Genomic DNA, 56,365 nt, shown 5'->3' with positions numbered 1-56,365 from the left:
GCGGTGCCGGGGGCCGCGGTACCAGAGGCCGCGGTACCGGAGGCCGCGGTACCGGAGGCCGCGGTGCCGGGGGCGGAGTCCGCCATCACCTCCGGTACGAAGACCGCGGTGTGCACGGCGTCCCGCACCCGGCGCGACAGGGTCACGTCCTCGAAGGTCGCCGGGCGGGACACCAGCATCAGGCAGACGCCCACGTTGGCGGACATGATCATCTGCGCGGCCAGTTCGGGGGCCAGGCGCAGCTTGCCCTGCTCGGCCGCCCGCCGGAGGTCCTCCGTGAGGATGCGGTGGGACTCCAGGGCCGCGGCGGGCGGGGTGCGCATCGCCGGGGAGTTCATGAGCCGGTAGAGGTTGGGGTTGCGCAGGGCGAAGTCCGTGTGGGTGTCCCAGCCGTCGCGCAGGTCCCGGACGGGATCGGTGCCGGGGGTGCGCTCGCGCTTGGTCGCCAGGTACTGGTCGAAGCCGTGGTCGACGACCGCCGACAGCAGTCCCTCCTTGTCCCCGAAGTGGCGGTAGAGCGCCGGGGCACCGACCCCGGCGGCCTCGCACACCGCCCGGGTCGAGACGTCACCGTCCGGGGACTGGGCGACCAGGGCGGCCGCCACTTCCAGGATTCGCGCCTTCGTACTCACGGGGGCGACGGTAGCGGAGGTCACGCGGCTCCCTCGCGCAGGGCCGGACGTGGGGCCGGGCGTGGGGCCAGCAGGTCGTCCAGGCCGATCCGGGTCAGGAACTCGGCCCGGACGCGGTCCGCGACCCGGCTGACCTCCTCCGAGCCGTCGTCGGCGGGGTCCACGTGCACCCGGAAGGGCCGCTTCCCGTCGGGGGCGCCGACGACCTCGACGACGGCGTCGGCGACGAGGGACGCGTCCGCGCCGGCGGGCGCCAGGGCCGCGAGGCGCTGGGCGACCTGGTCCGTCAGCCCCGCGTAGCGCTCCTCGTACGCCCGGATCACCGTGGCGTCGGCGGGGTGGCCGCCGTTCGCGAAGTGGTCGGTGCCGGAGGTGAAGGCGCCCGGCACCACGATGCTGGTCTCGACGCCGAAGCGGGCCAGTTCGGCGGCGTACGACACGGCGAGCGCGTCCATCGCGGCCTTGGCGGCGAAGTACGGCGCCAGGTAGGGCGGGGTGCCGCCGCGCGAGGAGGTCGAGCCGACCCACACCAGCAGGCCGTGCCCCTGGGCGCGCAGGTGCGGCAGCGCGGCCCGGTTGACCCGCTGGGTGCCGAGCACGTTCGTGTCGTAGACCGCGGCCAGCTCTTCGGGTGTGAAGGCCTCCGCCGGTCCGGTGACCATGTGCCCGGCGTTGTGCACCAGCACGTCCAGGGAGCCGGACCGTGCCAGCACCTCGGCGATCGCCGCGTCGGCCGACTCCTGGGAGAGAACGTCCAGTTCGACCGTACGGAGGTCCACCCCGTGTTCGGCGGCGTACTCCTCGGCGACGGCGACCCGCACGGCGTTGCGGCCGGCGGTGTCACGCATCGCCGCGTACACCGTGTGACCGGCGTGCGCGAGGGCGCGGGCGGACAGTGCGCCGAAGCCGGAACCGGCGCCGGTGATGAGGATCGTCCTGTGCTGGACGGAACGCGGGACGGCGTCCATGGCGGAACTCCTTCGCGGTCGAGGGGGGCGGGCCGGGCGTGGCGGGTCGAGGGGGATCAGATGATGCCGCCGTTGGCACGGAGCACCTGTCCGTTGACCCAGCGGCCGTCCGGGCCCGCGAGGAAGGAGACGACCCCGGCGATGTCCTGCGGGGTGCCGAGGCGCTCCAGCGGGGGCTGGGCCGCCGCCCGGGCGATGGTCTCCTCGTCCTTGCCGTCCAGGTACAGGGCGGTGGCGGTGGGGCCGGGGGCCACCACGTTGACGGTGACGTCCCGGCCGCGCATCTCGCGGGCGACGATCAGGGTCATGGCCTCGACGGCGCCCTTGGTGGCGGCGTACCCGCTGTACCCGGGGAGGGCCAGCGCCAGCACGGAGCTGGAGAAGTTGACGAGGGCGCCGCCCGCGCGCAGCCGGCGCACCGCCTGCTGTCCGACGACGAAGGTGCCGCGGACGTTGGTGCGGTGCATCCGGTCCAGGTCGTCGAGGTCGAGGTCGGCCAGCGGGGCCAGGGTCATGACCCCGGCGGCGTGGACGACGACGTCGACGCCGCCGAAGCGGGCCTCCACCGCGTCGAAGAGGGCCGCCATCGCGGTCTCGTCGGCGACGTCCGCGCGCAGGGCGAGGGCCTCCCCGCCGGCGTCGGTGATCGCGGCGACGGCCTTGTCGGCCTCCGCCTCGTTGCCCGCGTAGTTGACCACGACGGTGTATCCGTCGGCGGCCAGTCGCCCGGCGGTCTCGCGGCCGATCCCGCGGGATCCGCCGGTGACGACCGCGACGCGCGGGGAGGTGCCGGTCCGCTCGCTCATGACGTTGCTCCTCGACCTTCGGGGGTAGCGGTGTTCGCAACCCGACGAGAGCAACGCTAACACTTATTCGATAGCGACGCTACCTTCCGGGGTAGCGGCGTTACGGAGTCGCGGGGCCCGGCGGTCACCTCCGCGGCACAGGAGTCACCCCGGCCACACGAGGGCCTGCACCTCGCTGTACGCGTGCAGGGCGTAGGAGCCCACGTCCCGTCCGACACCGCTCTTCTTGAACCCGCCGAAGGGCGCCTCCATGTTGCGGCCGACGGTGTTGATCCCGACCCCGCCCGCCCTGAGCCGCCGGGCGACCCGGAAGGCGCGGGCCACGTCGCCCGACCAGACGTAGTCGATCAGCCCGTAGTCGCTGTCGTTGGCGAGCGCGATCCCCTCCTCCTCGTCGTCGAAGGGCACGACCACGACGACGGGCCCGAAGATCTCCTCGCGCACCACCCGCATCTGCGCGGTGCAGTCCGCGAGAAGCGTGGGAGCGACGTAGAAACCCCGGTCGAGAGGCGGCCGTTCGCCCCCCGCGACCACGCGCGCGCCCTCCTTCCGGCCGAGTTCGACATACGCCTCGATCCGGTCCCGGTGGGCCGCCGAGATGACCGGCCCGACCACCGTCCCCGGCTCCCGCGGATCTCCCACCGTCAACCGCCCCGCGTACGCGGCGAGTCCGTCGACCAGCCGGTCGTACACGCCCCGCTGCGCGATCACCCGGGTGGGCGCCGTACAGATCTGTCCGCTGTAGAACGAGTACGTGGTGCCGATCCCGGACACCGCCGAGCCGAGGTCGGCGTCGTCGAAGACGAGGGCCGCCCCCTTCCCGCCCAGCTCCATCAGCTGACGCTTCATCCCGCGTCCGCACACCTCGGCGATACGTCGGCCGACGGCGGTCGAGCCGGTGAAGCTGACCATGTCCACGTCCTCGCAGTCCACGGCCGCCTCCCCGGCCTCCGCACGCGAACCGCTCACCACGTTGACCACGCCCGGCGGCACGCCCGCCGCCTCCAGCGCCTCAGCCATCCGGTACACGGACAGCGGATCCTGCGGGGCGGGCTTCACGACCACCGTGTTGCCCATGGCGAGCGCCGGGGCGATCTTGCCCGCCGGATTGGCCCAGGGGTTGTTGTACGAGGTGATGCAGGTGACCACGCCGACGGGCTGGCGCACCGCCAGGGCGCCCATCACGGCCGCCCCGCCGAACGGCCCCGCCTCGTTGATCTGCGGCGGCAGCGGCTGCTCGGCCGGCTCGACCCGGGCGTAGCGCCGGAAGCGGGCGGCGCCCACCCCCACCTGCATCCCGCGGGCGGTGGCCGTCGTGGCGCCGCTCTCGGCCGCGGCGAGTTCGGCGTACGGGACGAAACGGCGCTGGATGGCGTCGGCCGCCCGGCCGAGCAGCGCGGCGCGCTCCTCCGGGGGCGTCCGGGACCAGGGCCCGAAGGCCTCGCGGGCGGCGGCCGCCGCCGCCCGCACCTGGTCCCGGGAGGCCTCCGGCGCCCATCCGACGAGCCCCTCGGTCGCCGGGTCGGTCACCGCGTAGTGCCCGTCGTCGGGCGGGACCCACGAACCGCCGATGAACAGCCGCTGCCCCTCGCCCGCCGGGCCGCTCCCGATGGCACCGCTCACCGCGTGTTCACCGTCCTCGTGTCCCGCCCGGAGCGGAGCACCTTCCCGGGGACGGCCCCGCTCACCACGTCGTCGCGGATCGCCTCGACCCCGTTGACCCACACCGCCCGCACGCCGATCGCCTTCGAGTCCAGGCGCGGGCTGTCACCCGGCAGGTCGTGCACCAGGGTGGCCTTGCCGGCGTCGATCCGCTCGGGGTCGAAGAGCACGAGGTCCGCGTGGAAGCCCTCCGCGATGCGCCCGCGTCCGCGCAGCCCGAAGAGGCGCGCGGGGTCGTCCGTGAGCATCCGCACCGCCCGCTCCAGCGTCACCAGTCGCCGCCCGCGCAGACAGTCCCCGAGGAACCGGGTCGTGTACGGGGCCCCGCACATGCGGTCCAGGTGGGCGCCCGCGTCCGAGCCGCCGAGCAGCACGTCCGGGTGCTGCCAGGTCTCGGCGCGCAGCGACCAGGAGTCGGGGTCGTTGTCGGAGGGCATGGGCCACAGCACGGTCCGCAGCTCGTCGGCGGCGCAGATCTCGACCAGGCACTCGAAGGGTTCCTGGCCGCGCTCGGCGGCGATGTCCCCGACCACCCGTCCGGTGAGCCCCTCGTTCGCCGCGCTGTAGGTGTCGCCGATGACGTACCGCCCGAAGTGCGCGAGCCGCCGGAAGACACCTGCCTCCTTCGAGCCGGCCCGGCGGAGCATCTCGGCGCGTGTGTCCGCGTCGCGCAGCCGCGCGATGCGCTCCGGCACGGGCAGTGCGAGGACCGGTCCCCAGCCGGGGATCAGGTTCAGCGCGCAGAAGGTGCCCAGCGACATGTTCATGGGGGTGAGGATCGGCATGGTGAGGGCCACCACCCGGCCGCCCGCCTTCCGTGCCCGTTCGCTCGCCAGCAGCTGCCTCGGCACCCGTTCGGGCACGGCGGCGTCGATCGTCAGCACGTTCCAGTTCAGCGGACGGCCCGCCGCCGCGCTCATCTCGGCGAAGAGGTCGATCTCCGCGTCGCTGAACTGGTCGAGGCATCCGGCCGTGATCGCCTCGATCTGGGTGCCCTCGTGCTCCCCCACCGCCCGGCTGAGCGCCAGCAGTTCGGCGGGGCGGGCGTGCCGGGAGGCGACCGGGTTCCCGTCCCCGTCGGAGTGGGTGGAGGACTGGGTGGTGGACAGGCCCCAGGCGCCGGCGTCCATCGCGTCGTGGAGCAGCGTGAGCATGCGCGCCAGCTGTTCCCCGGTCGGCTGCCCGCCCACCGCGTCCGCGCCCATCACGTACCGCCGCAGCGCGCAGTGGCCCACCATGAACCCGGCGTTGACGGCGATCCGCCCCTCCAGGGCGTCCAGGTAGTCGCCGAAGGTGTGCCAGTTCCAGGGGGCGCCCTCCTCCAGGGCGACCAGGGACATGCCCTCGACCTTGGACATCATCCGCCGCGTGTAGTCGGCGTCCCCGGGCCGCTCGGGGTTGAGCGGGGCGAGCGTGAAGCCGCAGTTGCCGCCGGCGACGGTGGTGACGCCGTGGTTCAGGGACGGGGTCGCGTACGGGTCCCAGAAGAGCTGGGCGTCGTAGTGCGTGTGCGGGTCGACGAAGCCGGGGGCGAGGACGAGACCCGTGGCGTCCTCGCTCGTCCGGGACGGCTCGGTCACCGTGCCGATCACGGCGATCCGGCCGTCCCGGACGCCGACGTCGGCCCGGCGGCCGGGCGCGCCCGTGCCGTCCACGACGGTCGCGCCCCTGATGACGTGGTCGAGCATGGCCGCCCCCCTCAGGAAGCCTGGCGGAACCGGGTGGTCCGGTGCACCGGGTCCGTGTCGATCTTCGGAATCACGTGCCGTCCGATCAGCTCGATGGTCCGCAGCGTGTACTCGCGCGAGACCCCGACCGGCAGACCGAAGGAGAGCTGGTCGGCGCCCGCCTGCTCCCACCGCTTGCACTGGGTGAGCACCTCGTCCGGGTCGCCGCAGATCAGCAGTTCCTCGGCGATGAGCAGCTCGATGAACTCCTCGTTGTACTCGGGGAGGGTCTCGGGCCAGACGGGGAAGCCCTCGGGGCGCGGGAAGGTGTCGTGGTAGCGGAAGACGAGCGAGGGCAGGTAGTGCAGGCCGCCGCTGACGGCGACCCGGATGGCCTCCTCGTGCGTCGGCGCGCAGATCGCGGTGGTCGTCACCATCACGTTGTCGTTGACGAAGTCCCCGACGGGTTCCGCCTCGACGACGGCCGTCTTGTACTGCTCCAGGACCCATTCCATGTCGGAGACCTTCTGCACGCTGAAGCCGAGCACGCCGAGCCCCTTGCGGGCGGCCATGGCGTACGAGGGCGGCGACCCGGCGGCGTACCACATGGCGGGGTGCGACTTCCCGTACGGCTTCGGCAGGACCTTGCGCGGCGGGAGCTGCCAGTGCTTGCCCTGGAAGCCGGGGTACTCGTCCTGGAGCCACATCTTCGGGAACTCGGCGATGGTCTCTTCCCAGATCTCCTTGGTGTAGTTCATGTCGGTGACGCCGGGGATGAAGCCGAGGATCTCGTGGCTGCCGGCGCCCCGGCCGCTGCCGAACTCGAAGCGGTTGCCGGTGAGGTGGTCGAGCATGGCGACCTTCTCGGCGACCTTCACCGGGTGGTTGACCTGGGCGAGCGGGTTGAAGATGCCCGACCCGAGGTGGATCCGCTCGGTCGCGTGCGCCAGGTATCCGAGGTAGACGTCGTTGGCCGAGAGGTGCGAGTACTCCTCCAGGAAGTGGTGCTCGGACGCCCAGGCGTACTTGAAACCGGACTTGTCCGCCTGGATGACGTACTCGGTCTCCTCCATCAGCGCCTTGTGCTCCGCGAGCGGGTCGGTCTCGGCGCGCTTGCCGACGTATCCCTGTACAAAGAGCCCGAATTCCAAGGAGGTTCACCGTCCCCACATCTGTATCTGACATGCCGTCAGATCTACTGTCCGCCGACTGTCGCACCGGGTCCCCGAGGCGTCAATAGCTGACGGCTCGTCAGATGACGCTGACGCCGGCCAGCCAGCCGCCGTCGATCACGAAGGGCTGGCCCGTGATGTACGAGGAGTCCTCGCCGGTGAGGAAGAGGGCGAGGCGGGCCACCTCCTCGGGCCGTCCGATCCGGCCGAGGGGCACGAGCTTGCGGTACAGCTCGTCCAGCGCCCGGGAGGTCGCCGCGCTGTGGGCGGGGTCGGCGTCCGGGTCGAGCTGGGCGGGGTTGCTCATCGCCGTGTCGATGGCCCCCGGACAGACCGCGTTGACCCTGATCCTCTTCGCGGCCAGCTCCAGGGCGGCCACCCGCGTCAGACCCACGATGGCGTGCTTGGTCGCGGCGTAGGCGCCCACGCAGGCCATCCCGGTGAGGCCCGCGTAGGAGGCGGTGTTGACGATCGTGCCGCCGCCCGCGCTCGCGATCTCCGGCGCGACGGTCCTGATCCCGAGGAACACCCCCACCTGGTTGACCTGCACGATCTGCTGGAACTCGGCCAGCGGGGTGTCGACCAGCTCGTTGAAGCGCAGGATGCCGGCGTTGTTGACCAGCCCGTCGATCCGCCCGTACGCCTCCTTGGCGCGGGCGACCGCCGCACGCCAGTCGTCCTCCTCGCGCACGTCGAGGTGGACGTAGCGTGCGCCGATCTCCTTGGCCAGCGCCTCCCCCTGGTCGTCGAGGACGTCCGCGACGACAACCTCGGCGCCCTCCCGCACGAAGAGCCGCGCCTCCTGCTCGCCCTGCCCGCGCGCCGCGCCGGTGATGAGGACGACGCGTCCGTCCAGCTTGCCCATGTCCGTCTCCCTGGGTCGTGTCCGACAATCCGCGCCGCCCACCCGGCCGGAGGGGCGGCCCCGGCGATTCAGCCGAGAAGGGGCGCCACCTCGGCGCCGAACGCGGCCATCTGGTCGACGAGTTCGCCGCTCCCGCGCGACCGGAACCGCACCTGGATCTGGTCCACCCCCATCGCGCGGTACGCCCGCAGCGACTCGGCGAGGGCCTCGGGCGGCCCGCTGAGGGTGCGGCGCCCGACCTCCCAGCCGGGCTCGCCCACGTACAGGGGCTCGGTGATGGCGCCGACGGTGAGCGGTCCGCGGACGCCCGCCTCCTCGCGCAGCCGCCGCAGCGTGGCGATCTGTCCGGGCAGCCGCTCGCGCGGGTCGCCCTGCGGCAGCCAGCCGTCCGCCTTCAGCGCGGCCCTGCGCACCGCCGCGGGCGAGGAGCCGCCGACCCACAGGGGCACGCCCGGCTGCGCCGGCCGGGGCCGCTGGCCGAGCCCCTCGAAGTCGTAGAGCTTCCCGTGGTGCTCGGGGAACTCGTCCCGCCCCAGCGCGGCCCGCAGCGCGTCGATCGACTCGTCGAGCACGGCGCCCCGGTGCCGGAAGTCGGCCCCCACCGCCTCGAACTCCTCCCGCACGTGCCCGGCGCCGACCCCGAGGATCAGCCGTCCGCCGCTGAGGTGGTCGAGGGTGGCGTACTGCTTGGCCGTGACGAGCGGGTGCCGCAGCCCGACGACCGCGACATGGCTGAGCAGCCGTACCCGCTCGGTCACGCCCGCCAGGAAGGCGAGCGTGGCCACCGGGTCGTACCAGACCGTGCTCATGGCGTCCGCGAGCCGGCGCGGGACGGCGACGTGGTCGCAGCACGCGACGTAGGCGAAGCCGCAGCGGTCGGCGGTACGGGCGATCTCGACGAGCTCCCGCGCGCCCGCGCCGTCCTCCCACGCCTCGGCGTAGAGGGTGCTCTGCGACTGCACCGGGAGCTGGATGCCGTAGCGCAGCGGCCGGTCCGCGGCGCCGTGCGGCCGCTTCCCCTCCCCGTTCAACGGGCACCGCCCGGACCCGCCCACAGCCCGTCCTCCGTCAGCCCCAGCAGGTCGATCGCGTTGCCCCGTACGATCCGCTCGACCACGTCCGGGGCGAGGTGGCCCATCTGGTCCTCACCGACCTCGCGGGACTTCGGCCAGGTGGAGTCGGAGTGCGGGTAGTCGGTCTCGTACAGGACGTTCGCGACGCCGATGGAGTCGAGGTTCCGGAGTCCGAAGGCGTCGTCGAAGAAGCAGCCGTACACATGGTCGGCGAAGAGCTCGGACGGCGGACGGTGGACCTTGTCGGCGACGCCGCCCCAGCCGCGGTTCTCCTCCCAGACCACGTCGGCGCGTTCGAGGATGTAGGGAATCCAGCCGATCTGGCCCTCGGCGTACATCACCCGCAGGTTCGGGAAGCGCTCGAACTTGCCGCTCATCAGCCAGTCCACCATCGAGAAGCAGCAGTTGGCGAAGGTGATGGTGGAGCCGACGGCGGGCGGGGCGTCGGCCGAGGTCGAGGGCATCCTGCTGCTGGAGCCGATGTGCATGGCGACGACCGTGCCGGTCTCGTCGCAGGCCGCGAGGAAGGGGTCCCAGTCGTCGGTGTGCACGGACGGCAGCCCCAGATGCGGCGGGATCTCGGAGAAGGCGACGGCGCGTACGCCACGGGCGGCGTTGCGGCGCACCTCGTCCGCCGCGAGCGCCGGGTCCCACAGGGGGACGAGGGTGAGCGGGACGAGACGGCCGGCGGCCGCCGGACCGCACCACTCCTCCACCATCCAGTCGTTGTAGGCCCGCACCGAGAGCAGTCCGAGTTCACGGTCCTTGGCCTCGGTGAACGTCTGCCCGCAAAAGCGCGGGAAGGTGGGGAAGCACAGCGCGGACTGGACGTGGTTGACGTCCATGTCGGCGAGCCGCTGGGGGACGTCGTACGAGCCGGGCCGCATCTGCTCGTAGGTGATGACCTCCAGGCGTATCTCGTCCCTGTCGTATCCGACGGCGGTGTCGAGGCGGGTGAGAGGCCGGTGGAGGTCCTCGTACACCCACCAGTCCCCGATCGGACCGTCGTCGCCCGGCCCGCCCATCACCGGGGCGAACCTGCCGCCGAGGAAGGTCATCTCCTTCAGCGGCGCGCGGACGATACGGGGCCCGGTGTCCCGGTACCTCGACGGAAGGCGGTCCCGCCAGACGCCCGGGGGCTCCACGGTGTGGTCGTCCACCGAGATGATCCTGGGGAAGTCGGGGGCGGTCGAAGGGGTCTGGGTGGTCTCCATATCGCCCACGGTAGCGCTGATCTGACGACCCGTCAGCTGTCCGGAAGCGCTCCCTGGAACCCGCGACTCTGTGCGAACGTGTGCGGAGACCGTGTGAGGGAGATGTGATCTTCCGCGTCCGCCCCGTGCGCGCGGCTGTGATCGCCGTCTCCCACGGCTGACGCATCCGCCATGAACAAGGCAAACTGGCCTCGTTGTACTGACGGTTCGGCAGGGGGACAGCGATGGACGGTGTACCGCGAGTGCCGGAGCAGCGGCGCCCCGAGGAATCGGCGGCGTTGCGCTTCAGCGTGCTCGGACCGGTGCGCGCCTGGCGCGGTGAGGAATCGCTTCCCACCGGCTCCCCACAGCAACGCGCCCTGTTGGCCGCGCTGTTGCTGCGGGAGGGCCGCACCGCCACCTCCGGCGAGCTGATCGACGCCCTGTGGGGCGAGGAACCGCCCTCGCAGGCACTCGCCGCCGTCCGCACGTACGCCTCCCGGCTCCGCAAGGCGCTCGACCCCGGCGTACTGATCAGCGAGTCGGGCGGCTACGCGATCCGGCTGTCCGAGGGCGCGGGCGCGCTGGACCTCGCCGAGGCCCAGGAGCTCTCCGCCGACGCGGAGAAGGCGAAGCACTCCGGAGACCTGTGCCTCGCCCGCGAACTGCTGAACCGGGCGCTGGCCCTGTGGGACGGGGAGCCCCTGGCGAGCGTGCCGGGGCCGTACGCGGACACCCAGCGGGCGCGCCTGGAGGAATGGCGACTGCAACTCCTGGAGTCCAGGCTGGACATGGACCTGGAGCAGGGCTGCCACGCCGAGGCGGTCTCCGAGCTCACCGCGCTGACGGCGGCGCACCCCCTCCGGGAACGGCTGCGTGAGCTGCTCATGCTGGCGCTGTACCGCAGCGGGCGGCAGGCCGAGGCCCTCGCCGTCTACGCCGACACCCGCCGGCTGCTCGCCGACGAACTCGGCGTCGACCCGCGCGCGGGCCTGAAGGAACTCCAGCAGCGCATCCTCCAGGCGGACCCGGGCCTCGCCGAGCCGTCCGCCCCGACGGCGGAACCCGCGGCCGCGCCGGTCCGCCCGGCCCAGCTCCCGGCCACCGTCACGGACTTCACGGGCCGGGCCTCCTTCGTCCAGGAACTCAGCGACGTACTCGCCGCCGCCTCCACCGAGGAGGGCCGGGTGATGGCGGTCTCGGCCCTCGCGGGCATCGGCGGCGTGGGCAAGACGACCCTCGCCGTGCACGTCGCCCACCAGGCGCGGGCGGCCTTCCCCGACGGGCAGCTCTACGTCGACCTCCAGGGCGCCGGACAGCGGCCGGCCGAGCCGGAGACGGTGCTCGGCGCGTTCCTGCGCGCCCTGGGCCACCCGGCCTCCTCCATCCCCGACTCGCTGGAGGAACGTGCGGCGCTCTACCGCTCGGTGCTCGACGGGCGCCGGATCCTGGTGCTCCTGGACAACGCCCGGGACGCCGCCCAGGTGCGTCCCCTGCTCCCCGGCATGGAGGGCTGCGCGGCCCTGGTGACGTCCCGGGCGCGGATGGTCGACCTGGCCGGCGCCCATCTGGTGGACCTCGACGTGATGTCGCCCGAGGAGGCCCTCCAGCTCTTCACCAGGATCGTCGGGCAGGAGCGGGTGGCGTCGGAGCGCGAGGCGGCCCTCGACGTCGTCGCGGCCTGCGGCTTCCTCCCGCTCGCGATCCGCATCGCCGCCTCCCGGCTGGCCGCCCGCCGCACCTGGACGGTCTCGGTCCTGGCGGCGAAGCTCGGTGACGAGCGCCGCCGCCTCGACGAGCTCCAGGCCGGCGACCTCGCGGTCAAGGCCACCTTCGAACTCGGCTACGGCCAGCTGGAGCCCGCCCAGGCGCGCGCCTTCCGTCTGCTGGGCCTCGCGGACGGCCCGGACATCTCGCTGGCCGCCGCCGCCGCGGTCCTGGACCTCCCGGCCGAGGACACCGAGGACCTCCTGGAGTCCCTCGTCGACACCTCCCTCCTGGAGTCCGCCGCCCCCGGCCGCTACCGCTACCACGACCTGGTCCGCCTCTACGCCCGCGCCTGCGCCGAACGCGACGAACAGCCGCCCAGCGAGCGGGACGCGGCCCTGTCGCGGCTGCTGGACTTCTATCTGGCGACGACCGCCGGGGTCTACGCGATCGACCGGCCCGGCGACCGGCTGGTGGAGCACCTGGAGGCCACGGAGTATCCGGGCCTGGTGTTCGAGGACCGGCACCAGGCGCAGGACTGGCTGTACGCGGAGGCGGTCTGCACGCTGGCCTGCGCCCGGCAGTCGATGGGTCCGGGGACGCTGGCACGCGCCGTCGACCTGCTGTGGGCCGCCTGCGACCTGGCCGAGTCGGGCGCGAACTCCAAGGAGTACGAGGCCGTCGCCGGGGCCGCCGACGCCGCCGCGCAGGAGGCGGGCGCGTCGCGGGCGCAGGGCCGGGCCCTGACGACGCTCGCCTTCGTGCACCACATCACCGGCCGCTTCGACCCGGCGGACCGGGCCGCCACCCGCGCCCTGAAACTGGCGCTGGCCTCCGGCGACCCGCTGACCAGCTGCTGGTCGTCGAACATCCTCGGCGTGATCGCGATCTACCAGAACCGGCACGAGGACGGAGAGGCGCACCTGACGCGCGCCATCGAGAACTTCCGCGCCTGCGAGGACCGGCCCGGCGAGGCGAGCGCCCTGTGCAACCTGTCCCGTATCCACCTCGCCACCGGCCGGACCGCGAGCGCGGTGGCCCTGGCGCAGCAGGGCACGGCCATGTACGACGACATGGACCACGCGCTGAAGGGCGCCAACGGCCGTTACGCGCTGGGCCTGGCGCTCACCCAGAGCGGTCAGCTCTCGCAGGCCGTCGACCGCTTCCAGGAAGCCCTCGCGGTGTTCCGGGACAGCCGCCAGCGGCTGTGGGAGGGCATGACCCTGTTCCGGCTCGCCGAGGCGGATCTCGCCGCCCGGCGCCCCGCGCAGGCCGCCGCCAACGCCGAGCTGGCGCTGACCGTGCTGCGCGGCATCGGCGGCGACTGGCGGCGCGGCAACGTCCTGACCGTGCTCGGCCGCGCCCTGAGCGCGATCGGGCAGTCCGGCCGCGCGCAGGTCTGCTGGCGGGAGGCGCTGGACCTCTTCGAGGCGATGGAAGCGCCGGAGGCCACCGAGGTGCGGTCGCTCCTCAAGCCGCTCGCCGTCGCCTGAGGGCGCGGGCCGGCGGCCCGCGCCCGTCAGGACGTCCCCCGTATCGGCGTGCCCATGCCTGTCTCCGGTGACCTCGCGCCTGCGCGTTCATCATTCGTTTATCGCCACCCGTCACTCTCAACGAGTCGATCCGTCGCGTCGGGGGGCAGGCGGGATGACGACAGGCCGGGCCTCTAGGGTGAACCGGCCACGAAGTGCCCGTCCGGCGGCCCTCGGGGGAGTTGCCGGACGGGCGCTTTCCGCCCAACGCATCGAAGAACCACAGGGGAGCCAGTCATGAGTGACACCAACAGCACCGACAACGTCCACGCCACCGACGAGCCGACGGCCGGGACGGACAACGTGCACGCGACCACCGAGCCGCTCAAGGGCAAGAACCCGATCGCCCCGGGCGAGACCGGTGACGCCGGCACGGACAACGTCCACGCCACGGACGAGCCCGCCTGACACCAGGACCGCACGGGGGACCGCACGGGGGATCGGCGGGACCACGGGGGGACAACGGGGGAAACGGGGCCCACGGGGGAAACGGGGGCCCATCGGGGGAACGGGACCGACGGGGGATCCGCGGTCCCGCACCACACGGGGATCGGCCGCGGCGGCGCGGAGGGGGAGCCGCCGCGGCCGATGTGTGTCCGGGGCATGGTTCAGGCCAATCCGTGGCGGGAGCCGTTCGGCCCTCTCGAACAATCGTCCCCGCGGACACCGGCGTCACTTGGAGTTCGGAACTCCCTGCCCCTACTGAACAACGTCCGTTCATCGCCCGGACGTGCCCTCTGAAGCCGCCCTGTGCTCCCACGTGGGCACGCACAAGGAAACCCCGCCAGGAATTACCTGGCGGGGTTCGACCTCATCGATCTGTCGAGATCACTCTTCGTTCAAGGCAGCTCGCAGGTAGGCGATCAGATCACCGGCCGGCACCTCGACCCAGTTGGCCCCGGGCACCCCTACGCGCATGACCTCATAGAGTTCCCCGTTCACCTCGTCCACCTCGTCCACCAGAACCTGACGGCTCCTTGCGTCCATCGCATCCACGCACAGGCGCACGGCACCGTGCGAGACGCTCGGGAACATGTCCCGCAGTACCTCATCCGCACGGAGGCGGCGCAGGAGGTTCCATTGGCGCCGGTTGAAGTCGGACGACAGGAGTTCGGTCCACTGCGAAGAGGTGGGCTCTCCGCGTTCGAGCGCCCCGACAAATTCGTCGAGCTCCATGAACTCGAATCTCTCCTGCAGCTTGTCGAGCGGTATGCCTTCCCGCCATGCGGCGACCGCTTCCACAAGCAGTCCAAGATCCTCCGTAGAGCCGATCTCCCAGTCGAACCCGGGAATGCCGACACTCAACCGGAAAAGGCGTTCCTCGGTCGCAGGGTCGACTGACAGGAAACCTCTCGCCGTTTGGATGCTGACGACGTCGACGGCCCACGGTCCCAGCCCGGTGTCGCACCCGCGCAGCTGTGCTGCCTCTCGCATGGCCGGCCCCAGGCCACCCAAAGCGGTCACGTCCGGGTACAGGTCTTTCCGGTGGGTGTACATATTCATCGGATTCCTAAGCAGTGGTGGCAGTAGTTGAATTTGCCCCCGTCTACGGGCCTAAGTTTCCCCAACTTTGACAGATCCGGCATGTCTATCCGCGCCGTAGCCTCAGAAGGTCCCGGACCGCAACTCCCCCTTCACCACCTTCCCGCTCGCGTTCCGCGGAAGTTCCGTCACGAACTCGACCGTCCTGGGCACCTTGTAGTTGGCCATCTCGCGGCGTGACCAGGCGATCAGGTCGTCGCCGGTCAGGGCCGTACCCGGGCGCCGTACGACATAGGCCCTGCCGACCTCTCCCAGCCGCCCGTCGGGCACGCCGATCACCGCCACGTCCGCGACGTCCGGGTGGAGGCCGAGGAGTTGCTCTATCTCGGCGGGGTAGGCGTTGAAGCCGCCGACGATGAACATGTCCTTGATCCGGTCGGTGATGCGCAGGTTCCCGGCCTCGTCGAGGACGCCCACGTCACCGGTGCGCAGCCAGCCGTCCGCGTCCAGGACCGCCGCCGTGGCCGCCGGGTCCTCGAAGTAGCCCCGCATCACGTGGAAGCCGCGGACCAGCACCTCGCCCGGGGTGCCGGGGGCCAGGGGAGTCCCCGTCGCGTCCACCACCCGGACCTCGGTGTCCGGGATCGCGCGCCCCGACGTGGTGGCGATCACGGCCGGCGCGTCCCCCCGGCGGCACATGGTGACGATCCCGCTCGCCTCGGAGAGCCCGTACGCGGTGAGGACGGTGCCGATCCCCAGCTCCGACCTCAGCCGTTCCACCAGCCGCAGGGGAACCACGGCCGCCCCCGTCACCACCAGCCTCAGCGCGGACAGGTCGTACGCGTCCCGGGACGGGTGGTCCAGGAGGGACTGGTGGAGCGTGGGCGGGCCGGGCAGGACCGAGATGCGCTCCGCCGCCACGTTCGCCAGCACCGTGTCCACGTCGAACACGGGCTGCGGGACCATCGTCGCGCCGCGCATCAGACAGGCCAGCACCCCGGCCTTGTAGCCGAAGGTGTGGAAGAAGGGGTTCACGATCAGATAGCGGTCGCCCGCGCGCAGCCCGGCCAGCTCGCTCCAGATCGCGTAGCCCCGCAGGCTCTGCGCGTGGGTGATCACCGCGCCCTTGGGCCGTCCCGTCGTCCCCGACGTGAAGACGATGTCGGAGGGCGCGGTGCCCGCCACGGACTCCGCGCGTTCCCGGGTCGCCGCCGCCCCGACCGCGTCCCCGGCCGCCAGGAAGTCCTTCCAGGTACGGAAGCCGGCGGGGGCGTCGTCCGACAGCACCACCACCTGTTCCAGGTGCGGGAGTCCGGGCAGCGGGCCGGCGCCGTCCCCCTCACCGGCCGCCCGGCGCAGCGACGCCACGTACGAGGTCCCCAGGAACGTTCCCGTCACGAAGAGCAGCCGCGCCCTGCTCCGGGACAGCACGTACGCCGCCTCGGCGCCCTTGAAGCGGGTGTTGAGGGGGACCAGGACGGCGCCCGCCGAGACCGCGCCGAGCGCGCAGACGATCCAGTCGAGGGTGTTCGGCGCCCAGACGGCCACCCGGTCGCCCGTGCGCACCCCTTCGGCCAGGCAGGCCGCCGCGGCGCGTTCCACCCGGGCGCCGAGCTCCGCGTACGTGACGCGCGTCCGGCCCTCGACGACGGCCTCGCGGTCCGCGAACCGCCGGGCCGCCGACCGGATCAGCCCCGGGACGCTGCCCCACTCCAAGTCACCGCGCACAGCGGGCCTCCCCATGACCGACGACAGCTAGCTGACTACCCGTCAGATTAGCTGTAGCCTGACGCACTGTCAGCAGCCCCGGTTCACAGGGAGGCGCGCGCCCATGGCACGGAGCACGGCGGGGATCAAGGACGCCACGGCCGTCGTCGGCATCGGTCAGACCCCCTTCGCCAGGCAACTCCCCGAGTCCGAGAAGACCTTGGCCTGTCGCGCGATTCTCGCCGCCCTCGACGACGCCGGGATCGCCCCCTCGGAGGTCGACGGTCTGGCCTCCTACACGATGGAGGAGACCGACGAGGTCGAGGTCGCCAAGTCCCTCGGCTTCGGCGACCTCACGTTCTTCAGCAAGGTCGGCTACGGGGGCGGCGGTTCGTGCGCGACCGTCGCCCATCTCGCCGCCGCCGTCGCCACCGGGCAGGCCACGGTCGGGGTCGCCTGGCGGTCGCGCAAGCGGGGCAGCGGCCCCAGGCCCTGGAAGAACACGGTCGCCCAGCTCCCCACCCCGGCGCAGTGGACCCGCCCCTTCGGGCTGCTCAGACCGGCCGACGAGATCGGCATGCTGGCGCGGCGCTACATGCACGAGTACGGCGCCACCCGCGACCACCTCTTCAACGTGGCGCTCGCCTGCCGCAACCGGGCCAACCAGAACCCCGCCGCGATGATGTACGACCGCCCGCTCACCCGCGAGATGTACATGACCTCGCGGTGGATCAGCGAGCCTCTCTGTCTCTTCGACAACTGTCTGGAGACGGACGGCGCGCTGGCGTGCGTGGTCGTGTCGGCCGAGCGCGCGCGGGACTGCCGGCGGCGGCCCGTGTACGTCCACTCCGTCGCCCAGGGTCTGCCCGCCCAGCACCACGGCATGGTCAACTACTGGAACGACGACCCGCTCACCGGTCCCGCCTGGACCGCCGCCCGGCATCTGTGGAAGAACGCCGACTTCACGCCGGACGACGTCGACGTGGCCCAGATCTACGACGCCTTCACGCCCCTCATACCGCTCTCCCTGGAGGGCTACGGCTTCTGCGGCCGGGGCGAGGGCGCCGCCTTCACCGAGGGCGGCGCGCTGGAGATCGGCGGACGGCTGCCCCTCAACACGGGCGGGGGCGGCCTCAGCGAGGCGTACGTCCACGGCTTCAACCTCATCAACGAGGGCGTGAAGCAGCTGCGGGGGACCAGCACCGCGCAGGTGCCGGGAGCCGCCACCTGTCTGGTCACGGCCGGGGAGGGGGTCCCCACCTCCGCGGTCCTGCTGCGAACCTGAGGAGCCGAGATGACACGATCCCCCGCGCACGACGCCACGGAGCGTCTGCTCTCCCCGGTCGTGGACGACGACGGCGCGCCCTTCTGGGAGTACGCCGCCCGGGGCGAGCTGCGGATCCAGGCGTGCGCCGACTGCGGCGAGCTGCGCTTCCCGCCCCGGCCCTGCTGCCCCCACTGCCGTTCCTTCGACAGCCGGTGGCGCCCGATGAGCGGGCTGGGCCGCGTCTGGTCGTACGTCGTCCCGCACCCGCCCCTGCTGCCGGCCTACGCGGCCCGGGTGCCGTACAACGCGGCCGTCGTCGAACTCGCGGACGCCCCGCAGATCCGCCTGGTCGGCAACCTGGTCGCCGGGCCGGGCGCCCCGCTGGGCTCCCTCGCCCCCGACCGGATCCGGATCGGGGCGCGGGTGCGGGTCGTCTTCGGCGCCGAGGGGCTGCCGCAGTGGGTACTGGAGCGGTCGTGAGCGGCGGGCTGCGGATCTCCCGCGACAAGGACACCGGGGTCGCCGTCCTCACCCTGGACCGGCCCGCCAGGCTCAACGCGATCGATGTCGCGACCGCCCGCGAACTCGCGGCCGCCTGGCAGGAGTTCCGGTTCGACGACGCCGTGCGGGCCGTCGTCGTCACCGGGGCGGGCGAGCGGGCCTTCTGCACCGGGCTCGACCGTACGGCCGAGGTGCCCCAGCCGGACTCGCCCTTCATGGTGGACGACCCGCTCCTGCGCATCGGCCCCAAGGCCAACGACCTGTGGAAGCCGGTCGTGGCCGCCGTGTGCGGAATGGCCTGCGGGGGCGCCTTCTACCTGCTCGGGGAGGCGGAGTTCGTCGTCGCCGACGAGACCGCGACCTTCTTCGACCCGCACACGACGTACGGCATGGTCAGCGCGTACGAGTCCGTCTACATGGCGCATCGGATGCCGTACGGGGAGGCCGCGCGGATGGCCCTGATGGGGACCGCCGAGCGGATGTCCGCGCGGCGCGCGCACGAGCTCGGGCTGGTGTCCGAACTCACCCCTCCCGGCGCGGCGTTGGAGGCCGCCGTCCGGTGCGCCGAGGTCGTCGCGTCCTGCCCCACGGAGGGGGTCCAGGGCACCGTGCGCGCCCTGTGGACGGCCCACGAGGCGGCCCGCGCCCACGCCTTCGCCCAGTCCCCGCACCTCATCTCCCTGGGCAACCTGCCCCCGGCCCGGCAGGCGGAACTGTTCTCCGCCCGGCGCCCGGACGGGTTCCGCACGCGCTGAGCCGGGCGGGATACCTCAGCTCCCGGGGACGGCCCGTGGCTCGACCCGGCAGTGGTCGACGGAGCCGGCGAGACCCGCGCTGCCGACGGGGACCCGGACGGTCGCCCGGCCCTTCGCGGCGACCCGCACCCGCCCGGTGCCGCCGACGACGGTGACGTCCGCGTGGTCCTTGAAGGCGACCGACACGACGAAGGCGCCCTCGCGTCCGTTCGGGTTCCGGACCTCGACCGTCGCGTAGGGGGCCTTCTCGGACGCGCAGCGCACGAGGGTCGCGGTGCCGTCCGCCAAGGGCCGGGCGGTCCCGCCGGAGGAGGACGTGCCCGGGGTGGAACGGTGAGTGGGCCGCGAACGGTAGGAACCGCTGCCGCTGCCGTACGAGCCGCCGCCGCCCGACGTCGACGACGAACTGTCGTGATCCTGGCGGGAGCTGCTGCAACCGCCCCCGCCCCCGCCTCCCCTGTGCCGGCTGTGGCTGCCGTGACGGCCGGTGGAGAAGCCGGTCAGAGCCAGCACCACCATCGTCGACACCGCCGTGAACCTGAGTATGCGCCCCCGCGTCTGCATACCGTCACCCTATCCACGACCGCCGCACCCGCCGGGCGGCCCCCGCACTCACGCCGTGCGAGCCGTCCCGGTGCCCTTCTCCGCGTCCAGGGCGTACACACAGCGGTCCTTGCTGCACGCGTACACGACACCGTCCTTGACGACGGGGGCGCCGGTGATCTCGCCGCCGGTCGCCAGCTTCCAGCGCAGCCGTCCGTCGTCGGCCTTCAGCGTGTACAGCAGATGGTCCGTGGAGCCGAAGTGGATACGGCCCTCGGCCACCGCGGGCGCGCCCACGATGTCGCCGCCCGCCTGGAAACGCCACTTCGGCGTACCGGTGACGGCGTCCAGGGTGTACAGGCCCTTTCCGCTGCCGACGTGGACATGCCCCGCGGCGACGAGCACCGGCTCGATGGAGGCACGGGCCTCGGTCGCGATGCGCCAGCGGTCGCGCCCGTCGGTGGCGTCGAGCGCGTACACCGTGCCGAGGTAGTCCGCGAGGTACACCCCGCCCCCGGCGACCGCCGGCCCCGGTACGAAGGTCGGCGGGCACAGGAAGACCGCCGGTGCCTCGAAGTGCCAGCGGACGTGACCGCTCGCCACGTCGACGGCGAGCACCCGGGTGCCCGCCGAGATGTAGACGTAGCCGTCGTCGGCCCGGGTCAGCCGGACCGGCACACCGCCGCAGGACGCCGCGTCGCCGATCGGGTACGACCAGCGCTCCTCACCCGTACGGGCTTCCAGCGCGCGCAGCCGCGCGTCCTTCCACACGAACACCGTGCCGTCGTGCACGGCGGGCCCGGCCTCCGGGGACTCGAAGTCGGTCTGGGCGCCGGTGACCTCCCAGAGTTTCTGCCCGTTGGAGGCCTCCCAGGCCTGCACACCGCCCCCGCGCGTCCCGGTGACGACGGTCCCCCGGTCGGCCTTGAGGGAGTAGACCCAGGCGTCCGTCGCCAGCCGCCACAGGTCGGCGCCCTCCCGGGCGTCCAGCGCGAACAGCGTCGGTCCGTCGGAGGCGTGGATACGGCCGTCCGCGACCGCCATCGACCAGGCCACGTCCCGCGTCTTGAAGCTGCGGCGGCCGGTCGCCACGTCCAGCGCGTGGACCTCGAAGGACGTGACGTAGACGAGGTCGCCGGCGACCGTCGGCGTGCCCCAGACGTCGTTCGACATACGGAAGCGCCAGGGCCGCCAGCCGGACGGGGAGTCCGGCGGGGGCGGCGGCGCGACCGCCGGCACGGGGTCGGCGCCGTTGACGCCGACGCGCGGCCGGGACCAGGAGGCGGCGAGGCCGGCCTCCGGAGGAGGGGCCTTCACGGCGGCGGCACGGGCGTCGGCGACGCGCGGCCCGGGGCCGATGGGCACCTTGGCGCCCGCCAGGTGCACCGGACCGGTGTCCGGCGCGCCGACGACCGCGGGGGCGTGCGAGGGCGGCGGGGGCACCGCCGGGCGTCCGCCGGCGCTGCGGCCCCCGGACGGCGGGGCCTTCACCGGCGGACGGCCGCCGCGGCGCGACTCGATCAGGCCCACCGCCCGCTCGGGCAGCCACGCCGACGCCGTACCGCTGTCGTCCGAGCCGGAGCCGAACAGATGGGGGGCCAGCTGCGCCTGGAGGTCGGCCGGGTTGGGGCGGCCGGTCGCCTCCATCTGCATGCAGGACTCGATCAGCGGCCTCAGCTCGTCCGGCAGGCCTTCGAGGTCGGGACCCTCCCGGAGCAGCATGAAGACCGTCTCGACCGGGTTCGCGCCGTGGAAGGGGGCGTGTCCGGTGGCCGCGAAGACGAGCATCGAGCCGAGCGAGAACACGTCGCTCGCGCCGGTCACGCTGCGCGAGTCCTTCGCCTGCTCGGGCGACATGTACGCGGGCGTACCGACGGCGACATTCGTCATCGTCAGACGGGTGTTCGATACACCGGACGCGATGCCGAAGTCGATGACCCTCGGCCCGTCCTCGACCACCAGCACGTTCGAGGGTTTCAGGTCGCGGTGGACGAGCCCCGCGCCGTGGATGGACTGGAGGGCCTCCGCGACGCCCGCGGCCAGCCAGCGCACCGCCTGGGCCGGCATCGGCCCGCACTCGTTCACTATTTCCTCGAGGGAGGGCGCCGGAACGTACGCGGTGGCCAGCCACGGCACCGCGGCGCGCGGGTCGGCGTCGACCACGGCCGCCGTGTAGAAGCCGGAGACCGCGCGCGCGGCCTCCACCTCACGGGTGAAGCGCACCCGGAACAGCTGGTCCTCGGCGAGCTCCGTCCTGACCGTCTTGATCGCCACGCGACGGCCGGAGGCCGAGCGCGCGAGATAGACCAGCCCCATGCCGCCGGCACCCAGCCGCCCCAGCACCTCGAACGGCCCGATCCGACGCGGATCGTGCTGCGTCAGCTGATCCACCACTTGCCTGCCACCTCCCCGTACGAGCCACGTCATCCACGTATGAACGCAGCCCAGTGCAGCGTCTCACCACCGCACCGCCTTGGCGGCACGCACCCCGATTCTTCCTGTCCGCGCCACCGGTTGCGAACCCGGGGGCGGATCGGGGTGTCTCGGGATATAACGGCTTCTCCCCACCGGCGGACGGAGCTTCACCGCCACCGGCCGGGGCCGTTCACCGCTGGATGACGGCGAACGACGCCCCTTGATTGTCGGTGACGACGGCCACTTTTCCGTACGAGGTGTCGAAGGCGGGCACCTGGACCCGGCCGCCGAGCCGGTTCACCGTTCCGAGTACCGCCTCGACGCTCTCGACCCCGAAATGGACGAGGAAGTGCGGGGGCATCTCGGCCGGGAAGACGTCGAGGACGGGGGCCCGGCCGACGTCGGGGGAGGCGTCGGCGCCGAAGAGGGCGTCGTGGAAGAGGGCCCCGTAGAACGCGTCGACGACCCAGGTGTCCCGCGCGTACAACTCCGCCCAGCAGAAGGAGCCCGGCGCGTGCCGCTTCCCGAAGCCGGGGTGGTCTCCGGCCTGCCAGAGGCCGAACACGGCACCCTCGGGGTCGGTGGCGAGGGCCGTCGTGCCGAAGGAGCCGACCGGTGTGGGCGAGGTGATCAGCGCTCCGCCCGCCGTGGTGATCCGGGCGGCCAGCGCGGCGGCGTCCGGGGTGGCGAAGTACACCGTCCAGACGGTGGGCATCCGGCCGTCCCCCTTGGGCACCAGGGCGGCGACGGGCTCGCCGTGGTGGCGCGCCCACACACCGGTCCCGGGCGGCCCGAAACCCTCCCCGAAGGTCCAGCCGAACAGCTCGCCGTAGAAGCGTCGCCCCGCCTCCACGTCGGGAAGCTGCGCTTCCACCCAGCAGGGGACGCCTTCGGGGAAGGCACCGGGGGCGTCGGACGCGCCGGATGCCGGGGATACGGCCATGCGGCCAAGCTAACGGCGTTCTCGCCGGCCCGCGCGGTGGCCGCTACCGGCCACCGAGGCCCCACGGATCCGCCCGGCGCCCATCTCACACCTCACCCACGCCCCACAACACCCCACCGCACCCCATTTGCAGTCGGCCGAATCGCGCTCCGATCACCCCTCGGTAAGCTGACGGCATGACAGGACAAGTGCGTACCGTCGACGGCCGCGTGGCCGGTCGGCGTGGGCAGGCGACCAGGCAGAAGCTGCTCGACTGCCTCAGTGAAATGCTCAGCTCCTCCCCCTACCGGGACGTCAAAGTCATTGATGTCGCCCGTAAGGCGGGCACTTCGCCGGCGACTTTCTACCAGTACTTTCCGGACGTCGAAGGCGCCGTCCTGGAGATCGCGGAGCAAATGGCCGCGGAGGGCGCCGGGTTGACCGAACTGCTCGACGGGCGCTCCTGGGCCGGCAAGGCCGGCTGGCAGACCGCGCAGGAACTCGTGGACGGGTTCCTGGAGTTCTGGCGGAAGAACGACGCCATTCTCCGCGTGGTCGACCTGGGCGCCGCCGAGGGCGACAAGCGGTTCTACAAGATCCGCATGAAGATCCTGAATTCGGTGAACAACTCCCTTACGGACACGGTCACCGAGCTGCAGGCCAAGGGCAGGGTCGACAAGGACGTGAACCCCGCGGCGATGGCCGGCTCCCTCGTCGCGATGCTCGCGGCGGTGGCCTCGCACCAGAAGGGCTTCCAGACGTGGGGGGTCAAACAGGCTGAACTCAAGCCGAATCTCGCACTGTTGGTACACCTCGGCGTGACCGGGAAGAAGCCGACCAAGTAGGAGACGCTCCACCTCCCTTTTCCCTGCCCCCACCTCCTGTCATGCAGGCGGCAGCCCACACCGGACGGACGTTCCGGCGGGCTGCCGCCTGCTGCGCTGTGCGGGCCCCGCGTCCCGCCCCGCCCGTCCGCGCCTCCCCGGCAGCCGTGACCGGACGGCTCCCGCCCCTCAGCGCCGCGTGATCCGGAACAGCCGGATCTCCCGCTCGATCCGCGCCTGGTAGGTGGCGTACGGCGGCCAGAACACCAGCGCCGCCCGCCAGGCCGCCGCCCGCTCCTCCCCCGCCAGCAGCCGGGCCGTCACCGGGATGTCCGCGCCCTTCCAGCTCACCTCGGCGTCCGGATGGGCGAGCAGATTGGCGGTCCACGCCGGATGGTCCGCGCGTCCGAAGTTGGAGCCGACGAGCAGCCAGCTCGCCGCGTCGGCCCCCTCCGGCACACAGGCCAGCGGCGTCCGCCGGGCCAGTCCGCTCCTGGCGCCCCGCGCCGTGAGGACGACGCCCGGCAGCATCCGCGCGCTGAGCAGCACCCTGCCGCGGGTCAGCCGGTGCACCGCGCGGTCCAGGGCGGGGACGAGATGCGGCGCGACGCGTGCGAAGGTCCGGGTGGAGGACACCTTCTGCACGAGCCGGACCCCGGGGAGCGCTCCGCGGGCCATCAGACCACCACCTCTCCGCCCTCGAAGAGACGCGCGTCCTCGGCGGCGCGCTCCCGCAGCCGGTGCACGGGCCCGAAGAGCAGTTCGTCGCCGGACGCCCGCTTGAAGTACAGGTGGGCCTCGTGCTCCCAGGTGAAGCCGATGCCTCCGTGCAGCTGGATGCCCTCGGCGGCGGCCGTGCGCAGCGCCTCCAGGGCCTGGGCGAGCGCGAGCCCCCCGACCCGTTCGCGGCCGCCGTCACCGGCGGCCCAGGCCGCGTAGTACGCGGCCGAGCGCGCCGCCTGCACCCGCACGTACACGTCGGCGAGGCGGTGCTTGACCGCCTGGAAGGTCCCGATCGCCCGCCCGAACTGTTCCCGCTGCCGCACGTACTCGACGGTCCGCTCCAGCGCCCGGTCGGCGGCCCCCACGGCCTCCGCGGCGAGTACGGCGGCGGCGCTCCGGCCCAGGCCGGCGAGCGCGCCGAGCGCGTCGGCGCCGTCCCCCAGCGGCTCCGCCGCCACGTCCCTCAGCTCCACCCGGGCCTGCGCCCTCGTCTCGTCCAGTGAGGTCTGCCGCACCAGCACGAGCCCCTCGGCGCCGTCCCGCACGAGGAACAGCGACGTCCGCGACCTGGCGAAGCCTCCGGTGTGCGCGGCCACCACCAGGAGCCGCGCACTGTGTCCGTCGAGCACATGGGCCGCCTGCCCGTAGAGCCGCCAGCCGCCGTCGGCCCGCCGGGCCTGCACCCCGCCGGCGCGCCCGCCGCCCGCCCAGTCCCCGCCGTGGTCGCCGACCAGCCCGAGGGCGGTGGGGAGCCCGGCGCCCGGCACCACGAGGGCCGCGGTCAGCTCACCGCCGGCGATCTTGGGCAGCAGCTCGGCACGCTGGTCCTCGGTGCCCAGGGCCAGGATCAGCGGGGCGGCCAGGACGGCCGTGGAGATCAGTGGGGAGGGGGCCAGGGCGCGTCCCGACTCCTCGCAGGCGAGGGCGAGTTCGGTCACCGAGCAGCCGACTCCGCCGTACCGCTCGGGGAGGGCCAGCCCCGGCAGGCCGAGCTGCCGGGCGAACGTGTCCCACAGGCCGGTGTCGTGTCCGGCGGCGGTCCGCACGGCCGCCCGTACCTCGTCCGGGCCGCACCGCTTGAGCAGGAGTTCCCGGAGGGTGCGGCGGATCTCGTCCTGTTCGGGGGTGAAACGCGCGTCCATGGGCAGGCCCCTCCTGAGCTGACGGGCCGTCATATTAGGACGCGCGGAGGGAGATGCACAGAGAGGGGACGGAGCCGGGACGGCCTCCCCCGTTCCCACTATCTGATGTACCGTCAGATTCATGACTACGGGGAAGCGCAAGGTCGCCGTGGTGGGTGTCGCCCTCTCCGACTGCGGCCGGGTGGACGACGCGACCCCCTACACCCTGCACGCGCAGGCCGCCCGCCGGGCGCTCGCGGACGCGGGCCTGGACCGGGCGCGGGTCGACGGCTTCGGCTCGGCCGGCCTGGGCACGCTCCCCCCGGCCGAGGTCGCCGAGTACCTCGGGCTGCGGCCCGCCTGGGTCGACTCGACCGCGGTCGGCGGCTCCACCTGGGAGGTCATGGCGGCGCACGCGGCCGACGCGATCGCGGCGGGCCACGCCCGCGCCGTCCTCCTCGTGTACGGGTCGACGGCCCGCGCGGACATCAAGGCGGGCCGCCGCACCGGCGACCTCTCCTTCGGCGCCCGGGGCCCGCTCCAGTTCGAGGTCCCCTACGGTCACACGCTCATCGCCAAGTACGCGATGGCCGCGCGCCGCCACATGCACCAGTACGGGACGACGCTCGAACAGCTCGCCTCGGTCGCCGTCCAGGCCCGCGCGAACGCGGCCCTGAACCCGGAGGCGATGTTCCGCGCCCCGATCACGGTCGACGACGTCCTGTCCGGCCCGATGATCGCCGACCCCTTCACCAAGCTGCACTGCTGCCTGCGTTCCGACGGTGGCGCGGCGGTGCTGCTGGTGGCCGAGGAGTACGTACGCGACTGCCGCACGGCCCCGGTGTGGATCCTCGGCACCGGGGAGCACGTCTCGCACACGACGATGTCCGAGTGGGCCGACTTCACGGTGTCCCCCGCGGCGGTCAGCGGACGTCTCGCCTTCGAGCGGGCGGGGATACGGCCGGACGAGATCGACGTGGCCGAGATCTACGACGCCTTCACCTACATGACGCTCGTGACGCTGGAGGACCTGGGCTTCTGCGCGAAGGGCGAGGGAGGGGCGTTCGTGGACGCCGGGAAGGGGCGGCTGCTGGTGGGCGGGGAGCTGCCGGTGAACACCGACGGAGGCGGCCTGTCGGCCCAGCATCCCGGGATGCGGGGACTGTTCCTGCTGGTCGAGGCGGTCCGGCAGCTGCGTGGCGAGGCGGACGGACACCAGGTACGACGCCCGGACGGCGAACCGCCCCGGCTGGCCGTGGCGTCCGGCACCGGGGGCTGGTTCTGCTCGTCCGGCACGGTGGTACTCGGGCGATAGGACCGCGGCGGCCGCCTCAGCGGACGGTACGGAGGAAGGCCGTCCAGGTGATGGGGGTGACGGCGAGGGCGGGGGCCGTGTCCGCCGGGTTCTTGGAGTCGCGGATGTGGATGGTGGTGGGGGTGGTGGCTATTTCGAGGCACTCGCCGCCCTCGTTGGTACTGTAGCTGGACTTGAACCAGGCGACTTCGGTCATATTCACAGTTGCCCCGCTTTCCCTTCGATGAGGTCGGCGGACTCCCACGGTGTGAGTGCCTGAGCCCGCAGCATGCCGAACAGGTCGAACAGTCCGTTGACTTGCTCCGGCTTGGAGATCAACGTACTGCCTGCCTGAGACTCCACGAACACCAGATTGCGGCCGTCTTCCGTGCTCATCAACTGCATTGGGCCTTGCAGTCCAGCGTGCGCATGCCGTCCGGTCGGCATGACCTGGACTGTCAGATGGTTCAGCGCCCGCATGCATTCCAGCAGATGCAGGAGCTGCCCCTTCAACACCCCTGGATCACCGAACGGCCGCTCCAGCGCCGCTTCCTCGACCAGGAAGCTCAGGCGCGGCGGCGGATTCCGCGTCAGCACCGCCTGACGTTCCAACCGGGCCTCGACGTGCTTCTCGATCTCCTCTTCCGTGTAGGCGGGTACCCGTGACTCGTACAGGGCTCGCGTGTACGCCTCCGTCTGGAAGAGTCCGGGGACCACCATCACCTCGTAGCCGCTGATGATCTGCGCCAGCCGCTGGTGCCTCACCCAGTCCAGATACTTCGGCGGGTACTTCTCCTCCTCCATCATCTCGACGCACGCGACCAGCGCGCCCCGCGCATCCAGCCCCTTGTCGGCGTCCTTGAGGAACTCGATCGCCGGAATCCGCTCGGCTCTCTCGTAGGCGCCGAAGAGGGACTCGGAGACGTGCACCAGCTCACCCGCCTCCTTCTGCGTCAGCCCCAGCCGCCCCCGGTGGATCCGCAGCAACTCCCCCACCAGCCTGCGCCCCATGGACACCCCACCACTCGCCCCCACGGCGACCACCGTCCTCCCCACAACCGGCAATGTGGACCTCGTCCTCCTGGTCACGCTACGCAACCGCCGTCACGCTCATAGTCATGACGAACGAACTCACCCCGAATTGGGTCCCCAAGTCAGGTCTTCAACTACGTCTCGCCGGGGTCCACTTCGACGCCGTCCGGGTCTGCGGCGTGCGCGGGGAAGCCGTGCTGCACCACCTCGCGGGACTGACCGACGGCCGCCCCGGACCCGTCGTACGGGAGATGAGCGGCTGCCGGTGGACGTACTTCCTGCTGGCCCCCGGGGAGAGCGCGGAGCACGACTGGCCGCCGGGGGCCCGCCGCTTCGCCCGGTCCGGGCAGGACGAGTACATCGGGGTCCCCGCCCCGGAGGGCAACACCTATCCGCTCGGCTGGGGCGCCGGCGCACCGGAGGCCGGGGAGTTCGTGGACGCGGAACTGCTGCACGGGGTGCTCATGGCGCAGCTCTGCCGGATGCCCGAGTGATACTCGGGGCATGGGAACGGATCTTCACGAGCTGCTGAGGTCGCTGCGGGTGTGGGACGTCGAGCTGCCCTCCTTCGACCCGGCGGGGGCGCCCCCCGCACCACTGCCCCTGTTCACGGAGTGGTTCGCGCGGGCGGTGGCGGCGGGCCAGACGGAGCCGCACACGATGTCGCTGGCGACGGTGGACGAGGACGGTCTGCCGGACGTGCGGATCGTGATGCTGCACGGCGCGGACGCGGACGGATGGGCCTTCGCGAGCCACACCACCAGCCGCAAGGGACGGCAGCTCGCGGCCCGTCCCTACGCGGCGCTCGACTTCTACTGGCCCGCGCAGGGCCGTCAGATCCGGCTGCGCGGCCCGGTGACGGTCGCGCCGCCGGAGGAGGGGCAGGCGGACCTGCACGCCCGCTCGACGGGGGCGCTGGCCGCCGCGCTGGTCGGCAGGCAGAGCGATGCCCTCGGCTCGGTCGGGGAGTTGGCGCTCGCCTCGGACGCCGCCTGGGAGCGCGCCGGGCGCGAGCCTGACGCGACGGCGCCGACCTGGACCCTCTACCGCCTCCAGCCGGAGGAGGTGGAGTTCTTCCAGGGAGACGCGCGACGCCGGCACGTACGGCTCGTCTACCGCCGTGCGGGAACGGACTGGCACACGGAGCTGCTGTGGCCCTGAGGGACCGAGGACGCCGGTCCGGGCGGAGGGACTCCCGTCACCGTCAGGCGGACATCTCGGCGGGACGCGAGGCGTCCTCGAAGTCGTACACGTCGAAGTCGGCCACCGGCCGGTAGCCGATCCGCTGGTAGAGGCCGTTACTGGTGGGGTTGGAGAGGTCGGTGAAGAGCAGGACGTCGTCCACGCCGGAGGCCAGGGCGACCCGGCCGACCTCGACGGTGGCGGCCCCCGCGTAGCCCCGGCCGCGGAACGGGGCCGGGGTGTAGACCGGGCCGACGCGCACCTGCCCGGCGATCCGGGGCGTCGCGCCGGCCATCGCGACCGGGGTACCGTCCGGCGCCTCCCACAGGGTGAGGCCGCCATGGGCGATCCGGGCTGCGGCCCAGTCGTCGGCGACCCGCGCGGTCCGCTCGCCGACCGCTTCGGCGAACTCGCCGTACCACCGGGCGAGCAGCCCCCGGTCGGCGTCCTCGGCGATCCGCGGCCGGCCGGGCGGGACAGGTCCGGGCACGGCCGGTGTGTCCAGCCGGTACAGCCGGTCGTGGCGGTGCAGCGGGGCACTCACCCCCGGGCGGCGCCGCTGCCAGGCCTCGGCGAAGGCCGCGGCGGTGGCCCGGTCGGCGGTGACGCCCGGCAGGTCGTGTCCCAGGTCCGCCAGACGCGCGGCGAGGGAGTCGGCGTCCTCCGCCGACAGGGGCGTGACGTTCAGCCGGTGGGGTGGTGTGCGGAAGAAGGCCGCGCGTACGTCCCCGCCCCGCTCCAGCAGGCCGAGCACCGGCGGCTGCGCCCCGAACGTGCTCGGACCCCGGGTACGCAGCGCGTGGGTCACCGTCAGCGGAACCGTGTGCAGAGCGGGCCGCGAGCGGAGGAAGTCCCCCGCGCGCGCGAGGAAGGCGTCCACGTCGTGGGTGACCGACCAGGTGTGAGGCTCACGAGGCATGCCGCCATGATTCCGCCCGCCGGCCGTCCGCCGCCTCCGGTTTTCCGTCACGGCGACCGGCCGGGGAAGCGGGACAGGCCCGGGAGCGGGTCTCACAGGGTGCTACGGCTGGGCCACGTGCGTGTCCGGGTCCGTCAGGACCGGCACCGGGTCGGTCGCGACCCGCGCGTGCAGATGGACGTCCCGGAACGCGTCGTGCCGCCCGGCTTCGAACATCGCGCCCCTGAGCGTCCCCTCGTAGCGGAAGCCGCACCGCTCGGCGACCCGGCAGGAGGCCGCGTGGCCGAGGGCGTGGCCCAGCTCGAGGCGGTGCAGACGGATCGCGCCGAAGGCGAAGCGGGAGGCCAGGGCGAGGGCGCGGGTGGCCACCTGACGTCCACGGGCCTCCGGCAGGACCCAGTAGCCGACGCGGGCGAGACGCATGACCTGGTCGATCTCGTTGATGCCGATGTGCCCCAGTGGCGTACCGCCCGACTCCTCCATGACGCAGAAGGAGACGCCCGTGCCGTCGGCGGCGCTCTCGGTGCGCGAGCGGAGCGACTCACGGGCGCTGTCGATGTCCCGGACGGGCCGGAGCGGGGTGTTCCAGCGCTGGAACTCCGGGTCGGACAGACCCCGCAGCCAGGCCGCGACATCGACGTCGGAATCCGCGTCCCAGGGCCGCAGCAGCAGACCGAGGCCGTGCAGCTCGGGAAAGGGCTCGGCGGGGGACCTCACGTGGAAACCGGACACCCATTCATTGAAACGCGTCGGCGGCCCGAGCTCACACCCGGGGCGCCCGGGGCCCGTGGGGGGACGCGGACGGAGGGGAGGCGGGACGGGGCCGGAAGACGGGCACCCCCTCCCGGAAGGCCACCTCCAGCTCCATACCGATCCGCAGCGCGTCCTGCGCGCACTCCACCACCTCGGTCATCATCCGCGGGCCCTCCGCGAGGTCGACGACGGCGGCGACGTACGGCACCCGGTCGCCGAACGGCGGGAGGTCGTTGCGGTGCACGACGGACCACGTGTAGAGCGTGGCGCGGCCGCTCGCGGGCCGCCAGCGCCCGTCCTCGCTCCAGCAGTGCGGACAGAACTCGCGGGGGTAGTGATGCGTCCGTCCGCAGGCGTCGCAGTGGCGCAGCAGCAGCCGGCCCGTCGCGGCCGCCTCCCAGTACGGCCGGGTGAAGGCGTCGGCCTCGGCCACGTCGAACCGGGGGCTCACCGGAAGAGCCCGATCGCGTCGTCCAGCGACCACGTCTGCCAGGACATCCCGAACAGGGCGACGGCCGAGATCAGGGCCATCATCGCGTTCTGCCCCTGCTCGGCCCAGTCGTGGATCATGAGCGTGAAGTACAGGACGTTGAGCAGCAGTCCCCCGGCCAGGGCGACCGGAGTCAGCAGGCCGGCCACCAGGCCGAGTCCGAGGGCGAGTTCGGCGTACACGACGACGTACGCCATCACCTTCGGGCGCGGCACCACGACCGTCTCGAAGCCGGAACGCACCGCGCTCCACCGGTGCTTGGCCGCCACGTCCGCCGCCCACGCGATCCCGGTCCCCCGCTCGAACCAGCCCTTCCTGTCCTTGTGCCGCCAGCTCTCCAGCCACCACAGTCCGAGCCCGATCCGCAGCACCGCCAGCCATTGCGCCCCGTCGAGCCAGATCGTGTCCATGGCCGAACCTCCCTTGCCGTCACGCATTTCTGACGGTACGTCAGTTCAGCGTACGCGGAATGTCCACGCAAGAGGCGTACACCGACCGCGCCTCCACACCCGGAGCACAACCAAGTGACCTACGCCACCCATCGCACCCGCCCCTCCTACAGCCGTGATCAGTTCGCAACCGATTCCGGTCTTGACCGAGACCTATCAATTGACGACGTGATTACGCTCGCGCTCATGGCCGACTCGACTGCTTCCTCCACACTCCGCCCGGTACCGTCCCACGAGGACCGACCCGTGTACGTGATCGGAGGCGGCCCCGGCGGCCTCGCGGCGGCGTACGCGTTGCGCGCCCAGGGCGTACGGGCCGTCGTGCTGGAGAAGTCCGACCGGGTCGGGGCCTCCTGGCGGCGCCACTACGACCGGCTGCACCTGCACACGACGCGCCGGCTGTCCGCCCTCCCGGGACTCGCGATGCCCCGCGCGTTCGGGCGCTGGGTCTCGCGCGACAACGTGGTGCGCTACCTGGAGAAATACGCCGAGCACCACCAGCTGGAGATCGTCACGGGCGTCGAGGTCTCCCGCGTCGAACGCGCCGGTGACTCGTGGCTGCTGCACGCGACCGGAGGCCGCGAACTGACCGGCAGCGCGGTCGTCGTCGCCACCGGCCACAACCACACGCCCCGCATACCGGACTGGCCCGGCCGCGACGCGTACAGCGGCGAGCTCCTGCACGCCGGCGACTACCGCGACCCCGGTCCCTACGCCGGACGCGACGTCCTGGTCGTCGGCGTCGGCAACACGGGCGCCGAGATCGCGGTGGACCTGGTCGAGGGCGGCGCCGGGCGGGTGCGGCTCGCCGTGCGCACCGCCCCGCACATCGTGCGGCGCTCCACGGCCGGCTGGGCCGCCCAGTTCACCGGCATCCTCGTACGGCGGCTGCCGGTACGCGTGGTCGACGCGCTCGCCGGGCCGATGGCCAAGGTGAGCGTGCCGGACCTGTCGGCGCAGGGGTTGCCGCGCCCCGACACCGGCCTCTACTCGCGTGTCAGGGAGGGCTCGATCCCCGTCCAGGACGTCGGCCTGATCGACGCCGTGCGCAAGGGGCGGGTCGAGGTCGTGGCCGCGGTCGAGGGCTTCGAGGACGGCAAGGTCGCCCTCGCCGACGGAACGCTGATCGGCCCCGACGCGGTGATCGCCGCGACCGGGTACGAGCGGGCGCTGGAGGGCATGGTCGGACATCTCGGCGTGCTGGACGGACGGGGCCGCCCGGTCGTGCACGGCGGACGCACCCCGAAGAACGCGCCGGGCCTGTACTTCACCGGTTTCACCAACCCCATCAGCGGCATGTTCCGCGAACTCGCCCTGGACGCCCGGAAGATAGCGAAGGCCGTGGCACGCGCCGCGGGACGGACCCGCACCGCGGACTGAGCGGGGTCCGCGACGCGGGTCCGCCCCGCACGCGAGCCGGACCGCACGCGAACAGCAGAGGTCACGAGCGGGGCCGGGCACGCGCAGGGCCGGGCATGCCCGAGGTGCGGACGCCGCACGGTCGGGCGCGGGCGGGGCCGGGCACGCGCGGGACCGCACGCGAGCCCGGCCGTGGGTACGCGCAGGTGGGCGGGTGGTGAGGCCGGAGCCCGATGACGCGGGTTCCAGCCCCCTTACCGCGGGTACGAACCAGGTGCCCGTCACACCCGTCCCCGCACCCCCGTCCGCCTGCCGCACATCCGCCACACACCCGCCCGAACGGTCGTCCGGACACTCGGGCGCGCACCCACGGGCGCACGACCGTCACCGCGCGCGGGCGGCTTTGCTTGCACGACTGTTCCTGACAGGCCGTCAGTTAAGTAATCTGACAGAGCGTCAGTTAATTGGCTGTCACACAGGAGCGGGCGGACCGATGCTTGGATCAACCCACGGCACCCTCACCACCGACTCCCGCCGGGCCCGGGTCATCGCCTGCGGCGAGCAGCCCTCACCCGTCGTGCACGGCCGGCCGGCCGATGTCGACGACCTCGACGTCAGCGGACGCCCGCTGTACGCCGGCGTACCCGATCTGGACCGCTTCTTCCGCCCCGGGTCGGTGGCCGTCGTCGGCGCCTCGGACACCGAGGGGCGCCCGAACACCGGTATCACCCGGCAGCTGATCTCCTGGGCCGAGCGGGTCGGGGCCCGGCTGCACCCGGTGCACCCCACCCGCCGGTCCGTCTTCGGCCTGCCCTGCTTCCCCTCCGTCGCCGACCTGCCCGAACAGGTCGACCTGGCCGTGCTCCTGGTCGGCGACCCGCTCGCCGTGATCGGTGAACTGAGCGAGGCCAAGGTGAAGTTCGCGGTCGCCTTCGCCTCCGGGTTCGCCGAGACCGGCGCGGAGGGCGCGGCCGCGCAGGCCCGGCTCGCCGCCGCCGTGCGCCGCTCCGGGCTGCGACTGCTGGGCCCCAACACCAACCTCAACGCCTTCGAGCGGTTCCGCGACGACCTCGACGGGCCCGCGGTCGCCCTGATCACCCAGTCCGGCCACCAGGGGCGCCCGGTCTTCGCGATGCAGGAACTGGGCGTCCGGCTCTCCCACTGGGCACCCACCGGCAACGAGGCCGATCTGGAGACCGCCGACTTCATCTCCTACTTCTCCGAGCGGCCCGAGATCGGCGCCATCGCCTGCTACGTCGAGGGGCTCAAGGACGGCCGCTCCTTCCTGCTCGCCGCCGACCGCGCCGCCCGGCGCGGGGTGCCCGTCGTCGCCGTCAAGGTCGGACGCACCGAGACCGGCGCCCGCACCGCCGCCTCCCACACCGGCAAGCTGACCGGCGCCGACACGGTGGTGGACGCGGCGATGCGGCAGTACGGCGTGATCCGCGTCGACGGACTCGACGAACTCCAGGACACCGCCGCCCTGCTGGCCCGCGCCCGCGCCCCACTGGCCGACGGGGTCGCCGTGTACTCGATCTCCGGCGGCACGGGGGCGCACTTCTCGGACCTGGCGACCGCGGCGGGGCTGCGCCTGCCGGACCTCTCGGCGGCCAAACAGGCCGAACTGCACCAGTGGATACCCGAGTACCTGAGCGTGGCCAACCCCGTCGACAACGGCGGACACCCGGTCGGCGACTGGCGCGGCCGGAAGATCATCGACGCGATCCTCGCCGATCCGGCGGTCGGGGTGCTGATCTGCCCGATCACCGGCCCCTTCCCGCCGATGAGCGACAAGCTCGCGCGGGACCTGGTGGACGCGGCGGAGCGGACGGACAAGCTGGTGTGCGTGGTGTGGGGGTCGCCGGTCGGCACCGAGGCCGCCTACCGCGAGACGCTGCTCGGGTCGGCGCGGGTCGCCACCTTCCGTACGTTCGCCAACTGCATCACCGCCGTACGCGCCTATCTGGAGCACCACCGGTTCGTCGCCGCGTACCGCTCGCCCTTCGACGAGGCGCCCCGCACCCCCTCGCCCTCCTTCCGCAAGGCACAGGCCCTGATGCGGCCGGGTCAGCAGCTGAGCGAGCACGCGGCGAAACAGCTGCTGCGCGCGTACGGGATCCGGGTGCCGCGTGAGCAGTTGGTGACCAGCGCCGCGGCGGCCGTGCGCGCGGCGGGCCTGGTGGGCTACCCGGTCGTCATGAAGGCGTCCGGCGCGCAGATCGCCCACAAGACCGAACTCGGCCTGGTGAAGATCGGGCTGACCTCCGCGAGCCAGGTCAGGGACGCCTACCGCGAGCTGACCGACATCGCGCGCTACGAGGGGATCTCGCTGGACGGGGTACTGGTGTGCCAGATGGTCGAGCGGGGGGTCGAGATGGTCGTGGGGGTCACGCACGACCGGCTGTTCGGGCCGACCGTGGCCGTGGGGCTCGGCGGCGTCCTCGTCGAGGTGCTGCGGGACACGGCCGTCCGCGTGCCGCCCTTCGGTGAGGACCAGGCCCGGGGGATGCTCCGCGAGCTGCGCGGCCGGGCGCTCCTGGACGGCGTGCGCGGGGCGCCGCCGGTGGATGTGGACGCGCTCGTCGAGGTCGTCCTGCGGGTCCAGCGGATGGCGCTGGAGCTCGGTGACGACATCGCCGAGCTCGACGTCAATCCGCTGATGGTGCTGCCCAGGGGGCAGGGGGCGGTGGCGCTGGACGCCCTGGTGGTGTGCCGCTGAACCGCCGCGGCACCAGCCGCCCCACCAGCCACCGCCGGCCACGCGTCGCACGAACTGGAGCACCCCCATGCCCGACTCCCCTCGCGAACCATCCGATTCCGTTCGATCCCCGCGGAAACCACTCGATTCATTGATACGTCACGCCACTGACAACGCCGTCTCGTGGATCACCCTCGACCGCCCCGAGGCGATGAACGCCCTCACCTGGGACCAGCGTGAACGCGTGATCGCGCTGCTCGCGTCGGCGTCCGCGGACCCGGACGTCCGGGCCGTGGTCATCACCGCGACGGGCCGCGGCTTCTGCGCGGGGGCGGACCTGAGGGGGGCGCCCGCGGCCGGCGAGCGGATTCCCGGCGACGTCGCCCGCACCCTGCGGCTCGGCGCCCAGCGGCTCGTCGCGGCGGTCCTCGACTGCGAGAAGCCGGTGATCGCGGCGGTCAACGGCACCGCGGCCGGCCTCGGCGTCCATCTCGCCCTGGCCTGCGACCTCGTACTCGCCGCCGAACCGGCCAGGTTCATCGAGGTGTTCGTGCGCCGCGGGCTGGTCCCCGACGGCGGCGGGGCGTATCTGCTGCCGCGTCTCGTCGGGCCGCAGCGCGCGAAGGAGCTGATGTTCTTCGGCGACGCGCTCACCGCCAGGGACGCCGAACGGCTCGGCCTCGTCAACCGCGTCGTCCCGCCCGAGGACCTGGAGAAGACCGCACGCGAGTGGGCCGAACGCCTGGCCACCGGCCCGACCCGCGCCCTGGCCCTCACCAAGCAACTGGTCAACGCCTCCCTCGACACCGGCCGCACCGCCGCCTTCGCCGCGGAGGCGGCCGCCCAGGAGATCAACATGACGACGGCGGACGCGAGGGAAGGGGTGGCGAGCTTCGTGGAGCGGCGGGAGCCGGAGTACCGGGGGCGGTGAGAGACCGCGGCGGCCGACCACCTCTTCCTCTCTGACGCATCGTCAGGTTCAATGAGCGGTGTGATGGGACACGCAGGAATGGCGGCAGCGGCCGTGCGCTATCTCCGGTCGGCCGGGGCTCCCGCCGTCGCGGGGCCGGTCGAGACGCTGCCGCGGCCGGAGTTGCGCGCGGTCGGGGACGACGAGCGGGCGCCGGTCGACCAGGGGGAGTTCCGCCGGGTGCTGGGGAACTTCGCGACGGGCGTGACCGTCGTCACCGCACCGGAGGGGCCCGGGGACGTGGCGGGATCGGGACCGGCCGGTTTCGCCTGCCAGTCCTTCTCCTCCCTCTCCCTCGACCCGCCGCTGGTCTGCTTCATGGTCGGCCGTACGTCGACGACCTGGCCGCGCATCGCCCGCGCCGGCGTCTTCTGCGTGAACGTGCTGGGCGCGCACCAAGGCGACCTGTGCCGTGGGTTCGCGGTGAGCGGGGCGGACAAGTTCGCGGGCGTCGGGTACGACGCGGCACCCGTCTCCGGCTCGCCCCGCCTCGCGGGGGCCGCGGCGTGGATCGACTGCACGGTCCACGCGGTGCACACGGGCGGCGACCACCTCATCGTGGTGGGACGGGTGGACGCGCTCGGCACGGGGGACGGGGGCGGGGACGGTGACGCGGGCGACGGCGCGGGCGTCGCGCCGCTGCTGTTCCACCGGGGGCGCTTCGTCTAGGGCGTGTCACGGCCCTGGCCCCGTCGATCACGCCCGTCGCACCGCGTCGTTCACGGGTGTCAGGGGCGCACCCTGACTCGGTGTCAGGGGCGGATCAGGGTCGGCCGAGGGGCTTCCCGGTGGTCGGCCTCGGGTGCGCGGCGGCAGGCTGAAGGGCATGGAGATCACCGCTGAGAAGCGCCCCTCGGCCGTCCGCCGCGGGGCCGCCGGACTCGTCCTGGCCGCCGCCCTCGCCACCACGATCGCCGCCACGGCCGGCTCCCCCGCCGTCGCCACCACCCCCACGACCGTGACCGTCGCCGCGGACGCCGCCCCCGCCGTCGCCACGGCCGCGGTCACCCCGGCCACCATGGCCGGCCACGCGACCGCCGCGCCGCCCGTCGTCCCGTACGACTTCGGGGACTGCCCCGACATCCCGGCCGGCGTCGACGCGGCCCGGTGGAAGTGCGAGGTCCTCACCGCCACCGGATCGCTGACCCTCGGCAGCAGGAGCGTGCCCGAGCTGGCACCGATGACCCTCACCCACGCCGAGGGCCCGCTGCCGGACGGCACGGACGGGCAGGTCTGGGGCGCGCTGCGCTCCACCTCGACCGCCGTCCCCGGCGGCCTCCTCGGCACCGGCACGACGGGGCACGGCCTCTCGGTACCCCTGGCCCTGCGTCCTGAGTACGGCGGCCGGTCCGACTTCTACTCCACCGGGGACAACCTGGGCCTGTTCACCCTGCGCTTCCGCGTCCTGAGCCCCCTGCTGCCGCACGGGTGCGTCATAGGCGGCGACACCCCCGTCGAACTGCGTCTGCGGCGCGTGGGCGACTCCGAGTGGCTCTCCCAGGACCCGCCGGTCATCAGGTTCGACGCGTACGACGACACCTTCGCCGTCCCGGCCGCCGTCGGCTGCGGACCGCTGGGCCGGCTCGTCGACGACCGGCTCGGCCTGCCGGGAGCGACCGGGAACGCGATCACCCTGTCCGCGCGGTACACGTTCAAGACGTACGACCGGCTTCCGGCGCGCTGACCTCAGGCGGCCGTCCGCACGGAGAGCACGGGGGCGGCCGGCCGCCGCCGGATGACCAGCGCCATCATCGCCGCCACCGCGCACAGCGCGCCCGAGGCGACCCAGACCATGTCGTACGAGCCGAACGCGTCCCGCGCGGCACCGCCGAGGAAGGCGACGAGCGCGGCGCCGATCTGGTGCGAGGCGAGCACCCAGCCGAAGACGATGGCGCTGTCCTCGCCGTACTGCTCACGGCACAGGGCCAGGGTGGGAGGAACCGTGGCGACCCAGTCGAGACCGTAGAAGACGATGAAGAAGATCATCGGAGGGTGCACGGTCGAGGACATGAGCATGGGGAGGAAGAGGAGCGAGACACCGCGCAGCGCGTAGTAGACCGCGAGCAGCCGGCGCGGTTCGAAGCGGTCGGTGAACCAGCCGGAGGCGATCGTACCGACGACGTCGAAGACCCCGATGACCGCGAGCAGTGAGGCCGCCGCCGTGATCGGCATCCCGTGGTCGTGGGCCGCGGGCACGAAGTGCGTCTGGATCAGGCCGTTCGTCGAGGCGCCGCAGATCGCGAAGGTGCCGGCCAGCAGCCAGAAGGGGCCGGTGCGGACCGCGGAGAGGAGGACGGTCACGGCACGCCGGGCCGCGCCCTGCACCGGCGCGGGCTTCGGCACGAACTCGGCCGCGCCGTAGGGCTTCAGACCGACGTCCGCCGGGTGGTCGCGCAGCAGCAGCCAGACGAAGGGGACGACCGCGAGCGCCGCGAGGGCGACCGTGACCGCGGCCGGGCGCCAGTCGTGCTCCGTGACGATCCAGGAGAGCACCGGCAGGAAGATCAGCTGGCCGGAGGCGGAGGCCGCCGTCAGGATGCCGGTCACCAGCCCCTTGCGTGCCGTGAACCAGCGGTTGGTGACCGTCGCCGCGAAGGCCAGGGCCATCGAGCCGGAGCCCAGTCCGACCAGCAGGCCCCAGCAGAGCAGCAGTTGCCAGGCCGCCGTCATCCACACGGTCAGCCCGGAGCCGAGCGCGATCACCATCAGGGCGACCGCGACCACGCGCCGGATGCCGAAGCGGTCCATCAGCGAGGCCGCGAAGGGCGCCGTCAGTCCGTACAGCGCGAGGTTGATCGAGACCGCCGCGCCGATCGTGCCGCGCGACCAGTGGAACTCCTGGTGCAGGGGGTCGATCAGCAGACCCGGGAGCGAACGGAAGGCCGCGGCGCCGATGATCGTCACGAAGGTGACGGCGGCGACGAACCAGGCACGGTGGATCCGGGTTCGCCCGGGGGCGGAGGACAGCTGAGCGGCGTCCACGGCGTCGGTTGTCTGGGTCACGCCATAGAGCTTCGGGCCTGCGGCCTTCCCGAACGAGTGGCCGGGAGGACATCATTCGCTAGGATCGGGCCATGGGTCCTCGGAGTACGTTCCGCCGGCACCGCGTCGTCGTGCTCGCTCTCGACGGGCTGCTGCCCTTCGAACTCGGCATCCCCCAGCGCATCTTCGGCAAGTCGCGGGACGCCGAGGGGCGGTCCCTGTACGAGGTCGTCACCTGCTCGGTCCGGCCGCCGGGCCCCGTCGCCACCGACGCCGACTTCGCCGTCCTCGTCGCGAACGGGCCGGAGGCACTCGCAACCGCCGACACCGTCGTCGTCCCCGCCTCCTACGAGCTCGGCCCGGTCCACGAGCAGGGAGTCCTGACCCCCGAACTGGCCGCCGCCCTGGCCCGCATCCGCCCCGGCACCCGGCTCGTCTCCATCTGCACCGGTGGATACGTCCTCGCCGCCGCCGGATATCTCGACGGCCGCCCCGCCACCACCCACTGGTCCCACGCCGAGCACTTCCAGCGGCTCTTCCCCAGGATCAGGGTCGACGCCGACGTGCTCTTCGTCGACGACGGGAACGTCCTCACCTCCGCCGGCGTCGCCGCCGGGATCGACCTGTGCCTCCACATCGTCCGCCGTGACCACGGGACGGCCGTCGCCAACGACGTGGCCCGGCGGACCGTCGTACCGCCGCACCGCGACGGCGGTCAGGCGCAGTACGTCCAGCGGCCCGTCCCCGAACCGCAGGCGGCCACCACGACCGCGGCCCGCGCCTGGGCGCTGGACCGCCTCGGCGAGCCGATCCAGCTGCGCGACATGGCCGCACAGGAGTCCATGTCCGTGCGCACCTTCACACGCCGCTTCCGCGAGGAGGTCGGCGTCAGCCCCGGGCAGTGGCTCACCCAGCAACGCGTCGAACGGGCCCGGCAGTTGCTGGAGTCCAGCGATCTGTCGGTCGACCAGGTGGCACGGGACGCCGGCTTCGGCACGGCCCAGTCGATGCGGCAGCACCTACAGGCGGTCCTCGGGGTCACGCCCACCGCCTACCGCCGTACCTTCCGCTCCTCGGGCCGCATGGCCGGAGGAGGACCGGGCGGGGGCGACCTGAGCGGGGGCACACGGCTCGGTACCGCACGGACGGGCGCCGTCGGCTGAGCGGCCCCCGGTTCCCGTCCTGCCGCCGCGCTCGCCCCACGCGCCCACGAGCGTGAGCAGCAGGGTGAGGCCGACGCCGGCCAGGATCGCGGTCGAGGGGGCGACGAAGTGGAGCAGGACGCCCGCCAGTGAACCCGTCGCGGCGTAACCCGCGCCCACCGCCGCGTACATCACCGAGTACCCCGCCGCCAGCGCGCTCGGCGGGAGCATCTCGCGCAGCGACAGATTGCGGGTGAGCATCGCGCCCGCCTGGAGGACACCCGCGGACACCAGCGCGCAGGCCATCCAGGCGAGGCCCGGTATCAGCGCGGCCAGCGCGAGGCACGTCGCCATGCCGCAGGTCAGCACCGTGCTCCGGGTGCCCAGCCGGCCCGGCCAGGAACGCAGCCCGTACACGAACGCGCCCACCGCCGCGCCCAGCGACAGCCCCGCGAGCAGCGGGCCCGCCCACCCGACGCCCGCGCCGCGCTGCTCCAGCAGGGCGGGGAGCACGAGCTCGGCCAGGGCGAGCAGGGAGAGGCCGGCGGCGCCCATGACGTACGCGGGCCAGGCTCTGGCCAGGATGCGGGACATCGACTCGCCCGCGCGGTCCGTCTCGTCGGCGTCCCAGCCCGCGGGGAGCGTCCACAGGCCCGCGACGGACGAGGCCATCAGGGCGGCGGCGAGCAGCAGCGGGGCCCTCGGGGCGACTCCCAGCGCGAGGCCGGTGACCGCCGCCGGGGACAACGCCCATATGCCGAAGGTCAGCACGGACTCCGCGGAGAGCGCCTGGGTGACGGCCCGCTTCGGGACCATCCCGGTCAGCAGGGCGCGGAGGCCGCCGGGGACCGCCCCGGGGGCGGCGCCGGCGAGGGCGGCGCAGGCGGCGAGGACCGCCGGGTGCGCGTGCGGGAGGGCGCCCAGGCCCGCGAAGCCGAGGGCGCCGGCGGCAAGGCCCAGGGCCAGTTGACGGCGGACGCGGTCCGGACGCATGCGGGTGCCGAGCACGGGGGCGGCGACGATCTCACCGATCACGTACGCCGCGGCCAGGGCCGCGCCCAGCGTGTAGCCACCGGGGCGCTCGCGGACCAGGAAGACCAGGGCGAGCGGGGCCATGGCGACCGGCATGCGGGCACCGACGGCCACGGCGGCCCAGGCCAGGGCCTGTCGGGAGGCGAGGTCTCGGTAGCTCATGCGACGACGTTAGGGGACCGGACCGACAGCGCCCCAGCGGATTTCCCCGGCCTGTGGACAACCACCCCGGCCACCGCCGCGGCGCCCCCTAGAACGTCAGCACCGCCCGTGCCACCCGCCCCTCGTGCGCGTCCTGCGCCGCCTTGTCGAAGTCCTCCACCGGGTAGGTGCGGGTGACGAGTTCGTCGAGCAGCAGACGGCCCTCGCGGTAGAGGTCCGCGTACAGGGCGATGTCGCGCTGGGGGCGGGACGACCCGTAGCGGCAGCCGAGGATCGACTTGTCCAGGTACATCGCGGAGACGAGGAAGGACGCCTCGGCGGTCGCGGGCGGTACGCCGAGGAGCACCGCCTGGCCGTGGCGGTCCAGCAGGTCGATCGCCTGGCGGATGAGCTCGACGCGGCCGACGCACTCGAAGGCGTGGTCCGCACCCGTGGGGAGGATCTCGCGGACGGCCTCGGTGGAGGTGAGGAAGTCGGTCGCGCCGAACCGGCGGGCCACCGTCTCCTTGGCCGGGTTGGAGTCGACCGCGACGATCTTCAGGGCGCCCGCGATCCGGGCCCCCTGGATCACGTTGAGCCCGATGCCTCCCGTGCCGATCACGAGGACGCTCTCGCCGTGGTCCACCCGCGCGCGGTTCAGGACGGCGCCCACGCCCGTCACCACCCCGCAGCCGATCAGCGCGGCGGACGGCAGCGGGATGTCGTCCGGGATCCGGACGGCCTGGACGGCCTTCACCACCGTCCGTTCCGCGAACGCCGAGTTGGAGGCGAACTGGAACAACGGCCGCCCGCCACGCGCGAACGGCTGCCGCGGCATGCCGATCGCCTTGCGGCACATCGTCGGCCGCCCCCGGTCGCACTCCGCGCACGCGCCGCAGTTGGCGAGTGTCGACAGCGCGACATGGTCGCCGGGCCGGACATGGGTGACGCCCGCGCCCACCGAGTCGACGACCCCGGCCCCCTCGTGGCCCAGCACCACCGGGACGGGGAAGGGTATGGTCCCGTCCACCACGGAGAGGTCGCTGTGGCAGAGCCCGGCCGCGGCGACGGCGACCCGCACCTCGCCGGGTCCCGGATCCCGTGTCTCCAGGTCGTCCACGACCTGGGTCTGCTTGCCGTCGAAGATCACGCCTCGCATCGCACCGGCTCCCCTCTCGTCCCCGGGGCTATCCCCTGGGTTCCTTCGGCAGACCGAGCACGCGCTCGGCGATGATCGTGCGCTGGATCTCGTCCGAGCCGCCGTAGATGGTGTCGGCCCGGCTGAACAGGAACAGGTGCTGGAGTGCGTCCAGTTCGTAGGGCGCCGTGGCGGACCAGTCCACCGGACCGGTCGCGGCGTCCGCTCCGCGTACCCGCACCGCGAGTTCGCCGAGCCGCTGGTGCCAGCCGCCCCACAGCAGCTTGGCGACGCTCGGCGCACCCACGTCGCCCGAACCGCCCAGCGTCCGCAGGGCGTTCCAGCGCATCGTGCGCAGCTCCGCCCACAGACGCACCAGGTGGTCACGGACGACCGGATCGTCGGCCGCGCCCGTCGCGACGGCCGTCTCGATCACGCGTCGCAGCTCGGCCGCGAAGCCGACCTGCTGGGCGAGCGTCGAGACGCCGCGCTCGTGTCCGAGCAGGCTCATGGCCACCCGCCAGCCGTTGCCCTCGCCGCCGACGACGTGCTCGGCCCGCGCCCGCGCCCCGTCGAAGAAGACCTCGTTGAACTCGCTGGTGCCGGTGAGCTGGCGGATCGGCCGGACCTCGACGCGGCCCGGCTGGTCCATCGGGACGAGGAGCAGGGACAGGCCGTGGTGGCGCGGGGCGTCCGGCCGGGTGCGGGCCAGGACGAAGCACCAGTCCGCCTCGTGCGCGAGGGAGGTCCAGATCTTCTGGCCGCTGACGCGGTACGTCGCGGCGGGCGCGGAGCCCTCCTCGCGTACGGCCGTCGTCCTGACGCCCGCGAGGTCGGAGCCGGCGCCGGGCTCGCTGTAGCCCTGGCACCAGAGTTCCTCGCCGCGGGCGATCGGGGGCAGGAAGCGGGCCTTCTGCTCGGCCGTCCCGTGGCCGATGAGGGTGGGGGCGAGGAGTTTCTCGCCGATGTGACCCGAGCGGGCGGGAGCCTTCGAGCGGGCGTACTCCTCGGCCCAGACGACCTGCTGGGTCAGGCTCGCGCGCCGGTTCCCGTAGCCGTCCTCCGGCCATCCGAGGCCGATCCAGCCGTCCCGTCCGAGCTCCCGTTCCCAGTCCCGGCGGCCCGGATCACCCGTGTGGTGCGCCGCCAGCCAGTCCCGCGCCGTACGCCGGAAGATCTCGTCCTCGGCATCGAATCCGAACTCCACGCGTCGTCCTCCCACTCGGCCGGCCCCACGGCACCCTCACGCGTTCGGCCGCGACTTCTCCGCCGCGGCCCGCGCCATCGCCTCCACCCGCTCCAGCAACGGCATCGGATCGACCCCCACCGTGCCCGGCAGGAAGTCCGCGATCCGCTCCGGCGTCCACGCGCCCTCCGCGTACCCGGCCCGCAGTTCCCGCGGCTGCGCCCACACCGCGATCTTCGGTCCGGCGATCGTGTACACCTGCCCGGTGATCCGTTCCTGCCGGGCGCGGTCCGACAGCAGGTAGACCACCAGCGCGGCGACGTCCTCCGGTTCGCCGATCTCGGTCAGTTCCATGGGGACGTCGGCCGACATACGGGTGCGGGCGACCGGGGCGACCGCGTTCGCCGTCACCCCGTATTTGTGCAGGCCGAGCGCCGCGCTGCGGACCAGCGAGATGATCCCGCCCTTGGCCGCGCTGTAGTTGGCCTGCGCCACGGAGCCCTGGTGGTTGCCGCTGGTGAAGCCGATCAGCGTTCCCGACCTCTGTGCGCGCATGACGGCCGAGGCGGCCCGGAAGACCGTGAACGTGCCCTTCAGATGGGTGGCCACGACCGGGTCCCACTCCTGCTCGGACATGTTGAACAGCATCCGCTCGCGCAGGATGCCCGCCACGCACACGACTCCGTCGATCCGTCCGTACGCCGCGAGCGCCGTGTCGACGACGTGCTGCCCGCCCGCCATCGTGGAGATGTCGTCGGCCACCGCGACGGCTTCCCCGCCCGCCGCCTCGATCTCCTTGACCACGGCGTCGGCGACCGAACCCGTCGGCTCGGCGCCGCCGACGGAGACCCCGTAGTCGTTGACGACGACGCGCGCCCCCTCACCGGCCGCGGCGAGCGCGACGGCGCGGCCGATACCGCGCCCCGCCCCCGTCACGGCGACGACCTGGCCTGCCAAGAAGTTCCCCACGTCCGGCCCCTTCCCGCAGTTTCTGACGGTCCGTTAGATTCAACACGGATTCTACGGCCCGTCAGATACCCGGAGACAAGCCCTCGGGGAGGACTCATGTCACTGCCGACGCTCCACCCGGCCTTCCACGAGATCGCCAAGCGCGTGAACAACTGGGGGCGCTGGGGCGACGACGACGAGATCGGGACCCTGAACCTCATCACCGACGAGGTGGTGCGCCGGGCCGCGACGGGCGTCCGCTCGGGCCGTCGCGTCCCCCTCGCGCTCCCCCTCCAACAGGACGGGGTGCAGACCGGGATGATCCCCGGGCGGGTCAATCCGCTGCACGTCATGGTGCAGATCAACCAGGAGGTCTTCGGTCCCGGCACCGTCGCGTGCAGCGACGACGCCGTGACCCTGGGCCTTCAGGCGGCGACCCACTGGGACGCGCTGAGTCACGTCTCGCACTCCGGGAAGCTCTACAACGGCCGCCCGGCCGGCACGATCACCCCGCACGGCGGAGCCGCGTTCTGCGGCATCGACAAGCCCCGGCACATCGTCTCGCGGGGCGTGCTGCTGGACGTCGCCCGCGCCCGGGGCGTCGACCGTCTCGACGGCGGGCACGCCGTGACCCCCGAGGACCTGGACGCCGCCGAGGAACTGGCCCGCACCCGGGTGCGGGCGGGGGACATCGTGCTCGTACGGACCGGTCAGATCCAGGTCTTCCTGGCGGGCGACAAGCACGGGTACGGATATCCGTCGCCGGGACTGTCCGTCCGCACGCCGGAGTGGTTCCACGCGCGGGACGTCGCGGCCGTCGCGAACGACACCCTCACCTTCGAGATCTTCCCTCCCGAGATCGAGGACCTCTGGCTGCCCGTGCACGCGCTCGACCTGGTCGAGATGGGGATGCCGCAGGGCCAGAACTGGAATCTCGAAGAGTTGTCCACAGCCTGTGGAGAAGAGGGGCGGTACTCGTTCCTGCTGTCGGCGATGCCCGAACCCTTCGTGGGCGGCACGGGCACACCGGTCGCCCCCGTCGCCCTGCTCTAGGTGACACGGGGACACAGGGACACACAGGACGAACCGTAAGGAAGAGACAGAAAGTGACGGAAAGAGTCGAATGGCGGCGCGTCACTGCTCGCCCCGAGCACGGCAACGCGCGCCGCCATCCGGCTCCGGCGTACCCGCCCTGCCCCTCGGACCCCGAAGGAGCCGACGCCGAATCACGATCCGCACTCGCCGAGGGTTCCCGTCACCGGAACCCTCGCCGTCCCCTCGCGGCGCATCGCTGCCCATAAGCGTGATCAAACGGACACGTCACGTCAACACCCGTTCGGGGGATTATCACTTATGCGCCCTTTGTGGCGGCGCGCAGAGAAGCACTACCCGGCGCATTCGGTCCGGCCCGCCCCCGGGGAACCGAGACACCCGGATCCACGCACGCGCCGCGTACGCGCCGGACGGCCACGCACGCACCGCGTACGCGTCAGACGGCCTCGTACGCCTCGTAGGCGAATCCCTGGTAGGTCACGCAGGCGGCCGAGGCCCTCGCGGCGGAGGTGCAGCGGTCCACCTCGCACCAGATGCTCTTGCCGACGCCCTCGGGGTTCCAGCCCCAGCGGTCCGCGAGTCCGTCGACCAGCTCCAGACCGCGGCCGTTGGTGTCGTCACCCTCGGCGTGCCGGGGGCGCGGGGGGCAGTCGCTGGAGTCGGCCACCTCCAGGCGGACCGTGCCCAGCGACTCACCGGGGACGCCCGGCAGGGACAACCGCAGCACGGCGGGGCACCCGGTGTGCACCACGGCGTTGGTGACGAGTTCGGAGACGAGCAGGATCAGCGTCTCGGCGAGCGGCTCATCGGCCTCTATGCCCGATCCGGCGAGCCTCGACCGGGCCCATCTCCGGGCTCGCCCCACTTCCGCGGGGTCGGGCCGGATCTCCAGCTGCACTTGAAGCACCTGCACCGCTCACACCATCCGAACCGGCGGACACATCGCCTCGCGCCTCACGAGGGCCACGATCGTGGCCATGGCCTGCATGACCAGAACCAGAATCACGGAACGTGATTCCCTTGAGAGACAGCATGGTTGACGTACAGTCACCCCAACAAGCGCTTCGGGCATATTCCAGCGCGAAGGAGTACGCGTGCGGGATACTGTGCGACGCTCGCCACGGGGAGTCGAACAGGCGGTCACGGGGTCCCGGACCGCCTCGCGAACGGCGAGCATCGCCGGGTCCGGCGCGGCCTCAGGGGCAACACCGGGATGGCTCAGGCTCGGAACCACTCGCATCCCACACAAGGTACCGGAGCCCGGCGCCGACTCCAGGCCGTGACAAGTCACGCATAGGACACAACCCGATATCAACGCTCTGTGATTCCGATAAGCCACGATCCGTGACATTCGGCGCGAGCCGCCCCGAAGCGTGCCTGAACAGAGCCTCACCGGCCCCCTCCGCTCAGCAGATCGTCCGCCAACAGCTCCTCACTCTCCGTGACCGGACCTCCCCGCCGGGTCCGCACCCATGCCCTCTTGAGATACAGATGGACGTCGGACTCCCAGGTGAAGCCCATGCCGCCGTGCACCTGGAGGCAGTCACGGGCGCCGCGCACGGCGGCGTCGTCGGCGAGCAGCCGGGCCGCCGCGATGTCCACGGGGTCGGCGGTCACGGCGGCCGCGTAGACCGCGGCCCGGGCCAGCTCCACCCGCACCAGCATCCGCGCGCACAGGTGCTTGACCGCCTGGAAGGCCCCGATCGGCTTCCCGAACTGCTCGCGGGTCCGGGCGTGTTGCACCGCCGTCTCACAGGTCCGGGCGGCGTTGCCGAGCTGCTCGGCGGCGGTGAGCAGCGTGGCGAGGTGATCGGGGGGACGGAGAGGACCGGTGGGGTCGACGGGGCGGGTGCGGCCGGCGGGACCGAAGAGTCCGGTCGAGCCCGCCTGACCGGTGGGATCGGCGGGATCGATGGGATCGGCGGGATCGGCGGGATCGGCGGGGAAGCCCCCGGGCACCCGGTGCAGCGGTGTCAGCGGGTCCACCGAGGCGAGCGGTACGGCACCGGCGGTGCCGTCTTCGGCGGCACGACCGCCCGCGCCGTCCCGTACGGCGTCGGACTCGTCCAGCCATTCCACGAGGCCGCCGTACACGGCGGTGACCACGGTCTCGCCGGTCGCCGCCCCGGCCACCTCGCCGGCCGCGAGATGCGTCGCGACCAGGGGGCCCGGGAGCAGCACCCGGCCCGCCTCCTCGAACGCCAGTACCGCCTCGGGCAGGCCCAGTCCGACGCCGCCGTCCGCCTCCGGCAGCCGCAGCGAGAAGAAGCCCGCCTCGCCCAGTTCCCGCCACAGCGCCCGGTCCAGACCGCGGCCGCCGCGGGCCACCGCCGCCCGTAGCGCCTCCGGCCCGAAACGGCCCGCCAGCAGCGCCCGTACGCCGTCCCGCAAGGCGCGCTGGTCCTCGGTGAGTTGGAAGTCCACGGGGTGAGCTCACCGCCCTTTCGGCAGACCCAGGATGCGTTCGGCCACGATGTCGCGCTGGATCTGCGAGGTGCCGGCCGCGATGGTGTACGACAGGGACGTGAGGCGGTCGCGGGTCCACTCCCGGTCCAGGTCAAGCGCCTCGGGGCCGAGGACCTCGGCGGCGGCGTCGTACAGCTCCTGGCGCGCGTGCGAGTACCGCAGCTTGAAGACCGATCCGCCGGCGCCCGGCACTCCCCCGGTCCGCTCCGCCTCGCTCACGTTCCACTGGGTGAGCCGCCACAGCGCGCGGAACTCGGCGTTGAGCCTGCCCAGCCACCGCCGCAGCGCCGGATCGTCCCAGCGGCCGTTGCCGCGCGCCGCGTGGGCGAGTTCGGCCAGGACCCGCCGGCACGCCACGACCTCGCCGACGAAGGCGGTACCGCGTTCGTACGACAAGGTCACCATCGTCACGCGCCAGCCGTCGTTCTCGGCACCGACGCGGTGGCCGACCGGTATCCGCACCTCGTCGAGGAAGACCTCCGCGAACTCGGCCGTACCCGCGAGCGTGCGCAGCGGTCGGACGGTGATCCCGGGGGCGTCCATGGGCATCGCGAGCCAGGAGATGCCCCGGTGTTTCGGTGCGGCCGGGTCGGTGCGCACCAGCAGCTCGCACCAGTCGGCGACCTCCGCGTGGGAGGTCCAGATCTTGGACCCGCTCACCACGTAGTCGTCGCCGTCCCGCCACGCGCGCGTGCGCAGCGCCGCCAGGTCCGAGCCCGCGTCCGGCTCGCTGAACCCCTGGCACCAGACCTCCTCACCGCGCAGCACGGGCGGCAGCCAGCGCGCCCGCTGCCCGGCGGTCCCCTCGGCGGCGATGGTCGGCCCGGCGTGCAGCAGTCCGACGAAGTTGGCCCCTACGTAGGGGGCGCCCGCCTTCTCCGTCTCCTCCAGGTAGATGAGGTGCTGGACGGGCGTCGCCCCCCGGCCCCCGGCGTCGAGGGGCCAGTGCAGTCCGGCGTAGCCGGCGTCGTAGAGCGTCCGCTGCCATCCGAGGTCGTACGCGCGCCGGCCGGGCCAGTCGTCCGGGGAGGGTTTCGGGGGCAGCGCGGGGAGCGCCTTGGCGAGCCACTCGCGCAGCCGGGTCCGGAACTCCTGCTCCTCGGGGGTGTACGTGAGGTCCACGGGCCGGCTACCGGTCGAGGTCCAGGTCCAGCATGCGGATCGCGTTGCCGCGCATCAGCTTGTGGACCGTCTCGTCGTCGAGGCCCTTCACATGGTCGAGGGCGACCTCCTTGGTGTGCGGGAAGGTCGAGTCGACGTGCGGGTAGTCCGTCTCGAAGGTGGCGTTGTCGCGGCCGACGACGTCCAGGGACGCGACGCCGTGCTTGTCGCGGAAGAAGCAGCAGAAGATCTGGCGGTAGTAGTACGTCGACGGGGGCTCCGGGACGAGGTCCTTGACGCCGCCCCAGGCGCGGTGCTCCTCCCAGACGTCGTCGGCGCGCTCCAGGGCGTACGGGATCCAGCCCATCTGGCCCTCGGAGTAGGCGAGCTTGAGGCGCGGGAACTTCACCAGGACTCCGCTGAAGAGGAAGTCCATCATCGAGGCCATCGCGTTGTTGAAGGACAGCGACGCCTGGACGGCGGGAGGCGCGTCCGGGGAGGCGGCGGGCATCTGACTGCTGCTGCCGATGTGCATGTTCACGACCGTGCCGGTCTCCTGGCAGACCGCGAAGAACGGGTCCCAGTGGCCGGAGTGGATGGAGGGCAGGCCCAGGTGGGTGGGGATCTCGGAGAAGGTCACGGCCCGTACGCCGCGGGCCGCGTTGCGCCGGATCTCCGCGACGGCCAGGTCGATGTCCCACAGGGGGATGAGGCAGAGCGGGATCAGCCGGCCGCCGCTGTCCCCGCACCACTCCTCGACCATCCAGTCGTTGTAGGCGCGCACGCAGGCCAGGGCCACCTCCTTGTCGTGCGCCTCGGCGAAGGTCTGGCCGCAGAAGCGGGGGAAGGTCGGGAAGCAGAGGCTGGCCTCGACGTGGTTGAGGTCCATGTCCTTGAGCCGCTCGGCGGGGTCCCAGCAGCCGCGCCGCATCTCCGCGCGGGTGATGCCCTCCAGGGTCATCTCGTCGCGGTCGAAGCCGACGGCGGCGATGTTGCGCTTGTACGGGAACTTGAGGTCCTCGTAGATCCACCAGTCGGTGGGCGGGCCGTCCGGGTCCATGGTGATCCGGTACTTGCCGGCGACGTAGGCGAGCTCGCCGATGCCGGCCGTGAGGGGCCTCGGCCCGCGGTCGCGGTACTTCGCGGGCAGCCAGGTCTCGAAGAGGTGCGCGGGCTCGATCACGTGGTCGTCGACGCTGACGATCCGCGGCAGTTCCGTCATGAGTGGCCTCCGCCTGGCATACGTATCTGATGACCCGTCAGATAACAGGCTAGCTCCGCGCCTATGGACCGACAAGGCGGTGCGCCCTACGCTCCGCATGGATCTGACAACCCGTCAGCTACAGGGGGCCGTCGTGAACGACACCGCACACGCTCTGGGCGCCTCGCGCACCCTGTGGGAACTGGTCGCCCGTCGCGCCGACCTCACCCCCGACCGGCCCGTCCTCCTCCAGGGCGAGCGCTCCCTGAGCTTCGGCGCCCTGCGGGAGCGGGCCGAGCGGGTGGCGGCGGGCCTGTACGAGCGGGGCGTGCGCCCCGGCACGGTGGTCGCCTGGCAGCTGCCCACCCGGATCGAGACCGCCGCGCTGTCCTTCGCGCTGGCGCGTCTGGGTGCCGTCCAGTCCCCCGTGATCCCCTTCTACCGCGACCGCGAGGTCGGCTTCGCGCTGCGGGAGTCCCGGGCCGAGTACTTCGCGGTACCGGGCGAGTGGCGGGGCTTCGACCACACGGCGATGGCACGGCGGCTCGGCGCGAAGGGCGTCTTCGAGGCGTACGACGCGCTGCCGGACGGCGATCCCGGCGTCCTCCCGCCACCGCCGGCCGACGGCACCTCCGTGCGCTGGATCTACTGGACCTCGGGCACCACCTCCGACCCCAAGGGCGTCCTGCACACGGACCGCTCGCTGATCGCGGGCGGCTCCTGCCTGGCGCACGCGCTGCGCCTGTCGGCGGCGGACGTGGGCTCGATGGCCTTCCCGTACGCGCACATCGCCGGGCCCGACTACACCGTGATGCTGCTGCTGTACGGGTTCCCGGCGGTGATGTTCGAGCACTTCGCGCTGCCCGCCGCGCTGGCGGACTACCGGGCGCACGGGGTGACGGTGGCGGGCGGTTCGACGGCCTTCTACTCGATGTTCCTGGCCGAGCAGCGCAAGCAGCCGGGGCGGCCGGTCGTCCCCACACTGCGGCTGCTGGCGGGCGGCGGGGCGCCCAAGCCGCCCGAGATCTACCACCGTGTGGTGCGGGAGATGGGCGTGCAGCTCACCCACGGGTACGGGATGACCGAGGTCCCGATGATCACCATGGGGGCGCCGGACGACACCGCCGAGAACCTGGCGACCACGGAGGGCAGGCCTCCGGAGGGGATGGAGATACGCGTCGTGGACGGGGAGGTGCGGCTGCGCGGCGAGGCCGTCTGTCAGGGGTACCTGGACCCGGCGCAGACCGCCGAGGCCTTCGACGCGGACGGGTTCCTGATCACGGGTGACGTGGGGCACCTGACGGAGAGCGGGCACCTCGTCCTGACCGGGCGCCTGAAGGACGTCATCATCCGCAAGGGCGAGAACATCTCGGCGAAGGAGATCGAGGACCTGCTGCACCGGCACCCGGCCGTCGGCGACGTCGCGGTGATCGGGCTGCCGGACGCCGAACGCGGGGAACGGGTCTGCGCGGTGGTCGAGCAGCCGCCAGGGGCCGTGCCGCTGACGCTCGCGGCGGCGGTCTCGTACCTGCGCGCGGAAGGGCTCTCCGTGCACAAGCTGCCGGAGCAGCTGGAGGTGATGGAGGCCCTTCCGCGCAACGAGACGCTGCGGAAGGTACTGAAGTACCGGCTCCGGGAGCGGTTCTCGGGGCCGGCCGGGGCCGCGGGGGCTACTCCGGCACCGTGAAGTAGCGGGCGAACGCGGTCACGACCTCCGACTCGCCGATCCGGCCGTCGGCGTCCGTGTCGAGGGCCCCGGCCGCCAGGGCGGCGATCTCGTCGCTCACGCCCAGGGCCCTGAGCACCCGCTCGGCGTCCTCGACCGTGGCCGCTCCGTCCCCGTCGGTGTCCGCGACGGCGAGGGCCGCGTGCAGGAAGGGGCGGGCGATCTCCCCGAAGCGGTCGGGGTTGTCCCGCAGCCGCTTCACGGCGCCGTTCACGAACTCGTCGCGGTTGATCCGCTGGTCTCCGTCACGGTCCGCTATGCCCGCCATGCCCTGCCAGAACGCCTCCGCGCCCACGTACAGGGCCTGGCCCTTGTCGGACCGGGCCGCCGTGCCGAACTCGGCGAGGACGGACTTCGCCGCCGCGTTGAAGTCCTCCCGGTCGATGTAGCCGTTGCCGTCCTGGTCGAAGCCCGCGAAACGGGCGGCAATCCTGCGTTCGTACTCGGTACTGACCATGGCCTTCTCGGACCGCCTTACAACTCAGCCGGACTCTGTGCCGGACTGCGGGTTCATCTGGCAGGGAGCGTACGACGACCCGGCCGCGAAGGGAGCCGGAAAACGACGCTTGTACCAAGACCGCGGGAATTCCTGGACAACTCGGCGACGCACCGTGCGCCGGCCGGACAAGGGCGTGGCCTGGGGGGACCTCACGCCGAGAGCGGGCTCGACTCCTCGTCGACCGCCGTGAGAGCGTCCGGATAGACGTCGAAGAGACGCCGGACACCGAGGGCCGCGAGCACCCGGTTGACGTGCGAACCGTCGGCGGCGCCCTGGGCCGGCAGGATCAGACGCAGCCGGCCCTGACAGGAACGGACCAGCCGGCGGGTGGCGATCAGGACACCGACCCCGCTGGAGTCGCAGAAGAGGACCTCGGAGAGGTCGAGGACCAGGCTGCGGCGGCCTTCCGCCACCGCGTCGTGCACCCGCTGGCGCAGCACCGGTGACGTCGCGAGATCCATCTCGCCCGACACCCGGAGCACGGCCCATCCGCCCAGTTCGCCGTCGGTCACCTTGAGCGTCACCGCGTCGCCTCTCGCTCGCCTCGCCCAGCAGGAAACGGAAGCAGTTCCTACGCTTCCTTTCAGCGCGGCTGCCCAACCGTCGTTCCATGAAACACCGGACCGCGATCGATGAAACGTCGGTCTACGGTCGAAAATGCTGAATGAGCGAACTGTTTCGGTCGCATGTCGGTCACGTACGGTCTCATTCGATCGGATGTGCGGGGTAAGTGCGGGGCTTTTACCATTCCCGGCCCGTCCAGGGGCGCACGTTGGCGTAAAGGGGCGTGCGCTGTCCTACGTGCCGACTACATTCGAGACAGCGATGCGCACAGGCTGGACACGCACGGGCACACCGGGCACGAGCAGGGGTGAGGAGGCCGTATGGCGGCGAAGGACGCACCGCCCCGCTGGGACCGCAAGATGCAGCAACGGCTCGCACGCGGGGAGGCGGCGGCGCTCGGTGAGCTCTACGACCGGTTCGCCTCACTGGTGCACGGCCTCGCGCACCGCGTGCTCGGCGACGAGCGGGCCGCCGACGGGATCACCCGCGAGGTGTTCGTCCACGTCTGGGAGAACCCCGAGTCGTACGACCCGAAACAGGGCCCGCTGCGCACCTGGGTCGCCACACTGACCCATCGGCTCGCCGTGCAGCGACTGCGCGCGACCGAGACCGCCGCGCTCGCCCTGGAGGGCGGGGGCACCACCGAGGAACTGGAGCGCAGGGTGCGCAGTGCGTCCGTCGCCGCCCGCGCGGACTACATCGTCACCTCCATGCCGACCCCGCTGCGGGCCGCGCTGGAGCTGGCGTACTTCCAGCGCCGCGACTACCGCCAGGCCGCCGTCGACCTCGGCGTCACGGAGGACGAGGCCCGGCGCAGGCTCCGCCTCGGCCTTCAGCTGCTGTCCACCGCCCACGACACCGGCCCCTCCGGCGCGCCGCCCGGGTTCGGGGGTGCGCGGTGACGGAAGGAACGGACCGGCCCGACGGCTTCGAGGAGCACGAGGGCGGCGAAGGGACTCAGGAGCGCGTGGAGCCCGCCGAGCGCGAGGAGAAGGAGCGCCGGAAGAAGGAACACGAGACGTCGCACGAGGGGAAGGCCCGTGGTCCCGCTGGTCCCGAGGGCGGTGACAGCGATGTCGGCGATGTCCGCGGCACCGGGGACCGGGGCCTCGGTGCCGGGAGCGCCGGGGACAGCGGCGGCCCGGACGGCTTCACCGCTGCCGGGCAGCCGTCGCGGATACCGCCGCCGCGCTCGTCCGTCGAGGACGCCGGACCGCCGCTGCCCGCGCCCGCGCCGCTCGTCCTGGAGCACCGGGTGCTGAAGTCACTGCTCGGCGCGTGGGCGCTGGCCGCGTGTTCGGGGGAGGAGACCGCCGCCGTCGAGGAGCACCTCGGGGAGTGCGGTGCCTGCGCCGACGAGGCGCTGCGGCTGCGCGGGGCGGTCGGGCTGCTGCACCCGCCGGAGAGCCTCGACCTCGACCCCGCGCTGCGCACCCGGGTCCTGGAGAACTGCCTCGACCGGCGTCCGCCGCGCATCCCGGTGCCCGAGTGGGCGGCACCCTACGACGCCGAGACCGCGCGGCTCGACGCGCTGCTCCAGGACATAGCGGACGCGGAGTGGCATGCGCCGGTGCGGCTGCGCTGGTTCGAGGACGACGGGCCCGTGAGCCGTCGGACGACGGTCGCCGGGGTGATCGCCCATCTGCTCAGCGTGGACGGGCTGGTCGGGGTCGCACTGGGCCTGGACGACCCGCTCGGCGGGACCGCCGCGCGGGTACGGGCCGAGGCCGAGGCGACCGCCGCGCGCGGAACGGACCTGCCCGCACCGGAGGCCGCGACGCCCACCGGGCGCACCGAGGCCTACTGGCGTGCCTCGCACTTCCCGCCCACCCGGGCCGTGCGCGGGCCCTGGCGGGAGCAGAGCCACCATCTCGTCCGTACGGTGGCGTTCGCGGGCGGGGGCTCCGGACAACTGGCCGTCTCCTACGGCGGTTTCGCGCTGCCGCTCCGTGACTCGATGCTGGACCGGGCCTTCGAGTGCTGGGTGCACGCCGGGGACATCGCGGACGCGGTGGACTACCCGTACGAGCCGCCGGCGCCGCGGCATCTGCACCGGATGATCGATCTCGCGGCACGGATGCTGCCGGTGTCGCTGGCCGAGCGGCGGCGGGCGGGGCGGGCGGCTCCGACAGGACGCCATCTGGTCGCGGCGGGGGCGCCCGGGCGCAGCCTCCGGCTGGAGATCGAGGGGGCCGGAGGTGGGGAGTGGCTCATCCCGCTCGACTCGCCGGCGGCTGTGGCGTCCGCCGACCACGAGGTCGCTCATGTCGCGCTGGACGGGGTGGAGTTCTGCCGGCTGGCGGCCGGGCATGTGTCGCCGGAGGAGGCCGCGGCGGGGCAGGTCGGTGACCGGGAGGCGATCAGGGATGTGCTGTTCGCCGCGGCGTCGTTGAGCCGGATGTAGGCGCCGGGGGCGGCCGCGCCCCCCCCGCCCAGGGGCGCGGACGACCCCCCCCGCCGCAGCGGCGGAGTGTGGGCGCGCGCGCGCGCGACACCGCGGGGA

General features: G+C 72.8%; 51 protein-coding genes and 1 pseudogene (1 of these 52 cut by a window edge). 19 read left to right on the top strand and 33 right to left on the bottom strand.

The window, feature by feature from the left end; genetic code table 11:
* The 9 genes from ACFV2J_RS10580 to ACFV2J_RS10540 form a co-directional block, all read right to left on the bottom strand.
* Window positions 1–632, bottom strand: partial view of a TetR family transcriptional regulator gene (locus tag ACFV2J_RS10580; RefSeq protein ID WP_385083979.1) — the 5' portion only. It extends 172 nt beyond the left edge of the window; 632 of the gene's 804 nt are visible here — the first part of the coding sequence; it begins with the start codon at window positions 630–632; its stop codon lies beyond the left edge, outside the window.
* A gap of 20 nt (window positions 633–652) precedes the next feature.
* Entirely contained in the window at window positions 653–1,600 is a 948-nt protein-coding gene (locus ACFV2J_RS10575) for an SDR family oxidoreductase (RefSeq protein ID WP_385083980.1), read from the bottom strand.
* 56 nt (window positions 1,601–1,656) lie between these two features.
* Window positions 1,657–2,406 carry an SDR family oxidoreductase gene (locus ACFV2J_RS10570; RefSeq protein ID WP_385083981.1) on the bottom strand — a complete coding sequence of 250 codons (750 nt, stop codon included), beginning with the start codon at window positions 2,404–2,406 and terminating at the stop codon, window positions 1,657–1,659.
* 144 nt (window positions 2,407–2,550) lie between these two features.
* On the bottom strand, window positions 2,551–4,029 hold the full coding sequence (locus ACFV2J_RS10565) for an aldehyde dehydrogenase family protein (RefSeq protein WP_385438150.1): 1,479 nt from the start codon (window positions 4,027–4,029) through the stop codon (window positions 2,551–2,553).
* Window positions 4,026–5,756: an amidohydrolase family protein gene (locus tag ACFV2J_RS10560; protein ID WP_385438147.1), complete on the bottom strand. Its 1,731-nt coding sequence runs from the start codon at window positions 5,754–5,756 to the stop codon at window positions 4,026–4,028. Before ACFV2J_RS10560 ends, ACFV2J_RS10565 begins: the two co-directional genes overlap by 4 nt.
* 11 nt (window positions 5,757–5,767) lie before the next feature.
* A complete protein-coding gene (locus ACFV2J_RS10555) occupies window positions 5,768–6,886 on the bottom strand; it encodes an LLM class flavin-dependent oxidoreductase (protein WP_385092118.1) in 1,119 nt (372 codons plus the stop codon).
* Between the two features lie 100 nt (window positions 6,887–6,986).
* Window positions 6,987–7,772, bottom strand: coding sequence for an SDR family NAD(P)-dependent oxidoreductase (locus ACFV2J_RS10550; protein ID WP_385092114.1), 786 nt, complete (start codon window positions 7,770–7,772; stop codon window positions 6,987–6,989).
* 68 nt (window positions 7,773–7,840) lie between these two features.
* Window positions 7,841–8,803: an LLM class F420-dependent oxidoreductase gene (locus tag ACFV2J_RS10545; RefSeq protein WP_385092111.1), complete on the bottom strand. Its 963-nt coding sequence runs from the start codon at window positions 8,801–8,803 to the stop codon at window positions 7,841–7,843.
* Entirely contained in the window at window positions 8,800–10,059 is a 1,260-nt protein-coding gene (locus ACFV2J_RS10540; protein WP_385092108.1) for an amidohydrolase family protein, read from the bottom strand. The genes ACFV2J_RS10545 and ACFV2J_RS10540 overlap by 4 nt, the downstream gene beginning before the upstream one ends.
* A gap of 224 nt (window positions 10,060–10,283) precedes the next feature.
* Here ACFV2J_RS10540 and ACFV2J_RS10535 point away from each other — a divergent pair, with 224 nt between their 5' ends.
* Both ACFV2J_RS10535 and ACFV2J_RS10530 read left to right on the top strand, forming a co-directional pair.
* Window positions 10,284–13,238, top strand: a complete 2,955-nt coding sequence (locus ACFV2J_RS10535) for a BTAD domain-containing putative transcriptional regulator (protein ID WP_385092105.1) — start codon at window positions 10,284–10,286, stop codon at window positions 13,236–13,238.
* Window positions 13,239–13,514: 276 nt separating this feature from the next.
* Window positions 13,515–13,685: a hypothetical protein gene (locus tag ACFV2J_RS10530; protein WP_194280646.1), complete on the top strand. Its 171-nt coding sequence runs from the start codon at window positions 13,515–13,517 to the stop codon at window positions 13,683–13,685.
* A gap of 420 nt (window positions 13,686–14,105) precedes the next feature.
* Here the strand turns inward: ACFV2J_RS10530 and ACFV2J_RS10525 are convergent, their stop codons facing one another.
* Together ACFV2J_RS10525 and ACFV2J_RS10520 are read right to left on the bottom strand one after the other, a co-directional pair.
* Entirely contained in the window at window positions 14,106–14,780 is a 675-nt protein-coding gene (locus tag ACFV2J_RS10525; protein ID WP_385085765.1) for a hypothetical protein, read from the bottom strand.
* 102 nt (window positions 14,781–14,882) lie between these two features.
* The gene (locus ACFV2J_RS10520) at window positions 14,883–16,487 is read right to left on the bottom strand and encodes a FadD3 family acyl-CoA ligase (protein WP_385085767.1); all 1,605 of its coding nucleotides are present in this window, start codon (window positions 16,485–16,487) and stop codon (window positions 14,883–14,885) included.
* 103 nt (window positions 16,488–16,590) lie between these two features.
* On the opposite strand from ACFV2J_RS10520, the gene ACFV2J_RS10515 reads away from it, so the two are divergent.
* From ACFV2J_RS10515 to ACFV2J_RS10505, 3 genes are read left to right on the top strand one after another with little or no spacing between them, the layout of a single operon-like run.
* On the top strand, window positions 16,591–17,751 hold the full coding sequence (locus ACFV2J_RS10515) for a lipid-transfer protein (protein WP_385085769.1): 1,161 nt from the start codon (window positions 16,591–16,593) through the stop codon (window positions 17,749–17,751).
* A gap of 45 nt (window positions 17,752–17,796) precedes the next feature.
* On the top strand, window positions 17,797–18,213 hold the full coding sequence (locus ACFV2J_RS10510) for a Zn-ribbon domain-containing OB-fold protein (RefSeq protein WP_385085793.1): 417 nt from the start codon (window positions 17,797–17,799) through the stop codon (window positions 18,211–18,213).
* Window positions 18,210–18,989, top strand: coding sequence for an enoyl-CoA hydratase/isomerase family protein (locus ACFV2J_RS10505; RefSeq protein WP_385085771.1), 780 nt, complete (start codon window positions 18,210–18,212; stop codon window positions 18,987–18,989). Before ACFV2J_RS10510 ends, ACFV2J_RS10505 begins: the two co-directional genes overlap by 4 nt.
* A 15-nt stretch (window positions 18,990–19,004) precedes the next feature.
* Here ACFV2J_RS10505 and ACFV2J_RS10500 read toward each other — a convergent pair whose 3' ends face one another.
* The 3 genes from ACFV2J_RS10500 to ACFV2J_RS10490 all read right to left on the bottom strand — a co-directional run bounded on the left by ACFV2J_RS10500 (window position 19,005) and on the right by ACFV2J_RS10490 (window position 22,890).
* On the bottom strand, window positions 19,005–19,553 hold the full coding sequence (locus ACFV2J_RS10500) for a hypothetical protein (RefSeq protein WP_385085773.1): 549 nt from the start codon (window positions 19,551–19,553) through the stop codon (window positions 19,005–19,007).
* A gap of 48 nt (window positions 19,554–19,601) precedes the next feature.
* Window positions 19,602–21,926, bottom strand: coding sequence for a PQQ-binding-like beta-propeller repeat protein (locus ACFV2J_RS10495; RefSeq protein WP_385438138.1), 2,325 nt, complete (start codon window positions 21,924–21,926; stop codon window positions 19,602–19,604).
* Window positions 21,927–22,137: 211 nt separating this feature from the next.
* Complete coding sequence (locus ACFV2J_RS10490; RefSeq protein WP_385083262.1) at window positions 22,138–22,890, bottom strand: VOC family protein; 753 nt, start codon at window positions 22,888–22,890, stop codon at window positions 22,138–22,140.
* 176 nt (window positions 22,891–23,066) lie between these two features.
* Between ACFV2J_RS10490 and ACFV2J_RS10485 the strand changes: the two genes are divergently transcribed.
* Window positions 23,067–23,714 carry a TetR family transcriptional regulator gene (locus ACFV2J_RS10485; RefSeq protein WP_153290019.1) on the top strand — a complete coding sequence of 216 codons (648 nt, stop codon included), beginning with the start codon at window positions 23,067–23,069 and terminating at the stop codon, window positions 23,712–23,714.
* Between the two features lie 168 nt (window positions 23,715–23,882).
* Here the strand turns inward: ACFV2J_RS10485 and ACFV2J_RS10480 are convergent, their stop codons facing one another.
* Both ACFV2J_RS10480 and ACFV2J_RS10475 read right to left on the bottom strand, forming a co-directional pair.
* Window positions 23,883–24,371, bottom strand: a complete 489-nt coding sequence (locus ACFV2J_RS10480; RefSeq protein WP_385083259.1) for a nitroreductase family deazaflavin-dependent oxidoreductase — start codon at window positions 24,369–24,371, stop codon at window positions 23,883–23,885.
* Window positions 24,371–25,558, bottom strand: coding sequence for an acyl-CoA dehydrogenase family protein (locus tag ACFV2J_RS10475; protein ID WP_385083258.1), 1,188 nt, complete (start codon window positions 25,556–25,558; stop codon window positions 24,371–24,373). Before ACFV2J_RS10475 ends, ACFV2J_RS10480 begins: the two co-directional genes overlap by 1 nt.
* Window positions 25,559–25,679: 121 nt before the next feature.
* Between ACFV2J_RS10475 and ACFV2J_RS10470 the strand changes: the two genes are divergently transcribed.
* Window positions 25,680–26,852 carry an acetyl-CoA acetyltransferase gene (locus tag ACFV2J_RS10470; protein WP_385083257.1) on the top strand — a complete coding sequence of 391 codons (1,173 nt, stop codon included), beginning with the start codon at window positions 25,680–25,682 and terminating at the stop codon, window positions 26,850–26,852.
* A 16-nt stretch (window positions 26,853–26,868) separates the two neighbouring features.
* Here ACFV2J_RS10470 and ACFV2J_RS10465 read toward each other — a convergent pair whose 3' ends face one another.
* Together ACFV2J_RS10465 and ACFV2J_RS10460 are read right to left on the bottom strand one after the other, a co-directional pair.
* Window positions 26,869–27,048 (bottom strand): DUF397 domain-containing protein, encoded by a 180-nt coding sequence (locus ACFV2J_RS10465; RefSeq protein WP_385083256.1) that lies wholly within the window; start codon window positions 27,046–27,048, stop codon window positions 26,869–26,871.
* 2 nt (window positions 27,049–27,050) lie between these two features.
* Window positions 27,051–27,842, bottom strand: coding sequence for a helix-turn-helix transcriptional regulator (locus tag ACFV2J_RS10460; RefSeq protein WP_385083254.1), 792 nt, complete (start codon window positions 27,840–27,842; stop codon window positions 27,051–27,053).
* Between the two features lie 107 nt (window positions 27,843–27,949).
* On the opposite strand from ACFV2J_RS10460, the gene ACFV2J_RS10455 reads away from it, so the two are divergent.
* Complete coding sequence (locus ACFV2J_RS10455; RefSeq protein ID WP_385083252.1) at window positions 27,950–28,357, top strand: hypothetical protein; 408 nt, start codon at window positions 27,950–27,952, stop codon at window positions 28,355–28,357.
* Window positions 28,358–28,367: 10 nt separating this feature from the next.
* Window positions 28,368–29,024: a pyridoxal 5'-phosphate synthase gene (locus ACFV2J_RS10450; protein ID WP_385083251.1), complete on the top strand. Its 657-nt coding sequence runs from the start codon at window positions 28,368–28,370 to the stop codon at window positions 29,022–29,024.
* Window positions 29,025–29,067: 43 nt separating this feature from the next.
* Here ACFV2J_RS10450 and ACFV2J_RS10445 read toward each other — a convergent pair whose 3' ends face one another.
* The 4 genes from ACFV2J_RS10445 to ACFV2J_RS10430 all read right to left on the bottom strand — a co-directional run bounded on the left by ACFV2J_RS10445 (window position 29,068) and on the right by ACFV2J_RS10430 (window position 31,617).
* Complete coding sequence (locus ACFV2J_RS10445; protein ID WP_385438129.1) at window positions 29,068–29,964, bottom strand: GNAT family N-acetyltransferase; 897 nt, start codon at window positions 29,962–29,964, stop codon at window positions 29,068–29,070.
* A gap of 102 nt (window positions 29,965–30,066) precedes the next feature.
* Entirely contained in the window at window positions 30,067–30,696 is a 630-nt protein-coding gene (locus tag ACFV2J_RS10440; RefSeq protein ID WP_385083248.1) for a GNAT family N-acetyltransferase, read from the bottom strand.
* A 31-nt stretch (window positions 30,697–30,727) separates the two neighbouring features.
* Window positions 30,728–31,168 carry a Zn-ribbon domain-containing OB-fold protein gene (locus ACFV2J_RS10435; RefSeq protein ID WP_385083246.1) on the bottom strand — a complete coding sequence of 147 codons (441 nt, stop codon included), beginning with the start codon at window positions 31,166–31,168 and terminating at the stop codon, window positions 30,728–30,730.
* On the bottom strand, window positions 31,165–31,617 hold the full coding sequence (locus tag ACFV2J_RS10430) for a DoxX family protein (protein WP_385083245.1): 453 nt from the start codon (window positions 31,615–31,617) through the stop codon (window positions 31,165–31,167). The genes ACFV2J_RS10435 and ACFV2J_RS10430 overlap by 4 nt, the downstream gene beginning before the upstream one ends.
* Before the next feature lie 225 nt (window positions 31,618–31,842).
* On the opposite strand from ACFV2J_RS10430, the gene ACFV2J_RS10425 reads away from it, so the two are divergent.
* The 5 genes from ACFV2J_RS10425 (at window position 31,843) to ACFV2J_RS10405 (ending at window position 38,367) form a co-directional block, all read left to right on the top strand.
* Window positions 31,843–33,036, top strand: coding sequence for a flavin-containing monooxygenase (locus ACFV2J_RS10425; RefSeq protein ID WP_385083243.1), 1,194 nt, complete (start codon window positions 31,843–31,845; stop codon window positions 33,034–33,036).
* 472 nt (window positions 33,037–33,508) lie between these two features.
* The gene (locus tag ACFV2J_RS10420; protein WP_385083242.1) at window positions 33,509–35,734 is read left to right on the top strand and encodes an acetate--CoA ligase family protein; all 2,226 of its coding nucleotides are present in this window, start codon (window positions 33,509–33,511) and stop codon (window positions 35,732–35,734) included.
* Window positions 35,735–35,801: 67 nt separating this feature from the next.
* Entirely contained in the window at window positions 35,802–36,644 is an 843-nt protein-coding gene (locus ACFV2J_RS10415; RefSeq protein ID WP_385083240.1) for an enoyl-CoA hydratase/isomerase family protein, read from the top strand.
* A 63-nt stretch (window positions 36,645–36,707) separates the two neighbouring features.
* Window positions 36,708–37,352 (top strand): flavin reductase family protein, encoded by a 645-nt coding sequence (locus tag ACFV2J_RS10410; protein ID WP_385083239.1) that lies wholly within the window; start codon window positions 36,708–36,710, stop codon window positions 37,350–37,352.
* A 157-nt stretch (window positions 37,353–37,509) separates the two neighbouring features.
* A complete protein-coding gene (locus ACFV2J_RS10405; RefSeq protein WP_385083238.1) occupies window positions 37,510–38,367 on the top strand; it encodes a hypothetical protein in 858 nt (285 codons plus the stop codon).
* Between the two features lie 2 nt (window positions 38,368–38,369).
* On the opposite strand, the gene ACFV2J_RS10400 is transcribed toward ACFV2J_RS10405, so the two are convergent.
* The gene (locus tag ACFV2J_RS10400; RefSeq protein WP_385083236.1) at window positions 38,370–39,686 is read right to left on the bottom strand and encodes an MFS transporter; all 1,317 of its coding nucleotides are present in this window, start codon (window positions 39,684–39,686) and stop codon (window positions 38,370–38,372) included.
* Between the two features lie 71 nt (window positions 39,687–39,757).
* On the opposite strand from ACFV2J_RS10400, the gene ACFV2J_RS10395 reads away from it, so the two are divergent.
* Window positions 39,758–40,828, top strand: coding sequence for a GlxA family transcriptional regulator (locus ACFV2J_RS10395; RefSeq protein ID WP_385083235.1), 1,071 nt, complete (start codon window positions 39,758–39,760; stop codon window positions 40,826–40,828).
* Here ACFV2J_RS10395 and ACFV2J_RS10390 read toward each other — a convergent pair.
* From ACFV2J_RS10390 to ACFV2J_RS10375, 4 genes and pseudogenes are all read right to left on the bottom strand, one after another.
* Window positions 40,817–42,001 (bottom strand): annotated as a pseudogene (locus tag ACFV2J_RS10390) (MFS transporter); the annotation flags it as partial. The gene ACFV2J_RS10395 and the pseudogene ACFV2J_RS10390 sit on opposite strands and share 12 nt — an antisense overlap.
* A gap of 88 nt (window positions 42,002–42,089) precedes the next feature.
* Complete coding sequence (locus tag ACFV2J_RS10385) at window positions 42,090–43,139, bottom strand: Zn-dependent alcohol dehydrogenase (RefSeq protein ID WP_385083234.1); 1,050 nt, start codon at window positions 43,137–43,139, stop codon at window positions 42,090–42,092.
* Between the two features lie 28 nt (window positions 43,140–43,167).
* Window positions 43,168–44,325, bottom strand: a complete 1,158-nt coding sequence (locus ACFV2J_RS10380) for an acyl-CoA dehydrogenase family protein (protein WP_385083233.1) — start codon at window positions 44,323–44,325, stop codon at window positions 43,168–43,170.
* Between the two features lie 36 nt (window positions 44,326–44,361).
* On the bottom strand, window positions 44,362–45,273 hold the full coding sequence (locus ACFV2J_RS10375) for an SDR family NAD(P)-dependent oxidoreductase (RefSeq protein ID WP_385083232.1): 912 nt from the start codon (window positions 45,271–45,273) through the stop codon (window positions 44,362–44,364).
* 96 nt (window positions 45,274–45,369) lie between these two features.
* Between ACFV2J_RS10375 and ACFV2J_RS10370 the strand changes: the two genes are divergently transcribed.
* Complete coding sequence (locus ACFV2J_RS10370; RefSeq protein WP_385083231.1) at window positions 45,370–46,305, top strand: cyclase family protein; 936 nt, start codon at window positions 45,370–45,372, stop codon at window positions 46,303–46,305.
* 436 nt (window positions 46,306–46,741) lie between these two features.
* Here the strand turns inward: ACFV2J_RS10370 and ACFV2J_RS10365 are convergent, their stop codons facing one another.
* The 4 genes from ACFV2J_RS10365 to ACFV2J_RS10350 all read right to left on the bottom strand — a co-directional run bounded on the left by ACFV2J_RS10365 (window position 46,742) and on the right by ACFV2J_RS10350 (window position 51,094).
* Window positions 46,742–47,218: an ATP-binding protein gene (locus ACFV2J_RS10365; protein WP_385083229.1), complete on the bottom strand. Its 477-nt coding sequence runs from the start codon at window positions 47,216–47,218 to the stop codon at window positions 46,742–46,744.
* A 476-nt stretch (window positions 47,219–47,694) separates the two neighbouring features.
* Window positions 47,695–48,729: an acyl-CoA dehydrogenase family protein gene (locus ACFV2J_RS10360; protein ID WP_385083228.1), complete on the bottom strand. Its 1,035-nt coding sequence runs from the start codon at window positions 48,727–48,729 to the stop codon at window positions 47,695–47,697.
* 9 nt (window positions 48,730–48,738) lie between these two features.
* Window positions 48,739–49,893, bottom strand: a complete 1,155-nt coding sequence (locus tag ACFV2J_RS10355; protein WP_385083225.1) for an acyl-CoA dehydrogenase — start codon at window positions 49,891–49,893, stop codon at window positions 48,739–48,741.
* 7 nt (window positions 49,894–49,900) lie between these two features.
* Window positions 49,901–51,094 carry an amidohydrolase family protein gene (locus tag ACFV2J_RS10350; protein WP_385083224.1) on the bottom strand — a complete coding sequence of 398 codons (1,194 nt, stop codon included), beginning with the start codon at window positions 51,092–51,094 and terminating at the stop codon, window positions 49,901–49,903.
* Between the two features lie 133 nt (window positions 51,095–51,227).
* Between ACFV2J_RS10350 and ACFV2J_RS10345 the strand changes: the two genes are divergently transcribed.
* The gene (locus ACFV2J_RS10345; protein WP_385083223.1) at window positions 51,228–52,760 is read left to right on the top strand and encodes a class I adenylate-forming enzyme family protein; all 1,533 of its coding nucleotides are present in this window, start codon (window positions 51,228–51,230) and stop codon (window positions 52,758–52,760) included.
* Here ACFV2J_RS10345 and ACFV2J_RS10340 read toward each other — a convergent pair.
* Window positions 52,744–53,256, bottom strand: a complete 513-nt coding sequence (locus ACFV2J_RS10340) for an EF-hand domain-containing protein (RefSeq protein WP_153289997.1) — start codon at window positions 53,254–53,256, stop codon at window positions 52,744–52,746. The genes ACFV2J_RS10345 and ACFV2J_RS10340 overlap by 17 nt on opposite strands.
* A gap of 191 nt (window positions 53,257–53,447) precedes the next feature.
* Window positions 53,448–53,822, bottom strand: a complete 375-nt coding sequence (locus ACFV2J_RS10335; RefSeq protein ID WP_148008956.1) for an STAS domain-containing protein — start codon at window positions 53,820–53,822, stop codon at window positions 53,448–53,450.
* A 360-nt stretch (window positions 53,823–54,182) separates the two neighbouring features.
* On the opposite strand from ACFV2J_RS10335, the gene ACFV2J_RS10330 reads away from it, so the two are divergent.
* Window positions 54,183–54,764, top strand: coding sequence for a sigma-70 family RNA polymerase sigma factor (locus tag ACFV2J_RS10330; RefSeq protein WP_385083222.1), 582 nt, complete (start codon window positions 54,183–54,185; stop codon window positions 54,762–54,764).
* Complete coding sequence (locus ACFV2J_RS10325) at window positions 54,761–56,266, top strand: zf-HC2 domain-containing protein (RefSeq protein ID WP_385438115.1); 1,506 nt, start codon at window positions 54,761–54,763, stop codon at window positions 56,264–56,266. Before ACFV2J_RS10330 ends, ACFV2J_RS10325 begins: the two co-directional genes overlap by 4 nt.
* Window positions 56,267–56,365 lie beyond the last annotated feature (99 nt).

Source organism: Streptomyces sp. NPDC059668 (assembly GCF_042734135.1).
In the GTDB taxonomy this organism is placed as follows: domain Bacteria; phylum Actinomycetota; class Actinomycetes; order Streptomycetales; family Streptomycetaceae; genus Streptomyces.
Note: the sequence above shows the minus strand (reverse complement) of the source record. Positions and strands in the feature narration are given on the sequence as shown.

What these genes read in the sequence shown, in the direction of transcription:
- ACFV2J_RS10575 (WP_385083980.1), bottom strand. Translation starts at nt 1,600, where the DNA reads ATGGACGCCGTCCCGCGTTCCGTCCAGCACAGGACGATCCTCATCACC.
- ACFV2J_RS10570 (WP_385083981.1), bottom strand. Translation starts at nt 2,406, where the DNA reads ATGAGCGAGCGGACCGGCACCTCCCCGCGCGTCGCGGTCGTCACCGGC.
- ACFV2J_RS10560 (WP_385438147.1), bottom strand. Translation starts at nt 5,756, where the DNA reads ATGCTCGACCACGTCATCAGGGGCGCGACCGTCGTGGACGGCACGGGC.
- ACFV2J_RS10550 (WP_385092114.1), bottom strand. Translation starts at nt 7,772, where the DNA reads ATGGGCAAGCTGGACGGACGCGTCGTCCTCATCACCGGCGCGGCGCGC.
- ACFV2J_RS10540 (WP_385092108.1), bottom strand. Translation starts at nt 10,059, where the DNA reads ATGGAGACCACCCAGACCCCTTCGACCGCCCCCGACTTCCCCAGGATC.
- ACFV2J_RS10535 (WP_385092105.1), top strand. Translation starts at nt 10,284, where the DNA reads ATGGACGGTGTACCGCGAGTGCCGGAGCAGCGGCGCCCCGAGGAATCG.
- ACFV2J_RS10530 (WP_194280646.1), top strand. Translation starts at nt 13,515, where the DNA reads ATGAGTGACACCAACAGCACCGACAACGTCCACGCCACCGACGAGCCG.
- ACFV2J_RS10525 (WP_385085765.1), bottom strand. Translation starts at nt 14,780, where the DNA reads ATGAATATGTACACCCACCGGAAAGACCTGTACCCGGACGTGACCGCT.
- ACFV2J_RS10515 (WP_385085769.1), top strand. Translation starts at nt 16,591, where the DNA reads ATGGCACGGAGCACGGCGGGGATCAAGGACGCCACGGCCGTCGTCGGC.
- ACFV2J_RS10500 (WP_385085773.1), bottom strand. Translation starts at nt 19,553, where the DNA reads ATGCAGACGCGGGGGCGCATACTCAGGTTCACGGCGGTGTCGACGATG.
- ACFV2J_RS10490 (WP_385083262.1), bottom strand. Translation starts at nt 22,890, where the DNA reads ATGGCCGTATCCCCGGCATCCGGCGCGTCCGACGCCCCCGGTGCCTTC.
- ACFV2J_RS10485 (WP_153290019.1), top strand. Translation starts at nt 23,067, where the DNA reads ATGACAGGACAAGTGCGTACCGTCGACGGCCGCGTGGCCGGTCGGCGT.
- ACFV2J_RS10480 (WP_385083259.1), bottom strand. Translation starts at nt 24,371, where the DNA reads ATGGCCCGCGGAGCGCTCCCCGGGGTCCGGCTCGTGCAGAAGGTGTCC.
- ACFV2J_RS10475 (WP_385083258.1), bottom strand. Translation starts at nt 25,558, where the DNA reads ATGGACGCGCGTTTCACCCCCGAACAGGACGAGATCCGCCGCACCCTC.
- ACFV2J_RS10470 (WP_385083257.1), top strand. Translation starts at nt 25,680, where the DNA reads ATGACTACGGGGAAGCGCAAGGTCGCCGTGGTGGGTGTCGCCCTCTCC.
- ACFV2J_RS10465 (WP_385083256.1), bottom strand. Translation starts at nt 27,048, where the DNA reads ATGACCGAAGTCGCCTGGTTCAAGTCCAGCTACAGTACCAACGAGGGC.
- ACFV2J_RS10460 (WP_385083254.1), bottom strand. Translation starts at nt 27,842, where the DNA reads ATGGGGCGCAGGCTGGTGGGGGAGTTGCTGCGGATCCACCGGGGGCGG.
- ACFV2J_RS10455 (WP_385083252.1), top strand. Translation starts at nt 27,950, where the DNA reads ATGACGAACGAACTCACCCCGAATTGGGTCCCCAAGTCAGGTCTTCAA.
- ACFV2J_RS10450 (WP_385083251.1), top strand. Translation starts at nt 28,368, where the DNA reads ATGGGAACGGATCTTCACGAGCTGCTGAGGTCGCTGCGGGTGTGGGAC.
- ACFV2J_RS10445 (WP_385438129.1), bottom strand. Translation starts at nt 29,964, where the DNA reads ATGCCTCGTGAGCCTCACACCTGGTCGGTCACCCACGACGTGGACGCC.
- ACFV2J_RS10430 (WP_385083245.1), bottom strand. Translation starts at nt 31,617, where the DNA reads ATGGACACGATCTGGCTCGACGGGGCGCAATGGCTGGCGGTGCTGCGG.
- ACFV2J_RS10425 (WP_385083243.1), top strand. Translation starts at nt 31,843, where the DNA reads ATGGCCGACTCGACTGCTTCCTCCACACTCCGCCCGGTACCGTCCCAC.
- ACFV2J_RS10420 (WP_385083242.1), top strand. Translation starts at nt 33,509, where the DNA reads ATGCTTGGATCAACCCACGGCACCCTCACCACCGACTCCCGCCGGGCC.
- ACFV2J_RS10415 (WP_385083240.1), top strand. Translation starts at nt 35,802, where the DNA reads ATGCCCGACTCCCCTCGCGAACCATCCGATTCCGTTCGATCCCCGCGG.
- ACFV2J_RS10410 (WP_385083239.1), top strand. Translation starts at nt 36,708, where the DNA reads ATGGGACACGCAGGAATGGCGGCAGCGGCCGTGCGCTATCTCCGGTCG.
- ACFV2J_RS10405 (WP_385083238.1), top strand. Translation starts at nt 37,510, where the DNA reads ATGGAGATCACCGCTGAGAAGCGCCCCTCGGCCGTCCGCCGCGGGGCC.
- ACFV2J_RS10395 (WP_385083235.1), top strand. Translation starts at nt 39,758, where the DNA reads ATGGGTCCTCGGAGTACGTTCCGCCGGCACCGCGTCGTCGTGCTCGCT.
- ACFV2J_RS10385 (WP_385083234.1), bottom strand. Translation starts at nt 43,139, where the DNA reads ATGCGAGGCGTGATCTTCGACGGCAAGCAGACCCAGGTCGTGGACGAC.
- ACFV2J_RS10370 (WP_385083231.1), top strand. Translation starts at nt 45,370, where the DNA reads ATGTCACTGCCGACGCTCCACCCGGCCTTCCACGAGATCGCCAAGCGC.
- ACFV2J_RS10350 (WP_385083224.1), bottom strand. Translation starts at nt 51,094, where the DNA reads ATGACGGAACTGCCGCGGATCGTCAGCGTCGACGACCACGTGATCGAG.
- ACFV2J_RS10340 (WP_153289997.1), bottom strand. Translation starts at nt 53,256, where the DNA reads ATGGTCAGTACCGAGTACGAACGCAGGATTGCCGCCCGTTTCGCGGGC.
- ACFV2J_RS10330 (WP_385083222.1), top strand. Translation starts at nt 54,183, where the DNA reads ATGGCGGCGAAGGACGCACCGCCCCGCTGGGACCGCAAGATGCAGCAA.